Genomic DNA, 57671 nt, shown 5'->3' on the forward strand with positions numbered 1-57671 from the left:
AAGGCCCAGCACGACCTGCTGATGGCCAACTTCTTCGCCCAGACCCAGGCCCTCGCCTTCGGCAAGACACCCGACGAGGTCCGCGCCGAGGGCGTGCCCGAGGAGCAGGTGCCGCACCGCACCTTCCACGGCAACCACCCCACCACGACCGTCCTGGCCACCGAACTGACCCCGTCCGTCCTCGGCCAGCTGATCGCGCTGTACGAGCACAAGGTGTTCGTCCAGGGCGCGGTGTGGGACATCGACTCCTTCGACCAGTGGGGCGTCGAGCTCGGCAAGGTCCTCGCCAAGCGCGTCGAACCCGCCCTGACCGAGGGCGCGGACGTGCCCGGTCTCGACCCGTCCACGGCCGCGCTGGTGGCCGCCTACCGTGAACTGAAGGAAGGGCACTGACATGCAGATCGGTCTCGTTGGTCTCGGCAAGATGGGCGGCAACATGCGCGAGCGCCTGCGCAACGCCGGCCACACCGTCGTCGGGTACGACACCGACCCGGAGAAGGCGGACGTCGCCAGCCTCGTCGACATGGTCGACCAGCTGGAGAGGCCGCGCGCGGTGTGGGTGATGGTGCCGGCCGGCGCCGCCACCCAGCACGTCATCGACCAGCTGGCGACCCTGCTCAGGCACGGCGACACCGTCATCGACGGCGGCAACTCCCGCTGGTCGGACGACGAGAAGCACGCCGCGGAGCTGGCCAAGCACGGCATCAACTTCGTCGACGCCGGTGTCTCGGGCGGCGTGTGGGGCCTGAAGAACGGCTATGCGCTGATGGTCGGCGGCGAGAAGGAGACCGTCGACGACCTCATGCCGATCTTCGACGCGCTCAAGCCGGAGGGCCCCTACGGCTTCGTCCACGCGGGCAAGGTCGGCGCCGGGCACTTCTCCAAGATGGTCCACAACGGCATCGAGTACGCGATGATGCAGGCCTACGCCGAGGGCTGGGAGCTGCTGGAGAAGGTCGACTCCGTGGACAACGTCCGCGAGGTCTTCCGCTCCTGGCAGGAGGGCACCGTCATCCGCTCCTGGCTCCTCGACCTGGCCGTCAACGCCCTCGACGAGGACCAGCACCTGGAGAACCTGCGCGGCTACGCGCAGGACTCCGGCGAGGGCCGCTGGACGGTCGAGGCGGCCATCGACAACGCCGTGCCGCTGCCCGCGATCACGGCCTCCCTCTTCGCGCGGTTCGCGTCCCGGCAGGACGACTCGCCGCAGATGAAGATGATCGCCGCGCTGCGCAACCAGTTCGGCGGCCACGCGGTGGAGTCGGCGAAGAAGTAGGCGCCTTCCGGACGGTCCGTCCGGAAAGCGCGTTGACGTGATCGGCCGGTTCGGGTCAGAGTCCCTCCTCGATGGAGATCGACGACCTGACACCGGCCGAGTCGCGCGTCTGGCGGGCCTTCCCCCGCGGCGAACTCGTGGACTTCCGGACCGAGGCGGACGAGGACGCGACGGCAGGCGGGGGCTGGGGGCCGGAACGCACCCTGCGGGCCCGGGTCCTGCGGACCCTGCTGGTCACCGCGCCCCAGGAGGACGGTGAGATATCCGCCCTGCGGATCGCCGGAGCCCGCATCACCGGCAAGCTCGACCTCACCCACGCGGTGCTCGACCGCCCGGTCCGGATGAGCCGCTGCTACTTCACCGACCGTCCCGGCCTCTACGGCATCCAGGTACCGCGGCTCAGCCTGCGCGGATCCGTGATGCCCGGACTGGACCTGGCGGGCGCCCGCGTCGACGGCATGGTGCAGCTGAGTGACTGCCGGGTGCGGGGCCGGCTGACGCTCACCGGCGCCCAGGTGGCGGGCGCACTGCGTCTGGGCCACGCCAGACTGCTGGAAGGCGACGACGGCGCTCCTGCCCTCCAACTCACCCAGGCCACCATCGGCGACGACCTGTGGGCGCCCGGCCTGCGGGTCCACGGGGAGCTGCGGCTCACCGGCACCACCGTCTCCGGATCGGTCGACCTCAGCCGCGCACGGCTCACCCACGACGGCGGTCCGGCGTTCGACGCCGAGATCCTCACCGTCGAGGGGCATCTGCTGCTGCGGCACGCGCGGGTGCGCGGGTGGATCGGTCTGCGCGCCGCCCGGATCGCGGGCCGGGTGGACCTGTCGTACATCTGCCTGTCCAATCCGGGCGGGCCGGCCCTGCGGGCGAGCAGCGCCACCATCGGGGAGCTGTGGCTGCGCCGGGGCTCCCACCCGGTACGGGGCGTCCTCAACCTGCGGCGCGCCCAGCTCGACGTGCTCTTCGTCGAACCGGAGATGGTGCCGGACCAGGTCCACGTCAGCGGCCTCGTCTACACCACCCTCACCCCGCACGAACCTGCCGGGCGCCGGCTGCCCATGCTGGAGCGCGACGCCGACGGCTACGCCCCGGACGCCTACGAGCAGCTGACCGCCGCCTACCGCCGGATCGGCGACGACGACGCGGCCCGGCTGGTCCAGCTCGCCAAGCAGCGGCGGCACCGGCGCACCCTGCCCTGGTACGCCCGGCTGTGGGGACACCTCCAGGACGTCACGGTCGGGTACGGCTTCCGGCCGCTGCGCGCGGGCGGCTGGCTGCTGTCGCTGCTGGCGGCCGGCTCGGTCGCGTTCGGGCTGCACCCCCCGCCGGCGCTGAAACCCGCCGAGTCGCCGGACTTCCACCCGGTCTTCTACACCCTCGACCTGCTGCTGCCGGTGATCTCCTTCGGCCAGGAGAACGCGTTCGCCCCCACGGGCCGGTACCAGACACTGGCCTACGTCCTGATCATCATGGGCTGGATCCTGGCCACCACCGTGGTCGCCGGCGTCACCCGCACCGTCAGCCGCCAGTGAACCGGCGTACCGCGTGCTGCGCGGCCAGCCGCACGGGCGCGTTGGCCGCTCCGTAGCCCCGGTAGCCGCCGTCGCGCTGGACGAGTTCGCAGAAGGCCCGGTTGGAGCGGGCCCTCGTGCCCATCACGGCTCCGGTCGGCCCAGAGGGAAGGCTATGGCTTTCCGGAGGCTTTGACGGAACGGATGCCTGTGGCTACCAGCAGTACCGCGGTCAGGGACCACGCAGGGATGCTGTCCGACGGATACAGGGGCACAGCCCACCAGGCGTGGCTTCCTGCCGGGCCGCGTCCCGCGATGATGCTGGCGATCATCAGCATCATGCCCGTGGCGATACCTGATGCGCTGTTGCCCACCTGGGCGATCAGGAGGCCGACGCAGGTCAGCAGTATGACGTTGCGGGCGGTGTCGAAGCCTGTGACGTAACCGGCCGCCAGGCACAGGGCGAACACGGATGCTGTGAACGCTGCATCGATCACGGCGACAGCAACTACAGCGGTCTGTTCGATGTGGTCGGCGCGTCGGTTGAGGCAGTACAGAACCGTGGAGGACACCAGCAGTGGAGTGAAGTATGCCAAGGGCGCGACGCCGCTGCCGTTGAGAGCGGGCAGTTCGATGGTGCTCGTTCCCGAAAGCTGGCACACCACTGCCATCAGGATGACCGCTCCGGCTGCGGCCCACCATTTCCGCACCGCTGTCGCATAGAGTCTCACCGCGCCTCCTGCGCTGTGCAGGCGTGGTCGAGGACCTGCTGCGTGAACCAGGCGGACTGCTGCTTCACCGGCTTATCGAGGACAGGTCCCACCAGGCCCCACAACTGCGGATCGGTTCCCGCGCGTACCTCGTCCTTGTTGTTGCCTGCAACGGCGGTGGCCCATACGAGTTCTGGGGCGGACGGGCCTCCGCACGACTCCTTTCCGTACTGGGCCGCGGTTCCCTCGACAGCCGATATCGCCATGACGTCGGCGGCCGTGTGGTACTGGGCTTGCTGGTGAACGGCAGGGAGTGACCAGTGCAGCCGCCATACGCCCGGTGTGAGCTTCACCGACGGCGAGAGGATTTCCATACGCTTCGGCTGGGTGACGCCTGCGGCGACCAGGGCGTTGAGCGGGCCCTGGGTGCTGCGGCGGATCTGCGGAATGGAGGAACGGTATTCCGGTGGAACGCAGATCTGCGGGGCGGTTCCGGAACATACGGAATCAACGGCACGGACGGTCGACGGGTTGCTGTAGCCCCATCCGCTGACTGCGGCGTGGCCGACGAGGAGTGCTGCCCCGGTGGCGCCTGCGCCGGCGGGAAGGAAGACACGGCGGGAGCCGGTACGGGTGAGGAGCCATGCGACAGCTATGAGACAGCCGGTGAAGACCCACGGCACGAAGTAGATCTCGGGCCGGTGGACATCGGTGATGGTGGATGTGCCGTCGATGAACCCGCCGAGGTGCCTCAGCCATGCGTTGGACATGGCGTGCGGCATCGTCAGCCAGGCCCAGCACAGGGCTGCCGCTGCCGGTGCGGCAATGCTCCTGGGGAGACGTCCGCCGACGAACCAGCCGATCACGGCCCACTCGGCGGAGACGATGACCACGTGTGCCAGTGCGGTCCACCCGGCGCCGGAAGGGAATACTCCGGTATTGATCCGTGCCATGACGACGGCGAGCACGAGAAGTGCGGCGCCCAGTGCGGCGATGGGAGTGCCGATGAACAACAGCAGCGACCATCGTGACCGTGCGGATGTGGTCAGCATGTGGCGTATGTGCCGCATGCGCCCCGAGTCCCATGCGGCACATGCGGCGACCGCCGGGGCGATCGTGGCCAGAGCGTAGACCGTGCTCTCGCCCGACTCGATTCCGTAGTGCGAGGGAACGGTGAAAACCGCACTGTCCATGTACATGTACACGAACAGGGCGGCCGGCAGGACGACCCAGGGAGCCGCCGAACGCCGCACCTGATGCCAGATGATCACCGGGTGCCTCCTTCGAGGACAGCGGTGTAGGCGTCCTCCGCGGCGCGTTCCGAGGGTCCCTGGGTGCCCGCATGGGCGAGGAACGAGGGAACCGATCCGTTGAACAGGACCTGCCCTCCATGAAGTACGACGACGTCGCTGAAGGCTTCGCCGATGTCGGCGATGTCATGGGTGGAGACGATCACTTGTGTTTCGTTCCGCAGTGACGCGATGAGCTGGAGGAAAGATCTCCGCTGTTTCGGATCGAGTCCTACGGTGGGTTCGTCGAGGAGCAGGACCTTGGCGCGGTGGACGAGGGCCTGAGCGATCGCGACCCGCTGCTGCTGCCCGCCGGACAGATCGCTGACCTTCCGGTCCGCCTGCTCGGCAAGGCCGACGCGTTCCAGTGCCTCGCCGGACGCGCTCGACGCGTCGCGCTGCGTCATGCCCTTGAGCCATCCCGCGTAGGTGACGTGCTGACGGCAGGTCATCCCCGGGAGGAACGACGGCTTCTGCGGGAGCCACGCCACCGAGGCGCGGTAGGCCGCGGCCTGTTTGCGGTTCCACGGGCTCAGGCCGTCGAATGTCACGTCTCCGGACCGCGGGCGCAGTGCGCTCGCCCCGAGCGACAGCAGTGTGCTCTTGCCCGCCCCGTTGGGCCCGAGGAGAACGGTGGCCCCGGAAGTGAAAGCAAGGTCAAGGCTCTGGATGACGTCATCACCTCCCCGGTAGCGGAAGGTGCACTCGCGGAAGGTGAGAGTCATGGGGGGCCTTTCTGGGCGCCGGGTCCTGCCGCATGGTGTGCGGCGGGACCCGGTGAACTGCCGATCAGTGGTAGTTGCCACTACCGTGGTCGTTCCGCGTGCCGCTGGATGTGGCACCGGAGTTGAAGCAGTTGATGAAGGTCGCGTCGGTGTACTTCGGGTCCGGTCATTGGCGATGGAGCTGGACCAGGGTGACGCCTGAGCGGGCACCGCGAGAGCGCCGGCAGCCGCTGCCGGCGTACCGATGACCATGGCGCGCCTGCCAGCGCGGATTACCGTTGAGCCGGCTGACAAATGGCCTTCCGGCGCGACGAGTTGAGGTTGACAGCCAAGATCAAACCCTAAAGCTCACGCTGAGCAAACACGTGATGACGTGGTGAAGATCTCATCTGTGGCTGGGGCGCCAGCTCGGCGGGCACTACCGCCGGCAGGCGGCACAGCCGGAGACGAAAACGGTGACGGCCTGACGCGTCACCGGCCCCGCCCCGCCCCGCCCCGCCCCGCGGCGTGAGCGGGGCGGGGCACGTTCCCGTACGTCCCGCCGAAGAAGGCGGCCGGCACCGGCTCAGGTGCCCGTGCCGGAACCGCCGGCCCGCCGGCCGCGGGGCAGCAGGGCGACGGCGGCGAGCGGTACGGCGGCCAGCGCCAGCCACGGCACGGCGACCGGCAGCCCGCCGTCCAGCAGCAGGCCGGTCACGGAGCTCCCGGCCAGCACGATCAGCCCGGAGACCGAGGACAACGCCCCCGTGTACAGCCCGAGCCGCCCGTCCTCGGCGAGGTCCGGCACCCAGGCACGGGCGACGGGCGCGACGAGCATCTGCCCGACGGTCAGCAGTACGACGAAACCGGCGGCCGGCACCAGCCCGCCCGCCCCCGTCCACCCGGCGGGCCGGGCGAGGGCGACGGCGGTGAAACCGGCCGCGATCAGCACCAGCCCCGCCACCATCGACCGGCGCGGCGACAGCCGCTCCCCCGCCCACCGCGTCACCGGCAACTGCGCCGTCACCACCAGCAGCGAGGACAGCGCGAACAGCCAGGCCAGCGGCGCCTGCGAACCGGCGGCCCGCTCCACCTCGGCGGGCAGGGCCAGGTAGAGCTGGTTGTAGGCGAGCAGATAGGCGCCGTACGCGCAGCACAGTGCGAGGAAGGGCCGGTTGCGCAGGAGCAGCCGCGCCCCGCCCCTGGCGTGGACGCGGGCCCGCCCGGGCAGGTGCTGCGGCAGCAGCCACGCGTGCCCGGCGAGGACCAGTACGAAGACCCCGGCCCCGGCCAGGCACGCCGTACGGAAGTCGACGGCCAGCAGCAGCGCGCCCAGCAGCGGCCCGACGAACGCGCCCGCCTGCCCGGCCACGGTGAACAGCGCGAGCACCCGGGTGCGGTCCCCGCCGCCCTGCTCCTCCCACAGGACTGCCTGCCGGGCGACCTCCGACTCGACGGCGGGCGAGAACAGCGCGGCGGCGAACCCGATGAGCAGCACCGCGCCGACGACCGCCCAGGTCTCCTCGGCGTACCCGAGCCACACGAACCCGGCGATGCGCAGCACGCAGCCGGTGAGCACGACGGGCCGGATCCCGTACCGGTCGGCCAGCGCCCCGCCGACGACGAACAGCCCCTGCTGGCTGAAGGTGCGCAGCCCGAGCACGAAGCCGACCAGCCAGCCCGCCATGCCCACGCCCTGCCCGAGGTGCTCGGCGAGGAAGGGCAGGACGGCGAAGAAGCCGATGTTGAAGGCGAGCTGGGTCAGGACGAGCAGCCGCAGGAGCGGGGAGAGCGGGACGGCCGGGGCGGTACGGCGGCCGGGGGCCTTCGCGGACGTCCGGTCGGCGGGCGGCCGGTCGGCGGGCTTCTGGCCGAGTGTCCGGTCGGCGGGTGTTCGGCCTGACGTCCGGCCGGGTGTCCGGTCGGCGGGTGCGGGGCCGGTGGAGGCGGGGGTCATCGGACTGCGGCCGGTTCCTTCTCGACGGCGGCGGTGGGCTGCGGGCCGGCGGCCATGGGGGTCGGGTGGCTCCCGTGGGACCCATAGGTCCCGTGGCGGGGCCGGCGCAGGGCGCCCGCCGCGGTGACGGCGAGCGCGCCGAGCAGGGCGAGGACGGCGGCCGGGGCGAGGACGGCCCAGGGGGCGCGTTCGGCGTAGGGCCGGTTCTCGGCGAGGAGCAGGCCCCACTCGGGGGACGGCGGCTGGGCGCCGAGTCCGAGGAAGCCCAGCGAGGCGAGGGCGAGGGCGACGCCGGGCAGCCGCAGCAGGGCGTGGCGGACGACGGGCGGCAGGACGGCGGGGAGCAGCTCGCGGCGCAGCAGGTGCAGGGGGCCGGCGCCCAGTCCGCGGGTGGCGGTGATGTGCAGGGTGGCGCGTTCCTGGCGCAGCAGCGACGCGGTGTGGGCGGCGAGCGGCGCCCAGGCGACGACGCCCACGGCGAGCGCGGGGGTCGCCGCCCCGCTGCCCGCGACGGCGGTGACCAGGAGCGCGGCGAGGACGGCCGGCACGGCGTTGACGGTGTCGACGAGCGGCGCGGACACCCGGGGGACGAGTCCCAGCAGGACGCCCGCGAGCAGGGCGGCGGCGGTGATCGCGGAGGCGAGCAGCAGGGTGTCCAGGGCGCCGTGGCCGACGCGGGCGAGCAGGTCGCGGCCGAGGGCGTCGGTGCCGAAGGGGTGGGCGAGGGAGGGCGGCCGCAGCCGCTGCCCGGTGTCGAGGGCGAGCGGGTCGCGGGTCAGCCCCCACGCGACGACGACGAGCAGGACACCGGCGTAGAGGAGGGGCAGGACGCCGCGGGTGGGCGGTGCGGGCCGGTGCAGGGAGGACAGGGCGCCGTCGCGCAGGGCGGGCCCGGTGAGCAGGCGGCCGGCGAGACGGGTGGCGAGGGTCGCGAGCGCGGCGAGCAGCAGGAGGGCGAGGGTGCCGGCCTGGAGGACGGGCAGGTCCTGGGCGAGGGCGGCCTGGAGGGTGGTGCGGCCGAGGCCGGGGATGTCGAAGACCTGTTCGACGGCGACGGCCCCGCCGGTCAGTCCGACGGCGAACAGCGCGAGGTTGGGCAGCAGCGCGGGCACGCACCGGCGCACCGCCTGCCGGGCGATGCGCCGGCCCGGCAGTCCGCGGGCGGCGGCGGCCAGCGCCCAGGGCTCGCCGAAGGCGCCGGGCAGCAGGTCGTCGAGGAGCCGCCCGAGCACGGCCCCGGCGGGCAGCCCGAGGGCGAGGGCGGGCAGCACGGTCCACTGCGGCCCGTACCAGCCCAGCGCGGGCAGCCACCCGAGCTGCACCCCGACGACGGTGGCGAGCACGGAGGCGACGAGGAACTCGGGCAGCGCGGCGACCAGGGCGGAGACGGTGCCGCCGGCCCGCCGCCCGTCGAGCCGGCGGCGGGCGCCGAGCCGGAGGGTGCGGGCGCACACGGCCCCGGCGGTGAGGGCGGCGACCACGAGGGCGGCCGCCATCAGCATCAGGGAGGCGCCGAGGGCCTGGAGGACGTCGGGCAGGACGTCGTTCCCGGAGATCCACGACCGCCCGGCGTCCCCGTGCGCCAGTCCGCCGAGCCACCGGCCGAGCAGGTGCAGCGGCCCGTCGTCCAGGCCGAGCTGCTCGCGGATGTCGGCGAGGACCTCGGGCGTGGGATCACGGTCGGCGGACCGGGCCTTGAGGACGGTGTGCGCCGGGTCGGTGCGGGTCAGCCACGGCAGCAGACCGATCCCGCACACCAGTCCGGCCGCCAGGACGAGCCGCCACGCCGCGGTGGCCACACGCTGCCCCACGGCTCAGCGCCGGGTGCCGGTGCCGACGAGGGCGCGCTCGTACGGGTCGAGGACGACACCCTGCACGGACTTCCCGACGCCGGTGATGATCCGCTGGTGCACCAGCGGCACGACGGCGTCGGTGCCGAGGAGACGGGCCTCGGCGGCCATGGCGGCGTCCTGCCGCTGGGCGGTGTCGGCGATCCCCTCGGCCTTGCGCACCGCCGCGTCGAGGTCCTTGTCGCACAGCTGGGCGATGTTGTAGCCGCCGTCGCAGGTGTAGTCGCCGGCGAGGATGGAGACCGGGTCGCCGGTGTCGAGGAGGGTGTTGCGGGCGAGCACGAAGGCGTCGTACTTCCCGGCCAGCGCGTCGCCCTCCAGCCGCGAGTACTCGCGCACGGTGAGCTTCACCTTGAAGCCGGCCTTCTCCAGCTGCTGCTTGACCACCTGGGCGACCTCGGGCAGCTCGGGCCGGTTGTCGTAGGTGGCGAGCGAGACGGTGGCGCCGTTCGCCTTCCCTGCGGCGGCCCGTCCGACGGGCGCCTTCCGCTTCCCCTCGGCCCAGGTCACGGCGGGCCCGTAGAGGCCGGCGCCGGGGTCGGCGTACCCCTCGTAGACGTCCTTGGCGAACACGGAGGTATCGATGGCGCCCCGGACGGCGGCGCGCAGCCCGGCGTCCTTGAAGGGGCCGGTGGAGGAGTTGAGCAGGAGGCTGGTGGTCCGGGTGGTGGCGGTGTCCCGGCGGCTGTCCTTGTCGAGGCTCGCCGCCTGGGAGACGGGGACGGCCTCGGCAATGTCCAGCTCGCCGGTGCGCAGCGCGTTGGCGCGGGCGGTGCCGTCGGCGATGAAGCGGGCGTCGATGCCGGAGGCCTGGGCGCGGCCGCCCCAGTAGTCGTCGAAGCGGTCGAGGGAGGCGGAGGTCGCGCCGTTCACCTTCGTGATCTCGAAGGGGCCGGTGGCGGTGCCGACCGGGTCGACGCGGCCGTTCTCGTCGTACGTCTTGTACGCCTTCGCGGAGAGGACGGCGAGGCTCGGGCTGGACAGCCGCAGCGGCAGCACGGGGTCGGGCGTGGCGGTGGTGACCTTCACGACCCGGTCGCCTTCGGCCTTCGCGGTGAGGGTGACGCCGGCGAGGGCGGCGGGCGCGGGCTTCGCCGTGGTGGCGCGGGTCAGGGAGTCGGCCACGGCGGCCGGGGTGACGTCGCTGCCGTCCTGGAAGACGGCGTCGCGGAGGGTGAACTCCCAGGTCTTCTCCCCGTCCCTGCGCCAGGACTCGGCGAGCGCGGGGGCGGCGGAGCCGTTGGCGTCCAGCGCGGTGAGGCCCTCGGTGACGCCGAGGCGGCTGAGCAGGGTGGCGTCGGCGCTGTAGGGCGACAGGTTCTCGGCGGGCGGGAAGGCGAGACCGACCCGGAGCCGGGAGCCGCCCGCACCGTCACCCCCCTCGGTCCCGTCGCCGCCGCCGGACGCGAAACAGCCGGCTATCAGCGGGAACAGCAGGAGCGGGGCGAGCAGCCGGGAGCGGCGGTGGGAGCGCATGGTCCTCGGATCGGTCGGGGTGGAGAAGTCTGTCTGGGAGGAACGGAGCGGAGAGACGGCACAGGGAGACGACGCGGGAAACCCTACCTGAAAACGGTTTCCAGCTGGTTGCCGGGCGCCGCCCTCACGGCATCGGCACCTCGAAGTGCATGACGCCCTGCCCGCCCCCCGCGTCCTCACGCTCGTCGTGCACCACCTTGGCCAACGACCGCCAGAACGGCTCGGCCCCGGTGACGGACGGATCGGTGTGCAGGTACACGGCCCGGTAACCCCCGTCGGCGGCGGCGAACTCCAGCAGCTCGTCGACGAGCCTGCGCGCCAGCCCCCGCCTGCGGTGATCGGGCCTGACGTACACGCGGCGCAGCTGCGCGGTCACGCCGGAGGGGTAGCGCTCGGCGACGTGGCGCGGGTTCGGCGGGTGCGCGGGCCCCCGGCTGTCGAGCGCCCCGGTGGCGACGACCTCGCCGTCCCGCCCGTCCACGGCGACGAGGAGGGTGTGCCGGGCGGGCTCCAGGTAGGCGCCGGCCAGATCGATGATGTCCCGGTGCCAACGGGGCACGTACCCGGTCCCGAAGTCGCGGTAGACGGTGTCGAGCATGACGGCACGGGCGGCGTCCAGGTCGTCTGGGGTGGCGGGGCGGAGGGTGTAGTCGGTGGTGCGCACTTGCACATGGTACGCAATAAGGGCGGAAGCTTGATCCACGCCCCCTGGCTCACCTGCACAACCGCGCCCGTCTCCCCAGGTGAGCAGTCCAGCAGCTGATCAAAGTCCCTCCGTCACCACTCCCTGCGACTCACCGTTGACCGTTACGGCGGGGTCGGTCTCCACCACACGCAAGGACATGTCAATCGGTGCGGGGCGGACGTTGGCTGCCTCGGCTGCCGAGAGATGTCGGACGTTGGAGGAGCCGTCTGCGAACGGACGGACAGTGTGGGCCAAAAGACGGGTCAGTTCGTCGTCGAGGCCCCGCTGCAGTGGGGTGCCGTCGGGGCCGAAGGAATCGATCTCGCGCTCGGCGAGCTGCTTACCGGTGGCCGCGTGGGTCGCAGTGAAGCGCAGGATGCCACTCTCGTTGTACCGGAACTTGATCTCGATCTTGTTCCGGTGCATGTCCTGTTCCCGGGTCGGAAGAGTCACCTCGATGTTGGCCAGAGGGAAGGCTCGGTCGCTGTCGGCCGAGTAACCGACCTCGCCCTCGATCACCGGCACGCGCACCGAGGAAGCGCCCGGCGTATCCGGGTAGAAGTTGGCCGAACCCTCCGCGGGGAGAGTGGCGTTGCGTCGGATGATAGCGCGGAAGCCTTTCTGCTCGCCCGCGCTCACGGCCGTACCCAGGTCATAGCTGGTCACCAGGGAAAACTCGCTGTCGTCGCCGAGTTCGCCGTCAAGAGAGGCTGCATAGATGGCTGCACCTCGAGCGACGGCGGTCATGGGTCTGCACAGGTCGCTGTCGACGATGCGGTCGTGACCGAGGAGCTCACCCAGGGCGTGACGCACCTGGGGGATCTGCGAAGTGCCACCGATCATCAGGACGGAGTCGATGTCGCCCGAGGTGATGGCCAGGTCTTCCAGTGCCTGCTGAACCGGCTCCAGAGCACGGGTGATGAGCGGGGTGATCGCCTCGGTGTACTCGGCCGCCGTGATCCTGACCTCACGCTTCGAGATCGAGGGGGCGAGGCCGACCGGGAGGTCGAAGAAGAGCGCGCCGTCCATCGGCACGGAAGACAGGGCGATCTTCGTCAGTTCGACCGACCGGCGCCACCGGCGGCGTTCGGCCTTGGTGAGCTGGTTCGCGGCCAAGCCGATCTTCTGCTGGATCAGCTGGGCCAGCGCGTTGTCGAACTCCAGGCCACCGAGGGCGGTGATGCCGCGGGACGTCTGCTCCTCGAAGAGGCCGTCGTCGTATTCGAGGACGGTGACGTCGATGGTGCCACCGCCCCAGTCGAAAACGAGGAAGCGACCGGGAATCGGAACGTCGTGGGCGTACGAGATCGCAGCCGCAGTGGGCTCGTTGAGCAGGGCCCGCACTTTCACTCCACCGAGTGCTGCCGCGGCACGGGTGCGGTAACGAGCGCCGCCCGTAGCCTTGGCGGGGACGGTGACGACCGCGTCGGAGAGGTCGAGCAGCTGAGCAGAGACGCCTTCCTTCATACGGCTGAAGAGAGAGGCGGCCGCAACCGTGCTGTGGAACTTCTCCGAGCCGACCCAGACATGGTGCTCCTCGAGCTGGGCCGCGACCTCAAGATCGTCGATGCCGCCGTCTTTCTCGGCGCTGGAGCGCGTGCCGAGCATGCGCTTCACGGCGTCGAGCGGCTCACTGGTGGCGGTCTTCGCCTCCCAGCCGAAGCAGAGGGTGCGCTGGAGGTCGCGGACGGACAGCACGGAGGGAAAGAGCTGCTCGAACTCCGACATCCGCCACTGGGCGGGCACATTGTCGCCATCGACCGGCAGCACCTCGGTGGTGTGCCCGTTCCAGCGAGCAACAACCGAGTTACTCGTGCCAAAGTCGATACCAAAGCTCATCGTGCGCCTCTCTGGTTCATCTGCTTGCTAGCCGCTGCGCGCAACGACTGCCGATAACTCATATTCTTCTGGGCACGGCCATCTGTCGTGCCACCCTGCGACCCAGTTCGAGACCCGGCACCACCACGCGATCCCTCCTCGGGAATTCGCCGATCGCTGTTTCCCTCAGAGCGGGGAGGCATGATGCGCTGCTCCGAGCGCTTACCCTTAGACCGCTGGCGAGACAGATCCGTTGATCTCTTCGCTTGAGAGCGATGCCTCACGCTGTCAGGTTCCGCGACCCTAGTGCCTTCAACATTCCCCTTCGCGTCTACACTTTGGTTGCGTTTACCGCCCTCTCTGACTGGCGACCCCCCAGGCTCCTGTTGAATGTCAGGCACCTGACCCTGATGAACATTTTTCTCGAGTGAAGAATCACCAGGATCTCCACTGATACCCTTTTTCTGCCTCTTATCTGCTTCCGTGTGCGCAGCCCTGCGCTTCTTTCCCGGCTTTACCTTTTTCGCTGCAGGCACTGGCAATGAATTCTTGGGAACGGCTCTTATCCATCCACGCTCAATAAGCTTCCCGGATTCACTGTCTACATAAGCTGGCGCTGCAACTTCATATACAACCGGCCCATGACTCATCGCTCCGGGCGGATCCTCTACTACATTGAACTGTGAGAGATCATCGAGCTTCTCGACAATCTTCAAACCAGCCCGCGACAACTCGTGGTCGATCCGCGCCAATACGACCCTCAAGCTTTGAGACTCGAAAGTCTGGCGATGAATAGCAGCCAACTGGGCCAAGTGCATTTGACGAGTTCTCATCCCCTCCATCACGCCGCTCCGTACAGAGTCAGAAATCTGAGGAAGGACACGTCTCATCAACTCAGCCCGGATGGCACCAGCAGGATCACTTTCTACCCCCCTGATTTCAAGAAGAGCACCCAATGTCTCAGCTACACGTTCTAGCTCCCCTTCCACCATGGGCAGGAGTACCTCGTTGATGGACTTGAGGATCGCTGGCGCATCTAGGGCTCCGGCAGCAATCTTGGGGATTTCACTAGCAGTGAACTTCCAAGGCTGCATATCAGTTGCCCTGAGTTCACCGTTGCCGGAATATTGTCCCCTCCCCGCAAAAGATGCTCGCTTTTTCTGGGCTTCGCGCGCCCTACGACTTTTGGTCATGATGTGCTGCTCTCTTGGTCTTCAAGGGCTGCGGTGTCTTCAGCCGGGGAGAGGCGCTTGGTCGCCTCGGTGATTATTTCTCGGGCTGCCTCGGTACGAGACCACGCACGGTCGCTGTGCGTGGGCGGCGCGGTGAGCCTCTGCAGAGGCTCTGGTGGAAGTTCCAGCCGGTGGCTCGTACCGGTGGGATCCTGCCAACGGTGCGGAACGAGCGGGACGGCGAACCGGGGTACTTCCCGCTGCTCCCGCTCGGCCTTTTCGATCACGTCCTTGGCGCGGTTGATCCGGACGCGGCCGCTGTCGTCGAGTTTCTTCCTCAGGGCTCGCCAGGCCTTCTTCCAGTCGTCCGCCCCGTCGGGCACGCCGAGCACCATATACGGGTTGAGAGGCTGGTCGCGTTCTCCGAGAGGCCGGTCTTCCAGGAAGCTCCGATTCTTCCGCAACGTGGCCACGGCGCCTCCGCCGAGCTGGTCCCGCATCGGGGGGCGACCTTCGGCGTCCTGCTCCAGCATTTTGAGGGACTCCGTTATCTCCTGACCCGCGCGCAGATAGGCCTGGACGTTCTGGGCTTCCCAGCGCACCGGCTGCGAGTGGTGCCGGAGTCTTGCAGCTACGGTGAGCGCCGCCTTCCTCCGTTGCTCCGCCGTCTTGTCGTCCCCGTGGAGGAGGGCACGGTGCATCTGCCGTACGGCCCTGATCAGGGTCCGCACGCCGATCCAGCCGTTGAACTTCTTGTTGGTCGCGCTGCGCACGTGGGGGTCGATCCGCTCCAGGAGGGCCCACAGCCGCTCGTCGGCGACGAAGTCGTCCGGGGCCTCTCCGGTCCGCCGCACTTCGCGCAGGGCGTCGAGGAGCTTCTGCGTCGGCGGCAGGAGGTCGGTCCACTCCTCGGCGATGGCTTTGGCGTCGCCCGCCTGCAGCCTCACCAGCAGGCGCCAGTCCTGCGGCCAGTCATGGCCGGGATCCGTTCCAGGGCCTGCCTCCCGGCGCTCCCGTTCCAGGGGCCAGGCCAAGAGGTCCATCTCCTCGTCGGTGAGGGACGCCGGGTCCAGGCGGGCACGGAAGTAGGCGGCACGGGATGTGCCGTCGCGTTCGGGGACCGCGCTGATCCACTCCTCGTCGATGTAGTCGTCGAGAAGCGGCCGGGGAAGCTTCGCCAGGAGCGTCCTCTGCCGAGAGGCCGGCAGGTTGGTCTCCATCAGGCGACGGTCGTCCTGGTAGATCTGCCACATGCTGCCCGGCTCTCCCAGGAGCGGCAGCGGTCTGTCCTCCAGCAGGGCGCGGGCGTGGTCGTCGAGCCGACCGTTGAAGACGTCCAGCCCGTGGTCCTGTGCCATGACGAGCAGCGAGACGCCGGAGACCGGGTCGTCCTGTCGGGATGCTACCTGGGCCGCGGCCCGGGCCAGTTTCTGCGCGGAGAGCGTTCCGGTCTCCGCCTTCAGCGCGTCAGGCAGCACGATCTCGGCGAAGGAGCGGGCACGCTCCCAGGCCTCCCGGTCGGCGAATCCTTCGGGGACCGACTGGGGCACAACCGGTTCCGGCTCCGGCTGCTTCTGCAGTGGAACGACCGGGACAGGGCCGTCGGCGGCATGCGCGGCCTGCTGAGCTACCCCAAGAGCCCGGCCCTGGCGAAGGGCGAGGCGGCGGGCGATCTCGCGCTGCCGCAGCTCCTCCAGGCGAGCCTGCTCGTCCTGGCCCGCTCCCAGCGAATTTCCTGCCGTCATCAGAGCTCCTCCGCGAAGGTGTGTACCTGCTCGATCACCGCGGCAGGGGTCCGGTCCAGGCCGTAGGAGTCGGCGAAGGCGATCCTGGTGGCAAGGCCTCCGGTGCGGATCTCGTGACACAGGGCCTGGAGCCGTTCGTTCCCGCACTCCTCGGCGGCGGACTCCAGCGGATGCTTGACGGCGACCGCGACGGGCTCGCCAGTGAAGTCCGATGTGAAGAGCGCCACCGGCCCGGCGGCGGTCTCCTTCAGGCTGACGGTGGGCTCCTCGTCCGCCCAGCCCTTCAGCAGGACGGCGTGCTCGTTCGGGTCGATCTGCAGTTTCCGGCCGCGCAGGGCGTCGGTCAGGTCGCGGGCGAGCCGCCAGTCGTACAGCGGATGGAGGCGCATGTTCGAGTAGTCGCGCAGGCAGGCGTAGCAGGAGCTGCGACAGGTCTGCGCATGATGGTCGGCTTCCAGGTCGTGCACGTATCGGTCGACCGCCTGGAGGAACTCCTCGATGTGTTCCTCCGAACCGAGGTAGGTGCTGAAGCCTGCACCGTTGTCGAGGCTGTCCGCCAGGTAGGCCATGACGGGAGCGGCCACCGGGGCGTCCGAGCCGTGGATGCCGCTGAGGAGTTCCTCCGGCTGTACGTCCAGGTGCGGGGCGGCGGCACGCCGCAGCAGGGCTGCAAGCGAGTACCAGGCGGCTCGCCGGCCGTGGTAGGCCTCGGGGAAGCCGTCGATCTGCTGGGACTTCGAAATGTCGAAGCGAAGACCCCGGCTCGTGTCGAGGGCTTCCTTGGCCCCGACGAAGAGCATGTCGGTGTGCTGGGTGGCGCCGAGGGCGATCTCCAGGTCGGCTTCCGCCTTGGGATGGTCCAGAGCGACATATCCGCGCCACGGACCGGTGTTCTTGACGAACCGGAAGAGCTTTCCGGCATTGGTGTTGACAATGTAGCGGTCACCGCTGCCGGTGTGGACGACCATCCAGTCGTCGGCGGCACGGTGGATGCGCGGGGCTGTCTTCTCCAGATCGGTGGCGGTCCGTGCGCTGGTGGCATTGGAGCCGAACTCCCGGTAGCCGTCGTAGTCCCGTGCTTCGTGGGCGGCCCGAAAACCTGCGGGCTCCCGGAAGGGAACGGCCCTGTAGTACTTGCTCTCCGCGCCGCAGGCGGGGCAGGTGCCGGCGCTTCCGGTTTCCGGGTCGACCTCGGCCTGCGGGTCCACGTGGGAGCAGATCCGGCACATGGCGACCAGCTGTTCCGGGCCGAACGGGTCCTCGGCAGCCTGCACTCCGCGCCCGCTCGGCACGAGGGAGACCACTCCCCTGGAGAGGAGCAGACGGCCGTCCTGCGGGGTTTCGCTGCCCGGTGCGAACTTGCTGAGGGCGACGGCCAGGTCGCGGTTGACCGAGTCGGCCGGCGGCCAGGGGAAAGCCTTCTGCGGAATGCTCCGGTAGAGGAGGCGGGAGCGGGTCGGAAAACCGAACATGGGCAGGAGGCCCGCCTCTGCCAGACGCTGGCTGAGGTCGGAGTGGCCGACCCTCCGGGCTGCCACCTCGTCGACCTGGCCGAGGAGTTCGTCGATGGCGGCCACCGGATCGATGGCGGCGATGCTCTCCGGTGTTCCGGTCTGGAGGGCGGCGGCAGCGGCTCTGATGCGGTCTGGGTGTTCAGCGATCCAGTGGCGGACGGGACCGCGATGCGTCGGCCAGTCGGCGGCGAGACCGAACTGTCCGTGAACATTGGTCGTCATGTCCGGCCCCTTCCGCCGGTCTTCCGGCTGCAGGGGCTCGAAGGCCTGGCGCAGGACCTCTCCCAGCAGGACCCGCCGGAAGACGGAGACCATGCCGAGAACCAGGTAGGGCGGCGGAGTGGGGTCGTTGGTGATGGCTTCCGGCCGGGCGAAGTAGTGCTCGTCGTGACTGCGGCCGCGGCAGACGGTGAGGGCCATGGCGACCGGGCTGTTGCGTCGGCCTGCGCGTCCCACCCGCTGCTGGTAGTTGAAGCGGGTGGGTGGCATGTTGGCCATGATCACGGTGTTGAGGGGGCCGATGTCGACACCGGCCTCCATCGTCGTGGTCACGGAGAGCAGTTCCAGGCCGTCCGCCTGCGGGACGTCGTTGTCACCGAGGAAGACGTCCTGGAAGAGGCTCTGCCGGCGCTGGGCCTCCAACCGGTCCGTCTGGCCGGTCAGCTCCGCGGTGCGCAGGGGGAAGTCACCGGTGCGGTGGGCGGCCTTCCATGCGTAGTAGTCGTCTTCGAGGACTCCGCTGTACTGCTGAGGCACGGCGGGCAGGGGGGTCAGACACTTGGTACACAGTCCCGCGCCCGGGTGCAGGTGTGGCCGGTGGCAGGAAGAACATGTCCAGGTCGTGTTCCTGCCGGGGCGGAGCGCCACCTTCTCCGGCTTGATGACGTAGTCGACCACGGCGTCCTTCCAGACACCGAGCACCCGGTCCTCGATCGTCGGCACATCGGTGCCCTGGCGTTCGGCGACCTGCTTCCAGAAGCGCTTCAAAGGCGCGGGCGGCCTCTGAAGAGAGGCACGAATCCGGGTGAAGCGCCGCATCAGGCCGAGAATCCGCAGACTGGCACGCGCCACGGCCTGATCGCTGTCCGGGCTGATCTCCAGAGGCGAGCGATCGTCGCGCAGGCAGAGCCAGCCGAGCCCGAGCGATTCGAAGTCACGGCCCCCGCCGGAGAAGAGACTGCCGATGGTCTCGAGGCGGAGACGGGAGCGGAGGCGGTTGAGGAGTTCCTCCTGGGCCTGGGTCTCCACCACCGCTTCCCGGTCCCGTTCCCAGTTGTAGAGCGCGGTCCAGGGCTGCCCCGCCGAGGTCTGCTGGAGCGAGGCCACGGGACCGGCGGGGTTGGTGCCGTACTTCAGCAGCATGCCTTCGAGGTCGGAGGCGAGGTCGTCCAGCGAGGGCAGTTCGGAGAACTTCCGCTCCAGGTCGGGCAGGAGTTCCGGTTCCGCGTCGAGGTCGTCGGCAAGGATCGCCTTCAGACGCCCCCAGTCCGCCGGGTTGCGGTCCCGCAGCCGCTCCATGGCGGTGCGAACGCCGGCACGGTCGACGGCTTCCCCGGCGTAGTGGGCCTTCACCAGTTGGAGGTCTCCGAACGGGTCCCCCTGGCTCTCGACGGCCTGCGCGCTGAGAAGGCGAAGCAGGTCCTGGTGGTGGCGCAGGGCAAGACCGCTGGCGAGCTCGGAGGCGTCGTCACGGCTGTCGGAGAAGGCGATCGCCTTGCGCCGGCCGTCGGGAAGGTGGCCGAGGGCTTCGGTCACCAGCACCTGGTTGATCTTGTAGAAACCAGTGCGCATCCGCCGGACCGGTGCGTTGCGCAGCCGATCAGGAGATTCCAGCGGGATGAAACGGCCGTCCCTGTCGTGCTTGATCTCCCAGTCGTCGCCACAGGCGGGGCAGCGGGTGGGGAAGGCCTGCAGCCGGGCCGGGTCGTAGGCCGGCTTCTTGCCCTCCTTGTCCAGGGGCACAGAGATGTGGAACGACCAACCGGTGTGCCGGACGTCCCGATTCTCCAGGCGGCCGGTGGCGGGCTGGTAGGCGCTGCGGCGGAATTCGAACTCGACCTGCGGCCCGCCGTCGGACAGGCCCGCGTGCCAGCCGGGGTCGTCGAGGCCGAGGCCCTTGGTGCGCGGCCAATACACGACGTAGTTTGCTGCCGTAGGTGCGCCACTGGCCTCGTCGGGGAGCAGGTCCAGATCCGGGAAGTCGGTGTGGAGGGCACCTGTGAACTTACGCTGCTGGGTGTCCTTGGGGCTCGCGTATCCGCCGAGCATGAGGTCGCCGCAGGCCTGGCAGGAGAGAAGCTCCAGTACGCGGGCGCCGCAGGTGCAACGGGAAGTGGGCTCGGCGAAAAGCCGGCCGACTCGCCGTTCGGGGCCGTGTTCCACGGGAACGGCGGAACAGTTCGGGTCGGAGCAGGCCCAGATGCCCTCGATGTTCCGAAAGAAGAAGTGGGCGCGGAGTTGAGGGAGTTCGGGATCCTGTGCGGAACCGAGTATGCGCAGAACTCCGTGTAGAGCGTCCTGGCGCTGCTCTTCGGGGGCGTCCGGGAAGAGAGTCTTCGCCAGTTCGGGAGCGGGCAGAGCACGAGGCTTGCCGCCGGGGGTGAGTGCGCGCTGGAGCGCTGGGCCAAGGCCGGTCTCCCTCGCCAGGGTGACGGCTTGGTCCTTGGTGACGGGGGCCTTCGCGGCCTGCGCAAGGCGTTCGGTGTGTACGGCCAGGTCGCCCCCGCCGTGGATCTCCTTCGTCCTTCCAGGGATGATCACGCGCCGGGAGCCGGGCAGGGCGAAGAATCCGTCGAGGAACTCGTCGTCCCGGCCGGCCTCCAGGGAGGCGGAGGCGGCGAGCACACGCAGCTTCTCGGGGCTCTTGTCGAGGCCGAGACGATGGCGGAGGTTGCGCAGCAGGTAGGCCACCTCGGTGCCGGCCGTGCCGCGGTACATGTGGAGCTCGTCGAGGATCAGGGTGAAGCGGGCGCCTGGGGTTTTCTCCAGCCACTTTCTCGTGGCGCTGAAGATGTGCTCCTCCTGCTTGCGGAGCAGCATGATGTTCAGCATCGAGTAGTTGGTGATCATGATGTCCGGCGGCGCGGCCTGCATGTCCCAGCGGGCGTGCATCTCCGCTCCGCCGAGGCGCGGGATGAAGGCCCGCAGCTCCTCGTCGAGCTTCTCGTCGGCCTTGCGCTGCCGTTCTTGGACCTCCCGCAGGTACTGCCGGAGACGGAAGTTCGCCGGCTCGGAGTCGCGGCTGCCGGAGACGGGGGTGGCTCCGGTGTAGCGGCCGAAGTAGAAACGGTGTCCGTTGCGCTTCCGGTCCAGCCATGCGTGGGCCTCGCGGCTGTCCAGCGACTTCCGGAGCCGGACCAGCTGGTCGTCGGCGAGTGCGTTGGTGGGATAGAGAATCAGCACGCGCATGGCAGCGGGATGCCCATCCTCGCTCTGGCGGCTGGGCACGTAGTCGCCGTCTCCCTGCCACCATTCCCGCTGCACCGCACGGGTGCCCTGCCAGTGGGCGGACTCGGCGACCAGGTCGGCGAGGACCGGCAGCAGGAAGGACTCCGTCTTGCCGGAACCGGTGCCTGCGGTGACCACGAAGTCCTTGCCCTCGCAGGCGGCTACCAGGGCGTCGTGCTGATGCTGGTAGAGGCTGGTCACTCCTTCGGGCAGCGTGAAGCGGGCGAACTCGGCCGCGTCGGGGTGCGCTCCCGCTTCGGCGAAGGACTCTGCGATGCCGACGCCCCGGGAGGCGTACTGCGGGCGCAGCTCGATCAGCGGGTCGCGCCAGGCCCCGTTGTCCCGGTCCAGGAGGTTGCGCCGTTCCTCCATGACGGAACGGTCATCGACGCCGAACGGGGTGTCGTAGTAGCGGAAAAGTGCGCTGCGCAGGTCACCGAAAGTGCCCATGACATCCTGGACATCGGTGTCCGTCACCGCCGTTGTCTGCTGTTCGACGCTCACTTGGCCCTCCCGCCGGTGGCCGCCACCGGTCGCGGCATGATCTCCAGGTTCTGCTGCAGCGAGGCCGCGATCGCCTCGGCGAGCGCTCTTGGCACGTTGTCGTACGCGCGGGTCTGCCTCTGCTTGCCTACCGAGGGCGGGAAGCCGCTGCACAGGACCGCCGCACGCTCGTGCAGGGCGGGCAGGGGCGCGTACCGGTCGACGAAGAACCGGCCGATGCCGGCACGGCCCTTGCCGGATTCCGGCCGCCAGCGCATCGCGCCGGTGCGGTGGCGGGCGAGCTCCAGGTAGACGCCCGTCTCGCGTTCCACTGAGTGGAAGACGCCGTTGCGGCGGATGCGGGTCAGGCGTGCGTAGTCGGCTCCGCGCCACCGGTACAGACCGTCCTCGTCATCCTTTGCCACAGGGACGAACCGCTGGAGGCGCAGTTCGTACTTCTCCAGTGTGTTGGCGGTGCTCCCACCGGGCGGCGCGGACTCGGGGCCCGGCGCCGCGTGCGGAAGCAGCTCCATCAACTGCAGGGCTGCGCAGGGAACGTAGCGGGCCCCGAGAAATTCCGCGGCTTCCTGCAGGGTCCGCGGGTCCTCGTACTGGAACAGAAGGGTGTCGGGCAGCGGGGCCTCACCGGCCTCCGGCCGGTGAGGGACGGTGATCAACTCCATCCACTCCTGTGCCGCCTCTTCGACGCGCGTGCTGATCCGCGCGGTGCGCGCGCCGGTCAGCACTGCGAGGCCGTCGGCGTGAGGCAGCCTGGTCAGCACCGGCGGGGCCACCGACCAGCGGTCGGCGCGCAGGTCCACGTCTATGAAACCGAGGGCTGCGGCCTTGCGCATCCAGTCCCAGTCGGCGTATTCCTTCAGCTCCAGACCCCATGCCTGAGCCTGGCTGCGGACTCCGTCGCGCAGCGCGGACGCCTTGCCACTGCGGCTCTCGCTCAGCCAGCGCAGGAGGATCCCGCCGAACTCGGTGCTGCTCATCGGTCCCGTCATCGGTCCAGTTCCTTCGCTGCCTGCACGTACTCGGCCCACGAGGGCTCGCCGGACGCCTGCTGGGCGTTGAGGACGGCACGGGCCCATGCCCGCGGGTGGCCGGCGCTCTTCGGCTTCGGCGTTCCAGGGTTCACCGGGCGGCCCTTCCAGCGTCCGCTCCGGCGCTCCAGGAGCCAGCCGCCGATGTCGTGGAAGTCGGCTTCGAAGCGGAGCGGAGCGGGGGTGTCGGGGAGACGATCCGTCCACCAGTCCGGTTGCTCCGGGGCCTCCAACGTCCACAGCCGTCCGTCGGCTGCTGCGAACAGCACTTCGTCCGCGTCCCGGCGGCACAGCTCCATGACGGTTGCCGCGTCCTGGGAGGTGGCGCTCGTACAGTCGGCACCGGTGATGCCGGTCGACAGGGCCTGTTCGGCGAGGAGGGAGGGCGACTCCGAGGCCTTGCCATCCACGACGGTGAAGCCGCAGACCTTGGTCATTTTCGGTTCCACGACGGCCTGGTCCACGGTGGCGAAGTCGATTTGCGAGCCTGCATAGCTCACCGTGTGGCGGCCCGGCTCCAGCCGGAGCACGGCCAAGGGGACGGATCTGCCTGCGGCGATCGCCTTCCTGAGCTCGGGCCACTCCTTTCCGTCGACCAGGAGGGTGCCCGTGTCCTCCGTGGCGTCCGGGAGGACGACCTGGGGCTCGCCTCCCCGCAGGTACAAGTGGGGATCGAGCGTAGGCGCGAGCTTCAGTCCGCCTTCGAGGCGGAGCTTGAACTGGGCCGGGGGGTGCAGGAGGCCGACCGCGCCCTGGACCTCCTGGAGCGCCCGGCGCAGGGTGACCGCGTCGTCGAAGGTGACGGGCTTGTGCAGGGACCAGCCCTGCGGCACCCAGGCCAGCTTGCTGGTGTCGGCGCTCCGGCCCGTGGTCGCGGCCTTGTCCAGCAGCCGCTGCACGTCCCGCTGCGCGGTGGGGGCGGCGAGCACCACGTGTGCCTCTCCCTGGCGGAATCCGTCGGTGCCGGCCCACACGCCGAGCACGTCGTCCCGTGCAAGCACCAGGACGGAGCAGGAGGGGCGGCTGAGCACTAGATTGTCGCCGACCCGGCGGATGCCCCTGGTGAGAGTGTCCGCGCTCGGGGCGGGCAGGCCCGTCACCTCGTAGTAGGCGGTGTCGCCGAGCTGCTCGAGGACGACACCGTCCTTGAGCTCGATGCGCGCTTTCTGCTCCGCGGACCGCATGCGTGCCACCCAGCTGAGACGCCCCGCGTCCAGGCGCACCAGGAGTTCGGCCCTGGTGACACCGGTGGGCACCAGCTCGTCCGAACCGTCCCATGAAGCGGCGTAGTTGCCGATCAGCTTGGCGAGGAAGGGGCGGAACTCATCCTCCTGCAGAGCATTGCGGAAGCCTTTGGAGAAGTGCTGCTCCATGCCCCGGATCTCGATCTGGGCCAGCAGCGTCTCCCCCGGCAGCGGCCAGGTCGTGCCGTGCTCTCGCAAGGACCGGAAGAGCTTCGGCAGGAAGGACCGGTCCGCGCCGCTGAGGAGCGCCTGGGACTGGGCGAAGCCGATCATGCTGCGGTTGGAGGGCAGGTCGGCGGGTGCGGGGATGGTGCAGAGGCCCCCGGCGCCTTTCTGGCTGTGCTGCCAGGATGCCAGCACCTGCCACATGCGGGAGATGGGCTCATAGTGATGGCTGCCCAGTTGCTTCTCGTCACCGGTCAACAGCTCGGAGAAGCGGGCGTGGTAGGCGGTGGCCCGGTGGTTCCGGTCGTTCGTCATCCGGGACGCGGCCATCACCGAGCAGGCCAGCAGTGGCAGGAAGGCGGGCACGCCGTCCTTGTCCTGCTGCCGCTTGCGCCAGCGGTAATCCTCCAGCGCGCTGTACGGTTCCGCGGTCCCCAGCCGCAGGAACCTGCCCACGCATTGTGCGAGGGGCTCCTCCATGCCGTAGCCGTGCCTGAGCTCCTGCTCCACGTCGTCGTCGACGTAGAACAGTGTCGGGTGACCGGCGTGCTGCCGTCCGAAGAACTCCTCGGCCAGCACTTCCTGCCACGCCTGATAAGAATGGTCCACTCTGTCCCCAAAAGAGAGGTTCCGATGCCCTGTTCGTGAAAATCCCCTGGACATGGAACGGTCCTGCGCAACACCCGAGCCCGCCACGGGCAACGGGCCGCTGCCCAACGCCTCGCTGGCGCCGCCCCCCTCGGTTGGCCACCCTCGACCGCTACTGCCCGTCGCGACATAACGTCGCGCGACGATCAGAGGCGTATCCGCTCATCCCCACCACTTTCACAAGCGGTCCATCACAGCGCCTGCACACCGAGCCGAAGGCCAGGCATCAACTGCAGGTTCCTTGCAGTAAAAGGCTACCCGTGAAGATGGTGTGTACTTTCCGGGGGATCGCCAACTGCTCTGCTGCCAGGATGGCGCGAACCCGCACGCCCGATGCTCGCGGAAGCAGACACCGTCCATGCCGCCCGCTTCGGTGCGGTGGCCCCCGTTGCGACTGCCTGTCTCGTCCCATGGACTCAGGCAGCAACCGGGAGAGAGTTCTCCCCGGAATCGAGCGCGCGCAGGATCCGCATCTCCTCCTTGCGCGCCGCTGCTGGAGGGATGCGGCCGGTGGCTCGGCGGAGGGCGAGGCGGGCGAAGGCGTCGGCGGTCTCGTTGAGGTCGTGTCCGATGTGGCCTTTGAGCCAGCGGACCTGGACGCGGTCGCGGTGGTGCAGCAGACGACTCACCAGGTGGTGGCTCTCCGGGAAGAGAAGAGTGCGAGGTGCGGCTGCCGGGTCGGCGGAGCGCAGGACGGTGTCGGCCGCCTCGACGGCCTCGGTGCTGTCGCACAGGACGACGACGGGTGCCGTCTCGTGCCGCTCGAGGAGGGCGAGGGCGGCCGCGCAGATGCCGATGACCTCGGCTTCGCCGCTGCTCGAGGCGAGGGAGTCGCCGTACCCGGTGCTTCCGTCCTCGGCGGCCCAGCCGTAGCCGGACACCGCGGAGTCGTCGCCGAGAGCGGCGTCGGCGACGGCCACGACGGCGGTGTCGGGAAGGTCGGTGAGCATGGCGTAGCGGTCCTCGCCGTCCGGGAGCGTCGTCGTCGGGAGTTCGCCGTCGGTGACGCCGTCGGGGTCCTCGTCCGGGCCGGCGGGGGCGGCGTCGGTGAGAGCGGCGGCGAGGGCGTGGTGGCAGCGCGGACAGCCGTCGGCCTGTTCGGGGCAGTGCGTCCGGTGCTGCGCGGTCAGTTCACGTACCCGGTGCCACCACTCGGGTTCGGCGTCGGCGACACGCCTCAGGGCTGCGGCGCGGCACTGGGCGACGAGTGCCGTGAAGGACTCCGTGGCCGTGCAGGACCGCATCCGGTCGTGGAGTTCCGTGACCCGGAGCTGTGCTTCGCGGGAGCGGGCGGCGAGCACCGCGGTGTCCTGGTAGGCGTCGTACAGTGCGTCGAGCCGGGCGTGCCGGGCGGAGGGCGGGCAGGCGAGTACGTCCCGTTCGGCCCGGCCGATCGCGTAGCGGCCCCAGGCGAGTGCGATGCGGGCGTGGCGGCCCCACCGTTCGCACACCCTGTCGTGCGGGAGGTGCGGGTTCTCCTCCTCCCGGGCGTCGCGCAGGAGGGCCTGGACGAAGGTGTCGTCGTCGTAGTCCCGCAGTTCGCGTACGGGTTCCGGCAGTTCGCCGTCTGCCGTGTTCTGTTCCCAGGCCCATCGGGCGAGGTCGCTCTCCGGTGCCTGTGGTGTGCCGTCCGGCAGTCCCCTGTCGCGGAGTTCCTGGCGCAGGGCTTCGGCGAAGGCCGCCGGGGATGCCGTGCGCGCCACGCGCAGCTCCAGCGGGTCCGGCTGCCGGGGATGCCGTGCGCGCCACGCGCAGCTCCAGCGGGTCCGGCTGCCGGGGGTGGCCGGTGAGGCGGCGGGCCCGCTGCTCCTTGTACCGGGCCTCCGCCTGCGACCGGGCCCGACGCACCTTGCATGCGTGTGAACGCAGCCGCCGCAGCCGCTCGGGGGACTGGCGGGCCGAGAGTTCCGCACACCGGACGGCTCCGCGGGCGAGGACGTCGGCGTGGGCGAGTACGAGGGTGATGGGACCGACGAGTGACGCGTGCTCCAGGGGCGCGGCGGTCTCCGGGTCGCAGATCCTGTTCATGCGGGCGAGGACGGCGTCCTGCAGGGCGGTGAAGTCGTCGGCGAAGCGACGGATCAGCTCTGTGTGCTCGATGGTCGTCACGAGGGCCTTCCAGGTCGCGGGTGGTGGTGAGCGGGGCCGCAGAGGCGGTGGGTGGGACAGGAGGCAGCGGGTGCTCGAGGGCATGGCTGTGGCGAGGGGAAACCAGGCGTCCGTCACCGACGCCGTACCCGGCAGAGGGACGGGCAGCGCCCCCTTCTTCTCGGCATCTGGCTGTTGTTACGCCCGTCACCGCACGGAACCTCGGGGCTCAGCCGACCCGCTTCCACTCCTGGCACCGGTTGGTCTTGAAGTACTCGCCCTTGTTGAGGGTCACCCGGCCGGTGCCCTCCAGGTTGTTGTTGGCGATGATCGAGCCGAACTCGCCGCTGGCGTCCTTGGCCCGCTCCCAGTAGCAGCCGAACTCCCCCTCCGGCCCGGCGGTCTTGTAGGTGCCGGCCTTGATGTCCTCGCCGACGAGGTACTCGCCGTCGCCCGAGAAGCTGGTCGCCGGGCCCGGTTCCTCGGTCTTCTCCGGCTGGGCCGTGACCGTCTCGGTCACGGTCTCCGTCACCGTCGGCGCGGGTTCGGCCTCGGCGGCCGGTGCCGTCTCGGTGACGGTGACCGTGGGACGGGGGGCGGCCTTCGCGTCGGCGGTCTCCTCGGCGTCGCCGCTCGTGTCGCCGCTGGAGCCGATGCCGACTCCGAGGAGCAGGGAGACGAGGGCGACGACGCCGTACTTCAGCCACGTTCTGCGGCGCGCGTCGGGCTTCCCGGCCGGGCTGTGCGGCGGCATCGGCGGGAACGGGACCGGTCCGCCACCGTGCGGTCCGGGTGCCGGCTGCGTGGCGTGGCCGCTGTCGGGGCCAGGTTCCGGGGCGGGCTGCTGATCGGTCACGAGGTGCTCCGTTTCGTGCGTGGTGCGGGCGGTCGTCACGGGTCGGTGGTCCGCCCGTGTCGTGGTGCTGAGGGATCCTCCGGACGGCGAGGTTCGCCCGGTGCTGCTCACAAGCCCCGGATCTGGCGTCCCGCCTCGGTCGCCGGGTAGAGGATCGCGTCGGCGACGCGGCCGCCGGAGTCCTTGACCCCGCCGCTGAAGTTGAGACGGCCGGACGTCCCGGTCTTGGCGGCGATCCCGTCCCAGTACTTCGCCTCACGCTCCCAGCGGATGCCGTCGAGGAGACGGAGCAGGTCGTCCGTGCGGAACGCGGAGGCGGGGTCGCTCCAGGGCATGGTGGGGTGGACGGCGATGCCGAGCCCGGCGAGGACGGCGGGCGCGGTGATGGCGCCGCGCTCGGTGATGGCGCGGGCGTGGCGGACGATGAGCTCGCCGAGCACGGGCACGACGGCAGCCTCCACCTGCTCGGGCCGGGCGCCCGCCGGCAGCTCGTCCTCGTGCACGGACTCGGCGGAACGCGCGAGCCCGGTCCGCCCGTAGAGGGTGGTGACGACGAGGGCGCGCAGCGCGGAGAGGGTGACGACCTCGCGGTCCCCGGCCGACAGCTGCCGCTTGCTGACGTTGACGAGCCGGGCGAACGGCACCCGCTGGCCGTCGACGTCGACCCGCACGGAGTCGGCGACCAGGTGGGCGAGGCGGGTGCCGAAGTCCCGCTGGTCCATGGACATGGCGAGGTTCTTCGCCACGGCGACGCCCTGGACGTTGCGGTCGTAGAAGATCTGCCGCGCGTCCGCCGGAGCCAGGTCGATGTACAGCTCGAAGGGGATGCGCACCTGCGCGAGCTGCGGGTACGTCAGCCCGTACGCCTCGGGGTCGTCGTAGAGGTCGTGCCAGGCGGTGGTCTGGGTCTCGCCGTCGATGGCGACGACCATCGTGCCCGGCGCAACGGTGAGCGTGCGCAGGCCGGTGCCGGGGAGGAGTTCGTCGCTGAGCGCGGCGAGCGGGCCGGCGTGCCAGAGGGTGATGGGCGGCGTGGACCAGGCGGCGCCGAGCTCCCCCTTGAGGCCGGCGGCGATGTACTCGGCGTACGGGCCGACGTTCTTGCCCTTCTGCGAGGACTTCAGCGTGCGCTGCACGGTCGCGCGCAGCTCGGCGTGGCGGCGCACCAGGCCCGAGGCGGCCCTGAGCTTACGCGGGTCCTCCTCGGCGCGGGGCGACGGCACCAGCTGGACGAGCGCGGGCACCGCCATCGTCCCGACGACGGCGTCCTCGCGGAACGGCATGACGGTGAGCTGGGTGCCTTCGACGACAGCGGTCGGCATGGTCAGGCGCATGGGACTCCCCCGGAGTTCTGGTGAGCAGCTTCCACCCGGAAGCAAACACAGAGAAGCATGCCATTGAAAGCGCCGTCAAACGAATTGACAGACTTGACGGGTGCTGTAGGTTGTTGACCGTTCGCTACCGAGAGGCCCAGGACTCCCGCCATGCCCCAGTCATCAGCCCAGGTGACCGCCGCCGAGATCTCCCGCATCGCGGGGGTCACGCGCGCCACGGTCAGCAACTGGCGCCGTCGGCACGAGGACTTCCCCGCGCCCTCGGGCGGCACGGAGAGCAGCCCGCTGTACGACCTGGAGTCCGTGCGCGCCTGGCTCGCCTCGCGCGGCCACGCCTCGGCGGCCAGCCCGTCGGAGGAGCTCCGCACGGTCCTGCGCCTGCACGCGCAGAGCGGCGGGGGCACGTCGGACCTGCTGCTTCTCGTCCTCGCGGCGGCGGCCCGCTCACCGGAGGAGCTGACGGCCACCACGCGGCTGCCGGACGCGGACCTCGCCGCCCGCGCGCAGGACGACGCGGCGTCGGTGGCCGAGGCCGTGCCGGGCGCGGACCCCGTGCGTTTCGAGACGGACGACGCGGCGGTGCTGCGCGCGCTGTACGCGTGTGTACGCGACGAGGGCGGCCAGGCCGCGCTGGGCGTGCTGGCGGAGCGGGAGCTGGAGGACAGCGCCGCGTCCGGTGCGTACCGGACGCCTACGCCCCTCGCGGACCTGCTCGCCGGCCTGATCCCCGGCACCCCGGACCGCGTCCTCGACCCGGCCTGCGGCAGCGGCACCCTGCTTGCGGCCGCCGCCCGCCGGGGCGCCCGCGAGCTGTACGGCCAGGACACGCTTCCCGTGCAGGCCCGGCGCAGCGCCGTGAGCCTGACGCTGACCGCCCCGGAGGCCACGGTCACCGTGCGCGCCGGCGACAGCCTCCGCGCGGACGCCTTCCCCGACCTGGTCGCCGACGCGGTGCTGTGCACCCCGCCGTACGGCGTCCGCGACTGGGGCCACGACGAACTGGCGTACGACCCTCGCTGGGCGTACGGCGTTCCGGCCCGCGCCGAGTCGGAGCTGGCGTGGGTGCAGCACGCGCTCGCCCACCTCTCCCCCAGCGGCTACGCGGCCTTGCTCCTGCCGCCCGCCACGGCAGGGCGTGCGTCGGGGCGGCGCGTACGGGCGGAGCTGGTGCGCAGCGGCGCCCTGCGCGCGGTGATCGCGCTGCCGGTCGGCGCGTCGGTGCCGCTGCACATCGGGCTTCAGGTGTGGGTGCTGCAGCGGCCCGAGCCGGGCGGCCCGGAGCGCAAGTCGGTGCTGTTCGTGGACACGGCGGCGGAAACGCCGACGGTGACGGCGGCCGGGCGGGGCGGGACGGCGGTGGCCGCGCGGACGCGGGGCGCGAGCCGGTCGGCCTCCGTGGACTGGGCCGGAGTCACGGCACGGGCCCTGGCCGCGTGGGAGGCGTTCACGGCGGCCCCGGACGCTTTCGAGGGCGAGCCGGGCGTCGCGCACGCGGTCGGCGTGGTGGACCTGCTGGACGACGTGGTGGACCTGACCCCGGCGCGGCTCGTGCGGGCGTCACGGGCGGAGATCGATCCGGCGAAGCTGTCGACCGAGGTCGACGCCACGCGCCAGGACCTCGTGAAGGCCGCGGAGGCCCTGGCACGGACGGCCGGCCGCGAGGGCTGGAGCGCCGCGGACACCGGTGCGCGCGAGTGGCGGACGGCGACGGCCTCCGACCTCTCGCGGGGCGGGGCGCTCACCTTGTTGCGCGCGCTGCCGGAGAACGCGCGAGGCGGAGAGGAGGGCGAGAGCCGCGAGGCCGAGGCCCGCGCGGTGCTCACCGGTTCGGACATCGCGCGCGGGTCGGGTCCCACCGGCGACCCGGCGGAGCTGCGCAGCGACACGGCGCCCGTGATCGCCGCCGGGGACGTCCTCGTGCGGGCGGTCGCGAGCACGGACGGCCCGATGGCCCGGGTCGCGGGCGAGGAGGACGCCGGCGCGCTGCTCGGCCACCAGGTCCACCTCTTCCGCCCTGATCCGGCACGCCTGGACGCCTGGTTCCTCGCCGGGTTCCTGGGCTCGGGGGAGAACATCGCGGGCGCGTCGACCGGCAGCACGGTCCTCACCGTCAACCCGGGCCGGCTGCGCGTACCGCTGCTGCCGCTGGAGGAGCAGCGACGGTACGGGGAGGCGTTCCGGCACGTGCATGAACTCCGGGCGGAGGCGCGGCGGGCGACCCGGCTCGCGGAGGAGACGGCGCGATTGTTGGCGGGCGGGCTCACGGGCGGGCAGCTGCTGCCGTCGCCGGGGGGGCGGCTGAGGCGCACGGCCGGAGGTAGGCGGCCGGGGTGGTGATTCGCCCCATTCGGCACGCAGCCACTCACACATAGACCACACTTGTCAGACCGTCCCGGTCGGCTGCTCAGCGCGGCTCGGCTCGGGCGGTGGGGACGGGACATTTCGGAAGGAATCCGGGGATCCAGTTGAACAGCAGTAAGCACACGGAGTTGGCGAACCACGCGTGGTCCGTCGCCGACCTCCTGCGGGGGGACTACAAGCAGTCCGACTACGGCAAGGTCATCCTGCCGTTCACGGTGCTGCGGCGACTGGAGTGCGTGCTGGAGCCGACCCGCGAGAAGGTCGCGGAGATCGCGGAGCAGCACAAGGACAGCGGCATCGACCCGGACCGCTTCCTGCGCCGGGCCTCCGGCCACTCCTTCTACAACCGGTCGCGCCTGACTCTGAAGAAGATCGCGGAGGACCCCCAGAGCGCGGCGATGAACCTCCAGGTGTACGTGGGCGCGTTCTCGGACAACGCGCAGGGCGTGCTGGAGCGCTTCGAGTTCGCCCAGCAGATCAAGCGGCTCGACAGTGCGGGACTGCTCTACAAGGTCATCGGCAAGTTCACGGACCTGGACCTGCGCCCCGAGGTCGTGCCGAACCACAACATGGGTTACATCTTCGAGGAGCTGATCCGCCGCTTCGCGGAGCAGTCGAACGAGACGGCCGGTGAGCACTTCACGCCGCGTGAGGTCATCCAGCTCATGGTGCGGCTGCTCGTCGCCCCCGACGGCGACGCGCTCCAGCTCCCCGGTACGGTCCGCACGGTACTCGACCCAGCCTGCGGTACGGGCGGCATGCTCTCGGCGATGGACGACCTCATCACCGAGTTCAACGAGGACGCCACAGTGGAGGTGTACGGACAGGAGCTCAACCCCGAATCGTGGGCGATCTGCCGGTCCGACCTCATGATCAAGGGCCAGAACCCGGAGAACATCGCCTTCGGCAACTCGTTCTCCGACGACGGCCACGCCCGCAAGACCTTCGACTACATGCTGGCCAACCCTCCGTTCGGCGTGGAGTGGAAGAAGGTCAAGGAGGAGGTCGAGCACGAGCACAAGGCGCTCGGCGAGGCCGGCCGCTTCGGGGCGGGGCTACCGCGTATCAACGACGGTTCGCTGCTGTTCCTCCAGCACATGATCGACAAAATGAAGCCGGTGGACGTCAACGGCGGTGGCGGTTCGCGCATCGCGGTCGTCTTCAACGGCTCGCCGCTGTTCACGGGTGCGGCCGGCTCGGGCGAGTCGGAGATCCGCCGCTGGATCCTGGAGAACGACTGGCTGGAGAGCATCGTCGCCCTGCCGGACCAGCTCTTCTACAACACCGGCATCTCGACGTACTTCTGGATCCTGACGAACAGGAAGAGCCCGGACCACAAGGGCAAGGTCGTCCTGCTGGACGCCCGCGACCAGTGGCAGAAGATGCGCAAGTCGCTGGGCGACAAGCGCAAGCAACTGGGCAAGGAGCACATCGCCGAGATCGTCAAGCTGTACGGCGAGGCACTGGCCGTGGCGGACGACGCGGAACACCCGCTGCACAGCAAGGTGAAGATCTTCCGCAACGAGGACTTCGGCTACCAGCGGATCACGGTCGAACGCCCGTTGAAGCTGCGGTTCGAGGTGACAGAGGAGACGCTGGCGGCACTGGAGGCGTCCAAGGCGATCCAGAAGCTGCCGCAGGCCACGGCCCTGGCAGACGCCTTCAAGTCCCTGATGGGCGCCAAGTGGGCGACGAAGCAGGAGGCTTGGCTCGCGTTGAAGGACGCGGTGGTCCAGGCCGGCGGAACGTGGCCGACGGGAGCGCCGTTCAACAAGGCGCTGCGGGAGGTCGTCGGGGTGCGGGACCCGGAGGGTGAGGTTCAGCGCGTCAAGGGCGCGCCGGAGCCGGATGCGGAGCTGCGGGACTTCGAGAACGTTCCGCTGGGCGAAGACGTCGAGGAGTACCTGGCGCGGGAGGTGCACCCGCATGTGCCAGACGCGTGGATCGACCACAGCAAGACAAAGATTGGGTACGAGATTCCGTTCACGCGGCATTTCTATGTGTACGAGCCGCCGCGGCCGTTGGAGGAGATCGACGCGGAGTTGAAGGCGCTGGAGGCGGAGATTCAAGGGTTGCTCGAGGAGGTTACGGAATGAGCAGCGCCATCAGACTGCGTCACCTCGCACAAATCAATCCCAGCACTCCTGCCTTCGACGCGTTGCAGGACGATGACGAGTTGACCTTTCTCCCCATGGAGGCAGTGTGGCCGGGTAGCCGCCTGGACCTCTCACAACGCCGCCCCAAGAAGGCTGTGTCGACCGGCTATACACGATTCCAGAACGGTGACGTTCTAGTCCCGAAAATCACCCCCACGTTCGAGGCTGGCCGTGCGGTACTGATCCAAGGACTACACGGAGGCGTCGGCGCCGGGACCACTGAACTCCATGTGGTGCGCCCCAGTAAGGAAATCGATCCGAGGTTCCTTCTTTACACCGTCAATACCCACAGCTTCTTGAAGCTCGGCAAGGCAGAGATGTACGGCGTGGCTGGCCAGCAGCGTGTGCCGGACAATTTCCTACGCGATCTACTGGTTCCGCTTCCCGCATTGGAGGAGCAGCGCCGCATCGCCGACTTCCTCGACACCGAGATTGCCCGCATTGACCAGCTACTAGCGCTACGGGAACGGCAGCATCAGCTGTTGATTTCGCACAGGGATGCTCGGGTACGCGCACATTTTCAAAGTGTCGATACGTCACCAACCCGACTCAAGTTCCTATTGGCGGCCCGCCCCAGGTACGGAGTCCTGGTGCCAAAATTTGAGGATAACGGGGTCAAGTTCATTCGCGTGAATGATCTCCTGGACCTTCCGGGGAGAGGTGAAGCTCTCATTACCATTGCCCCCGAGGTGTCTGCCCAGTATCCGACCACAGTCGTACGCGCGGGGGATGTTCTCGTAAGTGTAGTGGGCACCTTGGGGCGTGCAGCAGTAGCACCGCGTAGCGTTGCTGGAGCTAACGTCAATAGGGCCATTGCTGTACTTCGCCCTCAGCCTCAAGTAGATCGCGAACTGTTGACTGCTTGGATAAATACAGCGGAATTCCAAGAACAAGCGTTGCTGGCCACAGGTAACGACAGTGCTCAACGCACCCTCGGCATGGAGGACATGGCGAACTTCCACCTGCACTGGCCTTGTTCTGAGTCAGATCAGAGAAAGCTCGCGTTCATGGTTCAGCGGTCGACCGAGTGGTCCCGGGAACTTTCGGACGCACTCAAACGGCAGTCAACTGCACTGAAAGAACGCCGCCAAGCCCTCATCACCGCCGCAGTAACCGGCCAGTTCGACGTAACCACCGCCAGCGGTCGCAACGTAACCGAAGGAGTCGCCGTATGAGCCCTGTCGACGAGGACGCCTTCGGGCTCCACATCGTCGCTGCCCTCTGCGAGCGAGGCTGGCGAGAAGCGAACCCGGAGAACTACCAGGCCGATCTCGGCCTGGACACCAACGAGCTGTTCACCTTCATCGGCGCTACCCAGCCCGACCAGTGGGACGAACTCCTCACTGTCTACGGCGGCAACCCCAACGAGGCGCAGCGCGGTTTCGCGCAACGCCTCGACCGGGCCATCGCCGATGACGGGCTGCTCCACGTCCTCCGCAACGGCGTGAAGGACCGCGGAGTCCGGCTCCGCGTCGCCTACTTCAGGCCCAACCTCATCTCCGCGGACTCGGTCCTCGACGGCTACCGCGCCAACCGCCTCACCGTCGTCCGCGAGCTCCCCTACGCCACCAAGCAGGCCGACTGGGGCCACCGCCTCGACCTGGCCCTGTTTCTCAACGGCATCCCCGTCGCCACGGCCGAGCTGAAGAACCCGCTCACCGGCCAGGGCGTCGAGCAGGCCAAGGAGCAGTACCGGACCGACCGCGACCCGACCGAGCTGATCTTCACGCGGCGCGTCATCGCGAACTTCGCCGTCGACCCGGACCTGGTCTTCGTCACCACGCAGCTGCGCGGCAAGAGCACCCAGTTCCTGCCGTTCAACACCGGCTCGAACGGCCCCGGCCAGCCCGGTGGCGCCGGCAACCCGGCACCCACCGCGCACGGCAAGTACGCCACCTCCTACCTCTGGGAAGAGGTCTGGCAGCGGGACAACTGGCTCGACCTCCTCCAGCGCTTCGTGCACCAGCAGAAGGAGAAGACACCCGGCGGCGGCGTCACCAAGAAGACGATCTTCCCCCGGTTCCACCAGTGGGACGTGGTCCGGAAGCTCACCGCGCACGCCTCCGTCCACGGCGCCGGCCAGAACTACCTGGTCATGGCCTCTGCCGGGTCCGGCAAGTCGAACACCATCGGCTGGCTGGCCCACCGCCTCAGCGACCTGCACGCTCGCAGGGATCCGGCCGTCCTCCGCCCCGACGCCGTGGCCGAGGGCCGCATCAAGCCCGGCGAGCCCGTCTTCGACAAGGTCATCGTCATCACGGACCGCCGGAACCTGGACGCCCAGCTCCGGGAGACCGTCGGCAGCTTCAGCCAGACCGACGGCCTGGTCGTGAAGGTCGACGAGAGGCACGGCGCGAAGAGCGAACAGCTCGCCCGCGCCCTCTCCCGGGACACCGGCAAGATCGTCACGGTCACCCTGCATTCGTTCCCGGCGCTGCTCGACTACATCAAGCGCAACCCGACCGAGATCAAGGGCACCCGCTTCGCGATCATCGTCGACGAGGCGCACTCCTCGCAGTCCGGCGACGCCGCCACCGCCGTGAAGTCCGCCCTGCGCGACCTCGGCCTGGACGCCGACTCGGACGACGAGGGCGCGACCACGGTCACCGTGGACGACAAGCTGAAGGCGAAGGCGGTCGAGCGCTCGCACGCCGCCAACCTCTCCTACTTCGCCTTCACCGCCACGCCCAAGTCCAAGACCCTCGAACTCTTCGGCACGGAAGGCGTGGAGAACGGCAAGACCGTCTACCGCCCCTTCCACACCTACTCCATGCGCCAGGCCATCGAGGAAGGCTTCATCCTCGACCCGCTGCGCAACTACGTCACCTACAACACGTACTGGAAGCTCGCGAACCTCAACCGCGACGAGAAGGAGGTCGACCCCTCCAAGGCGAACAGCCTGCTCGCCCGGTTCGCGCTCATGCACGAGCACACGGTGTCCCAGCACGCCCAGGTGATCGTCGAGCACTTCGTCGCCCACACCCGCGGCCGGCTCGGCGGACGGGCCAAGGCCATGGTGGTCACGGCGTCCCGCCACTCCGCCGTGCAGATGGCCCGCGCCATCCGGAGCTACATCGCCGACCGCGAGTACGACACCAAGTACCCGGACCTCGGTGTCCTGGTCGCGATCTCCGGCTCCCTCACCATCGACGGCGAGGAGACCACCGAGGTCAAGGAGAACGGCGGCCTCTCCGAAAGCGCGCTGCCCAAGGCCTTCGCCTACACCCGCGCCGACGACAAGGCCGTGAAGGCCGGCGGCAAGGGACAGCAGGAGTACCGGATCCTGGTCGTCGCTGAGAAGTACCAGACCGGCTTCGACCAGCCACTGCTGACGACGATGTACGTCAACAAGACGCTGACCGGCATCGCCGCCGTGCAGACCCTCTCCCGCCTCAACCGCACCGCCGAGCGCAAGTCCCAGGCCGACCTCGCCGTCCTGGACTTCGTCAACGAGGCCGAGGACATCCAGGACGCGTTCCGCCCGTACTTCGAGGAGGCGCACACCCTGCCCTCCGACCCGAACCTCCTCTACACGGCCCAGAGCCGCGTCATGTCCGCGCCGATCATCTCGGAGCAGGACATGGACGAGTTCGTCACCGCGTACTTCGAGGCGCAGGAGAAGGCGGGCGGTTCGCAGTCCAAGTGGGAGAAGCTGCACGCCGAGCTGTACCGGCTCCTCTCCCCCGCCGTCACCCGCTTCACCGCTCTCCTGGAGAGCGAGGAGGAGGACGACGTCGAGGTGGCCGAAGAGTTCCGCGCCAACCTCAACGACTATGTCCGCAAGTACGGCTTCCTCGCGCAGATCGTGCCGTACCGCGACGCCGAGCTGGAGCGCCTGTACCTGTATGGGCGGTACCTGCTCAACCGGCTCCCCCGCCTCGCGGACGGCGGAGTCGACATAGGCGAGGTCGACCTCAGCCACCTGCGCGTCGAGAAGACCGGCGAGCACGACGTCTCCCTCAACCCCGAGGGTCCCGCCGAACTCAAGGGCTTCGGCGACGGGGTCGGCGGCGCCACGGACGCCGAGAAGTCACTGCTGTCCGAGCTGATCGAGAAGTTCAACGCCAAGTTCGGCACGGAGTTCACCGAGGAGGACGTCCTCCCGGCCTTCAACGCCACGAAGGACGACCCGAAGGTCCGGGCCGCCGCCGTCGTCAACGACGAAGAGAACTTCGGCATCGTCTTCGACAAGAAGTTCGAGGAGAACATGATGGACCATGTCTCCACGATCGACACGCTCGGCAAGCGGTACTTCGGCACCGACCGGGACTTCAAGTCCAACCTCGACCGCAGCGCCCGCCGCGCGGCCTGGCGGATGATCCGCCGGGAGGAGGGGCTGGACGACATCTGACACACCCAGGGTCCGGTACGGCGTGCGTACCGGGCCCAGGGCATGCCATCGGTTCAGCGCTCTGCGGTCATCCGCACGAAGTCGGCCCATGCCTCAGGTGCGAAGCAGAGCCTGTCTCCTGCCGGACGCTTGGAATCCCGTACCAGTACGGTGGCTGCGTGGGCGGCGACTTCGACGCATTCCCCGCCCTCGCCGCTGCTGTAGCTGCTCTTGAACCACGCTGACTCGGCAACCGTCAGCTCACTCACCCGGTGGGTCATTTCTCTCCCAGGAGTCCCTCGACGAAGGCCAGCGACTCGCGTGGAGTCAGGGCCTGAGCTCGCAGGATGCCGTACTGCTCCTCAGCGTCCCGCACCTCTGCGCGCTCGGTGTAGAGGCGACTGGTCCGCTGCACCTCCACATACGCCATCCTCCGCCCGTCCCGCTTTTCGATCAAGGTGAACGGTCCGGCCAGCCCGCAGTGTTCGGCTGCATCAGTGGGCATGACCTGGATCTCGACATTTCTGCGCTGCCCGTGCAGAAGGATCTGCTCCAACTGTCCGTGCAGGATCGACCGTCCTCCAACGGGCCGTCGCAACACCGACTCCTCGATGACGAAGCTCAGCGTGGGAAGCGGTCGCCGCGAGAAGATCTCCTGTCGTGCCAGTCGCGCTGCAACACGTTGCTCCACGGTCTCCTCATCCAGAAGCGGGCGACGCATGGTGAAAACAGCCCTCGCGTACTCCTCGGTCTGCAACAGGCCAGGAACGGCCAGGGCACCGTACACGTGAAGGGTGACCGCCTCCGCCTCCAGCCGGGCCATGTCCCGGAAGAACGCCGGATACTGAGCCCTCCCCACCTCCTCCTTCAGCGCCGTGAGAACTCCACCCGCCCCCAGCACCTCGTCCGCCTTCTCGATGAACCGGGCCTGCGGGATCCGTCTCCCCTGCTCGATGGACGCCACCGTGTCCGCCGAGTACCCGAGCCTCTTGCCGAACTCGGCCCGTTCCAGCCCCGCCCGCGTCCGCAGCAGCTTCAACTGCCGTCCGAACGCGGTCACCACGCCCGTCCCCGGTTCGTCCTCCGGCCGCTGCTGCCGCTGCGCCGCCGTCTCCTCGTCCCTCACGGTCACCGCCCTGCCTCCTCTCCCCGCGTACCACCGCGTACAGCACCCGCGCCCGCTCCGTACGGAGAACCGACGTCAGCGCGTCACCACTGGTCACGCTAGGCCACAGGACGCCACCGTGAGTGCATGACCGCAACACAACCACCCCTGACGGTGCACAGGTTCACGATGTGCTTCAGCTCCACCCCGCGCGGTGCTCGCCTGGCCCGGCGGCTGTGCGCGCACCGGCTGGACGCCTGGGGGATCCCGTACGGCAGCGACGCGCACGACGTCGTCACGCTGATCGCGGCGGAGCTGTGCGCGAACGCCGTACGGCACGGGCACGTCGCCGGCCGGGACTTCCACGTCCTGCTCACCGCCGACCCGGCCACCGGCACCGTACGCGTCGAGGTCACCGACACGCGGGGCGAACGCCTCCCCCGCCTCCCCGCCGCCGTACCGGAGGACGACGACGGCGGACGCGGACTGCTGCTCGTCGAGGCGCTGGCCGACCGCTGGGGGTGCTCACCCCGTTCCACGGGCGGGCCCGGCAAGACCGTCTGGGCGGAGTGTGGCGCACCCGGTCTGACCTGATCGTGTAGCTCACCGGCGACCTGGCTGGACGCACGGAACCCCCGCCCGCGAAACTGATCCCTTCGGACACTCGACGGGGCGGGAGCGGGGACCAGGTGCCGGACGTACGACGGATCGCGGGGCGTTACGAACTCCTCGAGCAGTTCAACCACGGCGGTATGGGAGACGTCTGGCGCGGCTACGACGCCGTACTGGACCGGCCGGTCGCCGTGAAGCTGATCCGTCCGCAGGCCGTCACCTCGCCGCACCTGGCGGAGGAGTTCGAGAAGCGGTTCCGGCGCGAGGCACGGGTCACCGCGCGGATCCAGCATCCGGGCGTGCCGCAGGTGTACGACGCGGTGCTGGACGAGTCGTACGAGCAGCTGTTCCTGGTGATGGAGCTGGTCGACGGCGTACCGCTGACCGCGTACGTGCACCCGGACCATCCGCTGCCCGTCAGCTGGGCGGTGGCCGTGGCGGCACAGGTGGCGACGGTGCTGTCGTACGCGCACGACGTGCCGGTGGTGCACCGCGATCTGAAGCCGGGCAACATCCTCGTCGCCCGGGATGGCACGGTGAAGGTGCTGGACTTCGGCATCGCGGCGATCCTGCGGACGGACGTCACCAAGCTGACCGCGACGGGCAGTCCGATCGGGACGCATCAGTACATGGCGCCGGAGCAGGTGCGCGGCGCGCGGGTCACGCCGCGCACCGACCTGTACGCGCTGGGCTGCGTGCTGCACGAACTGCTCTGCGGCGGTCCGGTGTTCAGCGGTGACAGCGAGTGGCAGCTGATGATGCAGCACGTCAACGCGGCCCCGGTGCCGCTGCGGGAGCTGCGTGCCGACGTACCGGAGGGCCTGGAGGAACTCGTCCTGCATCTCCTCCGCAAGGCACCCGAGGCACGCCCGGCGGACGTGCAGGAGGTGTACGAGCGGCTGCGGCCCTTCCTGCCGGTGCCCGGCGAGGAGTCCGCCCCGCAGGAGGCGGGGCCGGTCGGGGCGCCCGACCCGACCGGGGTCTTCCGCCGGCCCTACGCGCCCCGCTCGCGCGCCGGTGCCGCGGGCGGTTCCCAGTCCACAGCGCCCGCCGTCGGCCCGGACGCGCCGCCCGTCGTGCCCGCGGCCGAGCGAGAGGCGCTGCGGGAGCAGATCCGCGAGGTCCACGCGCACTACGTGGCCCTGATGGAGGAGGAACGGTACGCGCAGGCCGCCGATGTGGTGGGTGAGCTGATCGAGCCGGCCGCACGGTCCCTCGGCTCGGAGAACAAGGCGGTGCTACGGCTTCGTTCGTGGCGGGCGGTCAGCCGACAGCTGGCCGGTGACCACCGGGCCGCGCTGCCGGAGTTCGAGACGCTCGCCGACGCCTACGGGCGCGTGAGCGGTCAGAGCAGCGAGGAGGCACTGGAGTGCCGGGCTCAGGCGGCACGCTGCCGCGGTGAACTCGGTCAGGTGACCGAGGCACTGGCCGGACTGAACGGCGTCCTGGAGACCGTCCGCGCCATCGACGGCGACGTGAGCGAGAATGCGGTGGAACTGCGCCGCGACATCGGCATGCTGCTCCTCGCGCAACAGCGGGCGGCGGAGGCCTTCGACGTCCTGGAACCGCTGCACGCGGACCTGTGCGTGGTGTTCGGCCCGGACGACGAGCTGACTGTCGAAGTGGCCGAGACACTGGCCGTGATCCGTCTGGATCTCGACGGTGACAGCGCCGGCTCCCTGCCCTGACCTGCCCTTCGCCCGCGCCGAGGGAGGCGCGGGCACTAGGATCTCCGCATGCCGCAGCTCGCCTTCGACATCGGTTTCTTCGCCGAACTCCCCAAGCTCCAGCCCCCGGTCAGAAAGGGTGTGCTCGACGCCTGGGAGAAGTTCGGCCGGCTCACTCTGGACCAGCTCTTCAAGGACCAGGGGCTGAAACTGGAGAGCCTGGTGAAGGCGAGGGACAAGCAGATCCGGACGATCCGGATCGACCAGTTCTGGCGCGGTGTGGTGCTCGCGCCGCCCTCCGGGGACACCTTCGTCCTGCTGCGGGTGATGCCGCACGACAAGGCCATCTCCTGGGCGATGAAGCAGAAGGCCAGCATCAACGAGGTGACGCGGGCCGTCGAGATCCGGGACGCGGCGACCCTGGAGGAGATCACACCGGCCTACGAGCGGGTGGCCGAGGCGTCGCCGAAACCGCGGCTGTTCGCGAAGTTCTCCGACGGGGACCTGAAGGCGCTCGGCATCGACGACGAGACGCTGCGGCAGGCCCGGACACTGGTCGACCAGGAGCAGTTGGACGTCTTCGCGCCGCTGCTGCCGCAGGACCAGCGGGAGGTGCTGCAGTACCTCGCCGCGGGCTGCACGGTGGAGGAGGTCTGGCGGGACATCGTGGCGCCGGCGCTGCAGGCGTCCACGCAGCCCGTGGACACGCGGGACTACGAGACCGCGATCCAGCACACCCGGGCGCGTATCGCCCTGGTGACGGCTCCCGAGGAGATGCGGGACATCCTGGAGAAGCCGTTCGCGGCCTGGCGGGTCTTCCTGCACCCCTCCCAGCGCAAGGTGGCGTACCGGGCGTCGTACTCGGGGCCGGCGCAGGTCACCGGCGGTCCGGGCACCGGGAAGACCGTCGTCGCCCTGCACCGGGTCAAGCACCTGCTCGGACACCTGCGGGACGGCGACCGCATCCTGCTGACGACGTACACCAACGCGCTCGTCAACGCGCTGCGCTCCGGGTTGGAGTCCCTGGTGGACGATCCGGAGCTGCGTGAACGCGTGGACATCTCGACGGTGGACGGTTTCGCCAGCCGCGTCGTCGCGGAGGCGCCGGGCGCGGTGACGCTGCGACCGCTGATGAGCAACGAGGAGGAGAGCCGCTGGGGCAAGGCCGCCAAGGCGACAGGCTTCACCGGCAGCGCGCAGTTCCTCGCCCAGGAGTACCGGCACGTCATCCTGGCGCAGGGCATCGGGACCCTGGCCGAGTACGAGGCGGCGGACCGGCGGGGCCGCGGAAGCCGGCTGGCCGCGGCCGAGCGGCCGCTGGTGTGGCGGACGGTGGAGCGGTTCACGGCCGATCTCACGGCGGACGGGTGCCGCACCTGGCTGCAGACGTGCGTGGAGGCGGCCCGGCTGCTGGAGGAGACGGGGCCCCGCTACCGGCACATCGTGGTGGACGAGGCGCAGGACCTGCATCCGGCGCAGTGGCGTCTGCTGCGGGCGGCCGTCCCCGCCCGCCCGGACGATCTGTTCATCGCCGGCGACCCCCACCAGCGCATCTACGACTCGAAGGTGTCCCTGAAGTCGCTCGGCATCAGGGTGACCGGGCGGTCGGTGAAGCTGCGCAAGAACTACCGCAGCACCCAGGAGATCCTGCGCTGGTCCACGGCGCTGCTCATCGGCCGCCCGATCGCCCAGCTCGAGGACGAGAACCGCGACGACACCCTGCTCGGCTACCGCTCCGCCCTCCACGGCGACGGGCCGACCGTGCACCCGGCGAAGACCGAGGAGGCGGAACTGGACGCGCTGGTCACCCAGGTGCGGGCGTGGCTGGACGCGGGCGTCGGCGCCGGGGAGATCGGGGTCAGCGCCCGGTTCAACAAGACGTGCGCGAAGGCGGTCGGCCGCCTCAAGGACGCGGGCATCCCGGCAGCCACGCTGCGCGCCACCGACGCCGCCGGGGAGACCACGACTGTACGGGTCGGGACCATGCACTCCTTCAAGGGGCTGGAGTTCCGTTGCGTAGCGGTCATCGGCGTCAACGACGAGGCACTGCCGTTCCCGAAGGCGGTCACGCCCCCGGAGGTGGACCCGAAGCAGCACGAGACGGACATGATGTCCGAACGCTGCCTGCTCTTCGTCGCCTGCACACGGGCCCGCGACAGCCTGTACGTCTCCTGGTCGGGCAAGCCCAGCCCGTTCCTGGTCGAGGCGGGCATCTGAAGCGGCTGACTCTCTCGCCGTGTCCCTGCCGCCATGGCGCAGACAGACTCTTTACTGAGCATTTACGGCGCTGCCGCTCCAGGGTGAGGACAGCGGCGGCGCATGACGAAAGTCAGCGTCCGCCAGTGGCTCGAGGAGGTGGCCGGGACCGTCGCCGAGCGCCTCCGCCGCTAGCAGCGGCGTTCCCTTGGTTCTGCGCTTCGACCGCGTGGTGCCGGACGCGTTCCGCTACCTCCGGGCACGGACGGCATGCTAGGTATGAACGCATGCTCGTTCCGGATGTCGCACTCACCCCGACCCAGTACTCCCTTCTCAGGGAGCTGATGCTGGTGCCGCTTTCCCCTCCGACGCCGGAGGCAATGGCTGCACGTGGTCTTTCCTCAGGACAAGTCACCGAAGACGCCTCGGCACTCATCTGGATGGGGCTGATCGAGAAAACCGGCGAGACGCTGGCAGCTACCGCGCTGGGGGCTGCGTTCTTCCACCGAGCCGAGCATGAAGAGGCGATGGTCCTTCTGGCCGATGTGGCCGCGTTCGCCGACGCGTTGGAGAACGAGGAGAAGGTTCTGGACCAGCAACGGATTGCAGGCTCCCTCCGTAGACTTGCGCAGGGAGCCTGCAATCTGCAGGAAGCCATCAGCAGCACACATACCGCTTAATGGCTCGGCTGATCAATCACCGTCGGCGTTGCCGAAGAGACCCTCCATAAGAGCGCTGACGCGCCGGGCCTTACGTGCGGCCTCCTGGACAGGCAGGATTCCTTCACTTCTCAACTCAGCCTCCGTGACAACGGGACCGGACAGGACTTCGGTCAGCAGATCCCGCTGAGCGGGAAGCATGTCGGTCAAACGACGCAAGACCGAAAGTAACTGGACAAGCTCTTCCGTCCACTCGCCGGGCCATGATTCGACGTGCATGTCATCCAGCGGGCTTGTCCTCTTGCTGTTCGGTGAGGCCTTCCTGTAGCCGAACCACTTCCGGATAACCGGCATCCCGCCGACATCGAAGCTCCACACCGCTTCGGGGACGGGACTGAACGAGCCCTCGCCGACGTGCAGCGTTTCGGTCTCGGCGTCGTAGTGCAACTTCTCAGGAAGCGTCGCCCCGATGTGGGTCAAATAGCGAACTTGACGTGGGTCGCCGGTCTGGAATTCAACATCCTTGAGTGGACGGGCGGCTTCGGGGGCGACGGCTCTCTCACCGTAGGTGAGCGCCCAGACAGCTTCAGAGCCAAGTGCTACTGCCTTCAGCCAGGTCTCGCGCTTCCGGGTGAGGGGGATCCGTACGCCGGGGGTCAGCAGTTCCTCCGTGAACCGCGTGGTGAAAGCCGAGTGGCCGGCAACGGCAATCGTGTACGCGGCCAAGTCCTGGACCGCGACCTCGTCCAGTTCGAGGACGGAGCTCAGGTGGGCGAGCAAGCCCGCGGGGACATTGGCCGAGCCGTCCGGGTGGAGGATCGGCATGCTGCGGCCACCACGCCCGTTGAAGTGATGGGTGTCCGGTATGAGCGCTGTGGCCATGACCGCAGGACCCGACTCGATCACCTGGGAGGACTGCTGGTTCAGGAAGAGCTGGTCCTCGCTCATCGCGTCCCAGAGGTCGGGGCGGGGAAAGTCGATGACCCGACTGTCTGCGATGAGCCATTGCCTGTCGAAGCTACGCTGCGCAATCCGGCACAGGCGAGGCCGGATGGAAGTCTCCTCCGCGATTGTGGCGCTGCCGGACTGACCTGGGAGTGGGACCACCCGGCGGTGGAGCGTACGGTCTCGCGTTTCTTTCAGCAGGTCGGCTTTCTCTGCCGCTTCTCCCTCCCCGATCAGCCGGGCCCAGCGGCGGCGTAAGGTCTCGGCAGACGGCGCACTGACCCATGACCGATTGGCCTTCATACCTGGGCTGCCCCACGGGAAGAGGTCATCCAGAGCAGGGAAATCTTCCCAGCCCGACTGGGTTGCCGGGGTGAAAGGGCGCACATCGGCGTCATGTGTGTCCCGCCATGCCTCGTCGTCCAGCCGGATCTGCTTCAGCTGCCTGAACTTCTCCTGCCGCTTCCCCGAGAGCGCCCGGTAATGGATGCGAGCAGGCTGGTCGGGATCCGTGTCGGCTCGCCGTACGAATATGCAGATCGCCAGCGGCTGGGCAACACCCGGGAAGACCCGCGTGCTCACATCCGCTCGCTGTCCTTCAGGACTCAGGTTGATGATCCAGCCCTCGTCGCAGGTCCGTCGCAGGTAGGTACGCATGCCGCGCCCGCCGGGCCCCGTAGCGAAGCCGGACGGTGTGATGAAGCAGATCACGCCGTGCTGATCGGCCTCATGGGCGTCGAAGACCTTCCAGGTGGCCCAGCGCCAGAAGTACACGTACATGTTTTTCAGGACGTGCTCGTACCGGCCGTTGCCCGGATGACGGAAGGCGTCCAGCAGCGGAGGCTCCTGGCCCTTGGGGCGCTTCTCCACCCACCCGCCGCGGTTCTCCGCCTTGTCGTCGTACGGCGGATTGCCGATGACCACCGTGACCGGTGTCTTCCCCTTCACCTCGTTCGCACGTCGGCGGGAGATGGAGAGAACCTCGTACGTCGAGGCCAACTCCTGTTCTTCCACATACGGATTGTCCAGGGTGTCCGTCACAAAGAGATTGAGGCCGCGCTCGGGCAACGGAGCGTTGTGCCTCTTGAGCAGATCCGAGGCACGCATCTCGGCGACCGCAAAAGGGCCCATCTGCAGCTCGAAACCGAACAGTCGTCGGGCGAGCCGCGTTATGGCGTCCCTGGCCATCGCCGGCCCGCTCCGTTCGGCGGCCTGCGATGCCACGCGCTCGATGATCGTGTGCAGGAAGGTCCCTGTCCCCATGGCCGGATCCACGATCCGCACGTCGTCCTCGGCGTAGCCCTTCGCCTTCCCGAGGCGGCTGCGCAGCACATCCTCAGTGAGGCGGACCATCTCCTCGACCACTTCGCGGGGGGTGTAGTACGAGCCGCTCTTCTGCCGCAGGCCCGCGTCGTACACAGTGAGGAAGTCCTCGTACAGGTGGAGATACGCGTCTTGGTTGCCCCGGCGGATGCTCTCCCAGTCGACACAGCTGATCGTGCGCCGCAGCAGGTCGAGGGTGACTTCGAAGCGTTCGTTGACGTTGTCGGTCAGGAGCTGGAGCGCCCTGCCCATCAGTGCGTGGTCGGCATCCAGCTTGCGGCCGACCTCGTGGAGGCTGACCTGTGTGAGGTCGATGCCCTCAACACGGGCCAGGAGCAGCGCGAAGGTGACGGTCTGCGCGTATCCGTCGGCGAAGGTCACGTCGTCCGCGGAAGGGAAAAGCAGCCTGCGCCAGTCGCTCTTCAGCCCAGAGAAGGGACGAGCCTGCGCGAAGCCGTCCTCATCGGTCGACCTGGCTTCGGCAGCGAGCTGTTCAAGGACAGCGCCACGGAGGAGTCGACACAGCGGAGCGACGTGCTGGACCAGCCTGGAGACCTGGCGGATGGGAGGAGGTGCCCAGAGCAGAAACACCTGCATCATCGTGTCGAAGGCGGCGGGATCAGCCGGCACGAGCTTCTCGCCGGCGGTCTTCAGCGACCCCACGAAGCGGACCGTCTCACCGAGCTGCACACCGTGGCGGAACAGGCGCCACTCCGTGCCGTTGGAGTACAGGAGGTTGGGCAGGTCGCGTAGGTTCTCCCACTGCTCCCGGTTCCGGCGGGTGAATGCCTCGGGATCTACGCTCAGTCCGGGCTTCTTCAGCTCGATGTAGCCGTTGACCACTCCGTCGACGCGCACGGCGTAGTCCGGACGCACACCGAGGTCGCGGAGTTCGACCTCGTCGTGCCAGGTGACTTCGGAGAGGGAGTGATGGCTTCCCACCGCCGCGAGCAGGTTCTCCAGTGGGCCACGTATCGCGGCCTCCTGTCCGCCACCACCGGCAAGCTTCATCCTGCATGCGCGGCCGAAGTCCGAGACGGCTTGGACCAGCCAGTCGTACGTGCTGGGCGACACGGTTCCCCCCTGGAAGTGTCATGAACACGAATCCCTGGTTATGTCAGGCAACTGACAAGACGTCAACTACGGGAACACGCCTACGCGCACACGAAGATCCCCTACCTACTGATCTGCCCGTTCCGGGAACGAACAGGAAGCCGCCGAGGGGGCGCTCTTCGTCATCCGGGCCGCGCCTGGAAGCACAAGCATCGAGCTACGGGATCCGCACACCCCACGGGAGTGGAGTGCGTCATGTAGCGGGACCGGGCGCGGAGGGTCGTTCGAGCGGAACAGCGCCCTCAGATCCGACTGGCTCACCAGCGCCCCCCCTGTTTGTCGACAGCGGTGGCAGAAGAACGGCCGAGCTGAATGAGCGTCAAGTCAGCCTGGGCGCGGGTGGGTAGTTCCGGAAATCCCTGTGTGGTGGAACGTGCAGCGCCGCGCCGCCTTGGAACCACTGCCCGGTACCGTCTCGTACAGCGCCCGCACGCACCACGTATGAAAGTCCGGTGTCAGTACGTCGCCGCTGGTCACAGCGGGCACACAACGCCACTGTGAGCCCATGGCCGCAACACGATCACCTCTTACGGTGCACGAGTTCACGATGCGCTTCAACTCCACCCCGCGCGGTGCGCGTCTCGCCCGGCGGCTGTGCGGGCACCGGCTCGACGCCTGGGGCGTCCCGTACGGCAGCGACGCGCACGACGCCGTCACGCTCATCGCGTCGGAGCTGTGCAGCAACGCTGTACGGCACGGGCACGTGGCCGGCCGGGACTTCGTAGTTCGGCTCACCGCCGCCCCGGCCACCGGCACCGTCCGGATCGAGGCCACCGACACGCGGGGCGAACGCCTCCCCCCGCATTCCCACGGCCGTACCGGAGGACGGCGACGGCGGGCCGCGGTCTGCTCCTCGTCGAGGCGCTGGCCGACCGCTGGGGATGCGCTCCCCGTGCCTCGGGCGGGCCCGGCATGACGATCTGGGCGGAGTGCACCGCACCCGGCCTGACCTGTCCTGTTCTGCCCTGTCCTGTCCTCGGCTGTTCAGTGGAAATGGGTGAACCGGCGAGGCCGGCGCATCATGACGGCAGCTACGGAGTCACGGGCAGCACTCGCGACGTCCCCTGACACCACCACCTGTCGGAGAGGAAGCACCGCTCATGATGGAACCGGACGAAATCGCCGAACTCCGCACCATGTACATCTTCGCCCCGCCGGAGGGGCAAAGCTGGGGTCTGACATACGAGGGCCTGGAAGCGATGCTGCGTGAGCGGAACCCTGAAGCGTTCGTCCGTGTCGACGACGGCACCGACGGGCCCGTCACCGGGTCGTCGATGCACTTCGGGATCACTTTGGACGACGAACAGATCGAAGGCATGGCCCTGCTGTCACCCGAAGGTGTGTCCGTCAAGAACTGCACCCCCCTGTCCGCAGCAAGCTTCGTCCTCTGGCTCAGGAACAACGTGGTACCGGCGGGCACGACCGTCATGTTCAACACTGAGTGGGGCGTAGAGGCCGGCCTCCCTGACACCCCTGTCCCGGACGTTCCCCGTCCGCGCGTCGTCGCCGCCTTCATGACCCGTCTTGTGGAGACCGGGGACATTGATTGAGCACGGGGGATCGACCAGGCCGCTCTCGCCGTCGGTCATGCCGTTTCACCCGGCGTGGCCGGTTTCCGTACCCAGGGCTGGACACGTACGGCGAGGAAAAGCGCCGTCTGCTTCGGGGGAGGCTCGGGCAGCCGAGCTGACGTGCAGGCTGCACGCAGCCGCTCCCCGCACCGCCGACCGGTTTCTGACGCCGACCAGGGCATCCAAGAGCAGCAAGTCATCGCTCGTACGGCCCTGGGTGATGTCCCGGTTGCGCCACCATCGAGGAACGGGACCTCGCCCGCCGCCCGGTGCGACTGGCCGAACTCACGAGCAGAAAAAGGCACTTGATGGACGCGTTCATCAAGGCGCGTCTCGCCCGGACCAACGCGGTTCACCTGTAGCGGCTCGTGAACCGGACCCGGCAGCCGGCGCCAGCGGCGTGAACGGTCCGCTTCCTGGAAACCCGAGCGTGACCTCCCCGCCCCTTGCCGGGTTGTGCCTCACGTGAGGAGTGGCCTGCCCATGAGCCACTCGGGACGATCCAGGGGATGGGACGATGTCGGACAGCGTGACATGGCTGGCCGCCGCAGGCGGTACCGCTCTGGTGGGTGCGGCCGCGACGGACGCCTGGCAGTCCGTGAAGTCGGGATTCACGAGGCTGCTGGGCCGCGGAGATCACAGCAGGGAGCTGAGCATCGCCACCAGGCTGGACGGCATGGCAGCACAGCTGGAGCAGCGGCCCGACCACGAGCGGGAAGGGGCGCGTCAGGAACTGGTCATCGGCTGGACCGCACGACTGAGCGACTTCCTCGAGGACAACCCCGAGGCCGCGGCCGAACTCCGGGAGCTGATCGACCGCGTACAGGCCGGCCTGCCCGAGACCAGCAACGTCGCACGGCAGTCGGTGCACGCCCAGGATCACGCGGTCCAGTACGTCAGCCAGCACGGCAACGTCTACGTCAACCATCACGCACCGCAGGAGCCGCGGTGAGCCAGGAGCCTGGCGGCCAGCAGGAGTTCCGCGCCGACGGGAGCAGCGTCCAGTACGCGTCACAGTACGGCAGTGTCCACATCAACAACTACTACGGAGCGCCCCCGCCCGAGACGCGACCCGCGGCCCGTCGTCTCCGGGTGCCTCGACGTCCGTCGCCGACCCCGTCCCCACCGGAGCGGCGGCCGACGCAGTGGTATCGGCGGTACCGGCGGTGGGCCGCAGCCCGTTCTCTCAGACCGCGGGACGCAGGATGGACGGGTGGGTGCCTGGTTCCCCTGGTGTACTGGTTCTCAGCCATGGTGCTGGCCGCCAGGGGGACGGAACAGGAGACCGCTGATCCCGGCCAGTGGGTGCTGATCCGGAACCTGGTCGCCCTGTCCGGTGCTGTCTTCTATTTCGTCTGGGGCCTGTGCGTCCGCCTGCCCAAGGATCGCGCGACCGCCGCCGGTCTCGGGTTCTTCCTGATCACGGGTGTACTCCTGGCCTTTGTCGATGATGCGCTCACCTGGTTCGGTGTCGTGTTCTGTCTGGCGACCGGACTGTGCGTGGCCATCGGCGTGAGGGCGATGCGGCGGAGGTAAAACCCCCTGCATGTGATCCTCCCGGGCCCGGGACAGACCGCGCGTGGATGGGCCCGGCGTACATCCCCGGGCCCCTTCTCAAGGGTGCCCACTGGATCGACACCCGTGTCATGACCACTTCGTTGTTCCTGATCGAGGCCTACGACTCAAAGAGGCGGGTCTGCACGGGCACAAGCACGCCCAAGTACGCCATCGACGCGGCCCTGGCCGCCGTCGCCCTGCGACAGCCGGGGCCGGTCACAGTCTTCGCCTCCGACGAGGACGACCTGCGCAAGCTGTGCGGCGACCGCGTGGTGGTCAGGGGCCTGTAGGGCGGCCGGGCAGGGCTGTCCGCCCTGTCACGAGGGCCTCCACTACGGCCACGGAACCGCAGTTCGCCGAGCCGCGGCACCGTCGCCGTCACCTCGTCGCCCCGCCGCTCGCTCCCGGGCTGTCGGAGCCGGGAGCGGCCTTCGGAGACGTGTCGTGGTTCCGGACGTAGACGGTGATTCGCGCTCCGTTGACACGGGTTGTTCCGTGCTCGCGGAAGTGGTGGCGCAGGGTGCTTGTCTTCGCTTTCTCCTGCGGGCCGGTCAGCGAGTGCGCCTTCGCCGCGTGGACCACGACGATCCGGTCGAATTCCCGCATGCGTGCCGCGATCTCCCGGGCGGGAAGCTCGACGCCTGCGAGTGTGTGCGACGAAACGGGGTCCTGTGCCAGGGCGAGATCGGTCAGGAGACGGGTGTCCTCGGGGTCGGCCGCGGTCAGGAGCCGGTGCTGGCCGGAGAGATAGAGCAGCCCGTCGCCGGGGCGGCCCGCCTCGCGTACGGCGGCGCCGATGGCGGTGGCGTCGTTGCTCCGGCTCTGGGGCGTTCTCAGCGCAAGGCTCGGCGGGACGAGCGCGGCCAGTACGGCGACCGCCGCGATCCACGTGCAGCGGGAAGACCGGTGCCGCCGGTGGAAGTGGTCCGTCCACGCGCCCAGCAGCAGGGCGATCCCGACATGACTGTAGAGCACGTACCGGTCGACGAAGAGGGGCTTGACCAGTGAGGCGATCAGCAGCAGAAGGCCCGGAAGCACGACGAGCGGCACGGCCAGCGCGGAGAGCCGCACGGGTCCCCTCGTCCCCAGGGGCGCCAGGGCACACGCCACTCCCACGACCGCCACGGTCAGGACATCGGGAAGCCGCACCGGTCCGTCGATCCAGGCCACCTGCTCCGACTGTCCCGCACTGCGGATCGCCAGCGGCGACAGCCCGGCCACCACACCCGCGGCAGTCACACTCCACGCCTTCAGCACCGGCCGTGGAACACGGGAGACGAGCAGGGTGACGCCATGTGCGACGAGGGCGAGAACCGCGAACTCGTGGAGCAGACAGGCCGACAGCATGGTGGAGCCGTAGACCGCCCACCGCCACCGGGTGCGATGCTGGACGCCGGCCACGAGCGCATAGGTGGCCCAGGTGACCAGGGCGCAGACCATGGCGTACGAGCGGCCTTCCTGCGCGTACTTCTGGACCTGGGGAAGGAGCGCGAACACCAGCCCGGCCAGCAGCCCGGCACGGGGTCCCGCCAGGCGCAGTCCCAGAAGCCCGACTCCGCTCGCCGCCGCGGACATCGCCAGCACGGACGGCAGCCGCAGCGTCAGCAGCCCTCCGCCGAAGAGACCGAAGATCCCGTGCATCACGGCGTAGTGGAGGGCGTGGACCAGGTCGATGTGCTGGGCGGTGTGCCATATCTGCGAAAGGTCGCGGTGCGCGAGCTGGTAGGTGACGGCCTCGTCCCCCCACAGGGTGTTCTTCCTGCGGATGCCCCAGAGCCCCAGAGCGAGGGTCAGCGCCAAGGGCGCGATGACGACGACGGCCCTGGGCGGACCCGGTGGTTGTCGTCGGACAGGTACGGGAGGGGAGGGCGTTCTGGCCGCGGCGGGGACATGTTCGGCAACGGGCATCGGTGACAGGGCCTTTCAGCGGCGGTGAGGAGACTCCGCCAGCGTGCCCGGACCTCGTTGACCGGTTGCTGATCCAACCTGACCGGCCGGTCAGGAAGGCGGGCCGGTGCTGTGCGAGTCTGGGCCGCATGCGCATCCTGGTGGTCGAAGACGAGGTGGACCTCGCCCGCACCCTGCACACCGGTCTGACCGCGGAGGGCTACAGCGTCGACCTCGCCCATGACGGCCGGCAGGGACTGTGGATGGCCCGGACCGGCGAATACGCCCTTGTCGTACTGGACTTGATGCTGCCCGGGCTCAACGGCTACAAGGTCTGCGCCCAGTTGCGCCGGGAGGGCAACGCGACCCCCATCCTGGTGCTCACCGCCAAGGACGGTGACTGGGACCAGGCGGAGGCCCTGGACACGGGGGCCGACGACTACCTGGTCAAGCCCTTCTCCTACCTGGTGCTCGTCGCACGGCTGCGGGCCCTGGTCAGACGAGCCACCGAGGTCGCCCCGCCCGTCCTCGCCGTGGGCGACCTCTCGTTGGACGTCGCCGGCCGGGTCTGCCGCCGGGCCGGGACCCGGGTGGAACTCACCCCCCGGGAGTTCGCCGTGCTGGAGCTGCTGGCCCGCCGGGCGGGCCAGGCGGTCTCCAAGGCCGATCTGCTCTATCACGCGTGGCCCGACGAGGCCCTGGACCCCAACCTGGTGGAGGCGCGCGTCAGCGCGCTGCGCAAGAAGGTGGACGCCGCGTTCCACCGGAAGTCCCTGCAGACCGTACGGGGTATCGGTTACCGACTGGTGGACGACCGTGAACGCGACTGAGCCGCGGCGCCTGCGGTGGCCGCGTTCGGTGCGGGCCCGCACGGCCCTGGCCGTCGCCTCGGCCGCCGCCGTCGTCCTGGCCTGCATCGGCTGGTGGGTGCACCACGAGGCCTACCGCCAGAGCACGCAGATCGCCGAAGTACAGGCCCGGAAAAGCCTCCTCGCCCTCGTCGATCAGCTGAAGGAGGGGTCGGTTCCCAGTAGGAGAAGCGCCGTCCCCTACGAGGTCGTCGCGACCGGCCGACGCACCGCCGTCGCCTCCGGCGGAGGTATGGAGGACTTCGGTCCCGGCGCCCGCCATGTGCTGCCCGCCCCCTCCGCGCTCACCGCCCCACCACCGCACGACGATGCCGAATGGGGCTATGCGATCCGTCCCCTCCGTATACCGGTGCTCCGCGACCACAGCCCCAGCACCAGCACCAGCACCAGCACCAGCACCGGGAACGGTTCCGACTTGGCCGGCGGGACCTACCCGGTCCTGTACGACGACATCTGGGCCGGTGAACTGAGCAGGGACGAGGCCGCCGCTCTGGGCGTCGGCACCGACGCCACGCTGCGGGTCTACGTGGTGCAGCTTCCGGACACGGCCGAGGCGATCACCGAGACCACCGACCGCCTGCTGCTGCGGGCCGGGCTCGTCGGCCTCGTCCTGATCGCCGCCGTCGCCTATTTCGCCGTCCGGATCGCGCTGCGGCCGGTCGAGGCCATCCGCGTCCTCACCGCCTCGGTCACCGCGAGCAACCCCCGCGAACGCGTCACCGTCCCCGCCACGGGACGCGAGATCACCGCCCTGGCCACCACCATCAACACCACCCTGCAACGCCTCGACAACGCCGCCGCCCAGCAGCGCCGCTTCGTCGCGGACGCCGCCCACGAACTGCGCAGCCCCCTCACCACGATGCTGGCCAGTCTGGAGGTCGCGCTCGCCTACCCGGAACGCACCGACTGGCCCGCCGCGGCCACCACCGCCGCACGGCAGACCCGCCGCCTCCACGCCCTCACCGAGGACCTGCTGCTCCTCGCCCGCCTCGACACCCGCACCCCCGCGGCCGGCCTCGAGACCGTCGATCTGTCGGCCCTCGCCTCCCGGCTGGTCGAGCAGTACCCCCTCCCCGAACGCCCGTTGGACCTCACCTGCGACAGCACCGCCCCCGCACTCGTGCACGGAAACCCCGACGAGTGCGAACGGCTGCTGCGCAACCTCGTCGACAACGCCGCCCGCCACGCCGCGCACCGCGTCCAGATCACCGTCCGGGAGCAGGACGCCCGGGTCGTCCTCACGGTGCACGACGACGGACCGGGCGTACCTCCCGAGGACGCCGAGCGCATCTTCGAACGCTTCGTCCGGCTCGACGACGCCCGCTCCCGCGACCACGGCGGCACCGGCCTGGGCCTCGCCATCGCCCGCGACCTGGCCCACCGCCACCGGGGCACCCTCACCCTCCTCCCCCGCACCCTCGGAGCCTGCTTCGAGCTGCGCCTTCCCCGCGCCCCCGCCCCGGCCGGGAAATGACGCGCTTCACCGCGCTTCACCGAGCTTCACCGCGACGGCCACGGCATCGGCAGGGAACGGCAGGTCCGGTGGGTCCGGTGGGGGTCACCTCACCTTCGGGGTGGTGCTGGGTGCACCCGTGATCCGGTGGTCAGCAGCAGTGACCTTCGTGCCGGAGGGCGGACAGCATGGCTGGTGCCGATCCGGGCGGAGAGCCGAGAAGGAGCACGCGATGCGGGCGAGGACCACCTCGAAGGTGCGCGGAGGACTGCTGGTCGCGGCGGTGGTGGGGCTGTTGAGTTCCACCACCGCCGTGGTCGGTACCAGCGCGTCGGTGAGCCGTCCCACCGAGGACGGGGCGCTGCGCGGGAGCCTCGACTCGCTGGTGCGCGAGGAGAAGTTCCCGGCCGCGCTGGCCTGGGTGAGCAAGGACGGGCGCGAGAGGTCCCTGGTGGCCGGTTCCTCCCGGCTGGGCCGGCAGGTCCCCGTGCCCCACGACGGCCGGGTCCGGGCGGGGAGCAACACGAAGACCTTCACCGCGGTGGTCGTCCTGCAACTGGTGGCCGAGGGCAAGGTGAAGCTGGACGCGCCGGTCGAGACGTACCTGCCCGGTGTGGTGCGGGGCGAGGGCATCGACGGCAGGATGATCACCGTCCGGCAACTGCTGCAGCACACCAGCGGGCTCCCCGACTACACCGAACACATCGGCCTGGAGAACTTCCAGGAGGTGCAGCACAGGTTCTTCCACCCGCACGACCTGCTCGCCGCGGCGCTGGCGCATCCGGCGAAGTTCGCGCCGGGCGCCAAGTGGGAGTACAGCAACACCAATTACCTGCTGGCGGGCCTGCTGATCGAGCGGGTGACGGAGCGCCCCGTGCAGGAGGAGATCACCCGGCGCGTGATCAGGCGGGCGGGACTGCGCCACACCTACTGGCCGCAGCCGGGCGACCAGTCCATCAAGGGCCCCCATCCCCACGGGTACGCGATCGGCGACCGGGAGAAGGGGAACGTCGTCGACGCGACCGAGATGGATCCCTCCTGGGGCGGCGCCGCGGGCCAGTTGATCTCGACCCCGAGCGATCTGGCGAAGTTCTCCCGGGCGCTCGTCGACGGCAGGCTGCTCCCCCGCGAGCAGCTCGCCGAGATGCGCAGGACCGTCGACGCCCCGGTGTTCCCGGGGTGGCGGTACGGGCTCGGCGTCATCAGTGTCCCGCTGAGCTGCGGCGGCGTGTACTGGGGGCACGGGGGTGACATCGACGGGTTCGAGACCCGCGGGGGCGCCACGGACGACGGCCGTGCCGTCGGGCTCGCGGTGACGGCGCTGCCGGGCACCTTCGGCGACGACGAGAAGGCCGCCGAGGCGGTCGTGGCGGCCGTGGACACCGCGTTCTGCACGTGACGCGGACGTCCCCCGGAGGGCCGGGCATCGCCACCACGCCGACCGCATGCACATCCCCTCTCCGTTCTCCGGCACACCCGGCGGATTCCACCGAGTTCGCCATGGCCTTCACCTCCGCTCCGCGCGGCACCCGCCTCGCCCAGCTCTTCGACGCGCGTGCCCCGCCAAGTGGGTCCGTCGGCGACAGCCCGGACGGAAGCAGTCGACCAGTCCCGTGGGGTTCGGAGTCCCGACGCATGCGCCTGCCCGCAGGGCGCCGGAACGACCCGTCGGCCTCCTCACGCTCTGTGGAGATCTCGAGCTGGCCGGGGCAGCCGGGTGTCAGGGGCGGCAGAGCCGTGGCACCCGTCGTGCGGCGGCCGCGGAGGGCATAGGCAACTCGGCATGCGAGCCGACGAGTTGTGCTGGATGCCGACGACGGCCCGAAGAACTGTGCGTCTCGGTGTGAAGTCGTTCCGATGTGCTGGTGGGTGGTCACGGCACCGACCGGAGCCGATACGATCGGATGTCCGCGAAGCTCGGGGGAGGCTGCGTGTCGGGAGAAATCGCCGCACGGCGCAACACCTTGCTGGTGGCCACTGCGACCGGTGTGGTCGCCGGACTGGGGCTCACCGGTGACATCATCTTCGATGTCTTCCAGGGCCGGACCGCCTGGGCCGTGTGCGGTGGCGCGGCCCTGGTCGCGGCGGGACTGGGGGCGTACGGGACGCTCAGGGCCCACCGTGCCGCGGCCGCGCCCCCGGCCCCGGTACCGGCCCCTGCCCAGGTGCTGCCGCCCCGTGAACTGCCCACCAGGGAGACACTGGCGGGCGACACCACCGTCCTGGACGGTCTGCTCACCTACCTCCGGGACGTGTCCGCGCCCGGCAATCGCACGCTCCCGTCGAGCGGTACCGAGAGGCAGTCGAAGCTCGTCGTCGTCCACGGTCCGCCCGGTGTGGGCAAGACGGCCCTGGCGCTCAATGCCGCGCACGAGGTGAAGGACGCCTATCCGGACGGCCAGATCTACCTCGACCTCCACGGGGACGAGGCGACTCCGAGGAGCAGCGCGGACGCCCTCGGCCACATGCTCCGCAGTCTGCATGTGGCGCGGGAGGACCTGCCGGACTCCGTCGACGACCGGTCGGCGATGTTCCGTACGCTCACCGCCGACCAGCGGCTGCTCATCCTCCTGGACAACGCGCACGGTACGGATCAGATCGAGCCGCTGCTGCCCACCGGCGCCGGGTGCTCGGTGCTGGTCACCTCCCGACGGGTGCTCTCCCTCAACAGCGCCACCCAGCGGGAGCCCATCCCGGTGCACCTGCCGGACGACCAGAACGCGCTGGCCGTGCTCGCCCACTACGCGGGGCAGGAGCGGATCGCCGCCGAGATGGAGGCGGCCATGGACATCGTCCGCTTCTGCGGCAACCTCCCGCTGGCCCTGCGGCTGGTCGGCTGC

Annotated in this window: 39 protein-coding genes and 2 pseudogenes (1 of these 41 running past the window's edge); 20 read left to right on the plus strand and 21 right to left on the minus strand. The window is 69.5% G+C overall.

What is annotated here, in order from left to right; all coding sequences use genetic code 11:
• The 3 genes and pseudogenes from ACFYOJ_RS29705 to ACFYOJ_RS29715 form a co-directional block, all read left to right on the plus strand.
• Positions 1–393: pseudogene (locus tag ACFYOJ_RS29705) on the plus strand (glucose-6-phosphate isomerase); the annotation flags it as partial.
• A 1-nt stretch (position 394) separates the two neighbouring features.
• Positions 395–1276 carry a phosphogluconate dehydrogenase (NAD(+)-dependent, decarboxylating) gene (gene gnd, locus ACFYOJ_RS29710; protein ID WP_356555377.1) on the plus strand — a complete coding sequence of 294 codons (882 nt, stop codon included), beginning with the start codon at positions 395–397 and terminating at the stop codon, positions 1274–1276.
• 71 nt (positions 1277–1347) lie between these two features.
• Positions 1348–2814: a membrane-associated oxidoreductase gene (locus ACFYOJ_RS29715; RefSeq protein WP_356555375.1), complete on the plus strand. Its 1467-nt coding sequence runs from the start codon at positions 1348–1350 to the stop codon at positions 2812–2814.
• Here ACFYOJ_RS29715 and ACFYOJ_RS29720 read toward each other — a convergent pair.
• The 17 genes from ACFYOJ_RS29720 to ACFYOJ_RS29800 all read right to left on the minus strand — a co-directional run bounded on the left by ACFYOJ_RS29720 (position 2801) and on the right by ACFYOJ_RS29800 (position 29027).
• Positions 2801–2938 (minus strand): hypothetical protein, encoded by a 138-nt coding sequence (locus tag ACFYOJ_RS29720; RefSeq protein WP_356555378.1) that lies wholly within the window; start codon positions 2936–2938, stop codon positions 2801–2803. The two genes, ACFYOJ_RS29715 and ACFYOJ_RS29720, sit on opposite strands and share 14 nt — an antisense overlap.
• A 28-nt stretch (positions 2939–2966) precedes the next feature.
• On the minus strand, positions 2967–3524 hold the full coding sequence (locus tag ACFYOJ_RS29725) for a hypothetical protein (RefSeq protein WP_356555374.1): 558 nt from the start codon (positions 3522–3524) through the stop codon (positions 2967–2969).
• Positions 3521–4774: a hypothetical protein gene (locus tag ACFYOJ_RS29730; protein ID WP_388598244.1), complete on the minus strand. Its 1254-nt coding sequence runs from the start codon at positions 4772–4774 to the stop codon at positions 3521–3523. The genes ACFYOJ_RS29725 and ACFYOJ_RS29730 overlap by 4 nt, the downstream gene beginning before the upstream one ends.
• Complete coding sequence (locus tag ACFYOJ_RS29735; RefSeq protein ID WP_356555370.1) at positions 4771–5517, minus strand: ATP-binding cassette domain-containing protein; 747 nt, start codon at positions 5515–5517, stop codon at positions 4771–4773. The genes ACFYOJ_RS29730 and ACFYOJ_RS29735 overlap by 4 nt, the downstream gene beginning before the upstream one ends.
• Before the next feature lie 565 nt (positions 5518–6082).
• The gene (locus tag ACFYOJ_RS29740) at positions 6083–7453 is read right to left on the minus strand and encodes an MFS transporter (protein ID WP_356555368.1); all 1371 of its coding nucleotides are present in this window, start codon (positions 7451–7453) and stop codon (positions 6083–6085) included.
• Positions 7450–9252 carry an ABC transporter permease subunit gene (locus ACFYOJ_RS29745; RefSeq protein ID WP_356555366.1) on the minus strand — a complete coding sequence of 601 codons (1803 nt, stop codon included), beginning with the start codon at positions 9250–9252 and terminating at the stop codon, positions 7450–7452. Before ACFYOJ_RS29745 ends, ACFYOJ_RS29740 begins: the two co-directional genes overlap by 4 nt.
• A gap of 15 nt (positions 9253–9267) precedes the next feature.
• On the minus strand, positions 9268–10779 hold the full coding sequence (locus ACFYOJ_RS29750) for an ABC transporter substrate-binding protein (RefSeq protein WP_356555365.1): 1512 nt from the start codon (positions 10777–10779) through the stop codon (positions 9268–9270).
• A gap of 124 nt (positions 10780–10903) precedes the next feature.
• Positions 10904–11443 carry a GNAT family N-acetyltransferase gene (locus tag ACFYOJ_RS29755; RefSeq protein ID WP_356555364.1) on the minus strand — a complete coding sequence of 180 codons (540 nt, stop codon included), beginning with the start codon at positions 11441–11443 and terminating at the stop codon, positions 10904–10906.
• 99 nt (positions 11444–11542) lie between these two features.
• Positions 11543–13303: an Hsp70 family protein gene (locus ACFYOJ_RS29760; protein WP_356555363.1), complete on the minus strand. Its 1761-nt coding sequence runs from the start codon at positions 13301–13303 to the stop codon at positions 11543–11545.
• Positions 13300–14475, minus strand: a complete 1176-nt coding sequence (locus ACFYOJ_RS29765; protein ID WP_356555361.1) for a hypothetical protein — start codon at positions 14473–14475, stop codon at positions 13300–13302. The genes ACFYOJ_RS29760 and ACFYOJ_RS29765 overlap by 4 nt, the downstream gene beginning before the upstream one ends.
• The gene (locus tag ACFYOJ_RS29770; RefSeq protein WP_356555359.1) at positions 14472–16199 is read right to left on the minus strand and encodes a hypothetical protein; all 1728 of its coding nucleotides are present in this window, start codon (positions 16197–16199) and stop codon (positions 14472–14474) included. The genes ACFYOJ_RS29765 and ACFYOJ_RS29770 overlap by 4 nt, the downstream gene beginning before the upstream one ends.
• Entirely contained in the window at positions 16199–21664 is a 5466-nt protein-coding gene (locus tag ACFYOJ_RS29775) for a DEAD/DEAH box helicase (RefSeq protein ID WP_356555357.1), read from the minus strand. Before ACFYOJ_RS29775 ends, ACFYOJ_RS29770 begins: the two co-directional genes overlap by 1 nt.
• Positions 21661–22653: a hypothetical protein gene (locus ACFYOJ_RS29780; protein WP_356555356.1), complete on the minus strand. Its 993-nt coding sequence runs from the start codon at positions 22651–22653 to the stop codon at positions 21661–21663. Before ACFYOJ_RS29780 ends, ACFYOJ_RS29775 begins: the two co-directional genes overlap by 4 nt.
• Positions 22650–24710, minus strand: a complete 2061-nt coding sequence (locus ACFYOJ_RS29785) for a hypothetical protein (RefSeq protein ID WP_356555354.1) — start codon at positions 24708–24710, stop codon at positions 22650–22652. The genes ACFYOJ_RS29780 and ACFYOJ_RS29785 overlap by 4 nt, the downstream gene beginning before the upstream one ends.
• Before the next feature lie 455 nt (positions 24711–25165).
• A complete protein-coding gene (locus ACFYOJ_RS29790; protein WP_356555352.1) occupies positions 25166–26452 on the minus strand; it encodes an RNase H family protein in 1287 nt (428 codons plus the stop codon).
• Between the two features lie 614 nt (positions 26453–27066).
• Positions 27067–27693 (minus strand): hypothetical protein, encoded by a 627-nt coding sequence (locus ACFYOJ_RS29795; RefSeq protein ID WP_356555351.1) that lies wholly within the window; start codon positions 27691–27693, stop codon positions 27067–27069.
• Between the two features lie 107 nt (positions 27694–27800).
• Positions 27801–29027, minus strand: coding sequence for a DNA sulfur modification protein DndB (locus ACFYOJ_RS29800; RefSeq protein WP_356555349.1), 1227 nt, complete (start codon positions 29025–29027; stop codon positions 27801–27803).
• Positions 29028–29177: 150 nt separating this feature from the next.
• Here ACFYOJ_RS29800 and ACFYOJ_RS29805 point away from each other — a divergent pair, with 150 nt between their 5' ends.
• The 4 genes from ACFYOJ_RS29805 (at position 29178) to ACFYOJ_RS29820 (ending at position 37895) form a co-directional block, all read left to right on the plus strand.
• Positions 29178–31364 (plus strand): N-6 DNA methylase, encoded by a 2187-nt coding sequence (locus ACFYOJ_RS29805; RefSeq protein ID WP_356555347.1) that lies wholly within the window; start codon positions 29178–29180, stop codon positions 31362–31364.
• Positions 31365–31492: 128 nt separating this feature from the next.
• The gene (locus ACFYOJ_RS29810) at positions 31493–33484 is read left to right on the plus strand and encodes a class I SAM-dependent DNA methyltransferase (protein ID WP_356555345.1); all 1992 of its coding nucleotides are present in this window, start codon (positions 31493–31495) and stop codon (positions 33482–33484) included.
• Positions 33481–34719, plus strand: a complete 1239-nt coding sequence (locus ACFYOJ_RS29815; RefSeq protein WP_356555343.1) for a restriction endonuclease subunit S — start codon at positions 33481–33483, stop codon at positions 34717–34719. The genes ACFYOJ_RS29810 and ACFYOJ_RS29815 overlap by 4 nt, the downstream gene beginning before the upstream one ends.
• Entirely contained in the window at positions 34716–37895 is a 3180-nt protein-coding gene (locus tag ACFYOJ_RS29820; protein WP_356555342.1) for a type I restriction endonuclease, read from the plus strand. Before ACFYOJ_RS29815 ends, ACFYOJ_RS29820 begins: the two co-directional genes overlap by 4 nt.
• A 53-nt stretch (positions 37896–37948) precedes the next feature.
• Here the strand turns inward: ACFYOJ_RS29820 and ACFYOJ_RS29825 are convergent, their stop codons facing one another.
• Together ACFYOJ_RS29825 and ACFYOJ_RS29830 are read right to left on the minus strand one after the other, a co-directional pair.
• Positions 37949–38155: a DUF397 domain-containing protein gene (locus ACFYOJ_RS29825; protein WP_356555340.1), complete on the minus strand. Its 207-nt coding sequence runs from the start codon at positions 38153–38155 to the stop codon at positions 37949–37951.
• On the minus strand, positions 38152–39000 hold the full coding sequence (locus ACFYOJ_RS29830; RefSeq protein ID WP_356555338.1) for a helix-turn-helix transcriptional regulator: 849 nt from the start codon (positions 38998–39000) through the stop codon (positions 38152–38154). Before ACFYOJ_RS29830 ends, ACFYOJ_RS29825 begins: the two co-directional genes overlap by 4 nt.
• A 126-nt stretch (positions 39001–39126) precedes the next feature.
• On the opposite strand from ACFYOJ_RS29830, the gene ACFYOJ_RS29835 reads away from it, so the two are divergent.
• From ACFYOJ_RS29835 to ACFYOJ_RS29850, 4 genes are all read left to right on the plus strand, one after another.
• Entirely contained in the window at positions 39127–39573 is a 447-nt protein-coding gene (locus tag ACFYOJ_RS29835) for an ATP-binding protein (RefSeq protein WP_356555336.1), read from the plus strand.
• A gap of 95 nt (positions 39574–39668) precedes the next feature.
• Positions 39669–41279, plus strand: a complete 1611-nt coding sequence (locus ACFYOJ_RS29840) for a serine/threonine-protein kinase (protein ID WP_356555335.1) — start codon at positions 39669–39671, stop codon at positions 41277–41279.
• A gap of 48 nt (positions 41280–41327) precedes the next feature.
• A complete protein-coding gene (locus ACFYOJ_RS29845) occupies positions 41328–43475 on the plus strand; it encodes a DEAD/DEAH box helicase (RefSeq protein ID WP_356555333.1) in 2148 nt (715 codons plus the stop codon).
• A gap of 266 nt (positions 43476–43741) precedes the next feature.
• Positions 43742–44134 carry a hypothetical protein gene (locus tag ACFYOJ_RS29850; protein WP_356555331.1) on the plus strand — a complete coding sequence of 131 codons (393 nt, stop codon included), beginning with the start codon at positions 43742–43744 and terminating at the stop codon, positions 44132–44134.
• Positions 44135–44146: 12 nt separating this feature from the next.
• Here the strand turns inward: ACFYOJ_RS29850 and ACFYOJ_RS29855 are convergent, their stop codons facing one another.
• Positions 44147–47455: a type ISP restriction/modification enzyme gene (locus ACFYOJ_RS29855; protein ID WP_356555330.1), complete on the minus strand. Its 3309-nt coding sequence runs from the start codon at positions 47453–47455 to the stop codon at positions 44147–44149.
• A 586-nt stretch (positions 47456–48041) separates the two neighbouring features.
• Here ACFYOJ_RS29855 and ACFYOJ_RS29860 point away from each other — a divergent pair.
• The 5 genes and pseudogenes from ACFYOJ_RS29860 to ACFYOJ_RS29880 form a co-directional block, all read left to right on the plus strand.
• Positions 48042–48427 (plus strand): annotated as a pseudogene (locus ACFYOJ_RS29860) (ATP-binding protein); the annotation flags it as partial.
• 167 nt (positions 48428–48594) lie between these two features.
• Entirely contained in the window at positions 48595–49044 is a 450-nt protein-coding gene (locus ACFYOJ_RS29865) for a hypothetical protein (protein ID WP_356555328.1), read from the plus strand.
• Positions 49045–49582: 538 nt separating this feature from the next.
• On the plus strand, positions 49583–50017 hold the full coding sequence (locus tag ACFYOJ_RS29870) for a hypothetical protein (protein ID WP_356555327.1): 435 nt from the start codon (positions 49583–49585) through the stop codon (positions 50015–50017).
• A 299-nt stretch (positions 50018–50316) separates the two neighbouring features.
• Positions 50317–50601, plus strand: a complete 285-nt coding sequence (locus ACFYOJ_RS29875; RefSeq protein WP_356555325.1) for a hypothetical protein — start codon at positions 50317–50319, stop codon at positions 50599–50601.
• Between the two features lie 110 nt (positions 50602–50711).
• Positions 50712–50912, plus strand: coding sequence for a hypothetical protein (locus tag ACFYOJ_RS29880; RefSeq protein WP_356555324.1), 201 nt, complete (start codon positions 50712–50714; stop codon positions 50910–50912).
• 88 nt (positions 50913–51000) lie between these two features.
• On the opposite strand, the gene ACFYOJ_RS29885 is transcribed toward ACFYOJ_RS29880, so the two are convergent.
• Positions 51001–52530 (minus strand): glycosyltransferase family 39 protein, encoded by a 1530-nt coding sequence (locus ACFYOJ_RS29885; RefSeq protein ID WP_356555322.1) that lies wholly within the window; start codon positions 52528–52530, stop codon positions 51001–51003.
• Positions 52531–52658: 128 nt separating this feature from the next.
• Here ACFYOJ_RS29885 and ACFYOJ_RS29890 point away from each other — a divergent pair, with 128 nt between their 5' ends.
• From ACFYOJ_RS29890 to ACFYOJ_RS29905, 4 genes are all read left to right on the plus strand, one after another.
• A complete protein-coding gene (locus ACFYOJ_RS29890) occupies positions 52659–53339 on the plus strand; it encodes a response regulator transcription factor (RefSeq protein WP_356555321.1) in 681 nt (226 codons plus the stop codon).
• Positions 53326–54852, plus strand: coding sequence for a HAMP domain-containing sensor histidine kinase (locus ACFYOJ_RS29895; protein WP_356555320.1), 1527 nt, complete (start codon positions 53326–53328; stop codon positions 54850–54852). The genes ACFYOJ_RS29890 and ACFYOJ_RS29895 overlap by 14 nt, the downstream gene beginning before the upstream one ends.
• Positions 54853–55063: 211 nt before the next feature.
• The gene (locus ACFYOJ_RS29900) at positions 55064–56230 is read left to right on the plus strand and encodes a serine hydrolase domain-containing protein (RefSeq protein ID WP_356555318.1); all 1167 of its coding nucleotides are present in this window, start codon (positions 55064–55066) and stop codon (positions 56228–56230) included.
• A 532-nt stretch (positions 56231–56762) separates the two neighbouring features.
• A protein-coding gene (locus ACFYOJ_RS29905) for a tetratricopeptide repeat protein (protein WP_356555316.1) crosses the window boundary here: on the plus strand, positions 56763–57671 show its beginning. Its footprint extends 1836 nt past the window's final position; only the first 909 of its 2745 coding nucleotides appear in the window; the start codon lies at positions 56763–56765; its stop codon lies beyond the right edge, outside the window.

Origin of the sequence: Streptomyces sp. NPDC006384, assembly GCF_042870695.1 — a bacterium.
Lineage (GTDB): Bacteria > Actinomycetota > Actinomycetes > Streptomycetales > Streptomycetaceae > Streptomyces.

What these genes read in the sequence shown, in the direction of transcription:
- gnd (WP_356555377.1), top strand. Translation starts at nt 395, where the DNA reads ATGCAGATCGGTCTCGTTGGTCTCGGCAAGATGGGCGGCAACATGCGC.
- ACFYOJ_RS29715 (WP_356555375.1), top strand. Translation starts at nt 1,348, where the DNA reads ATGGAGATCGACGACCTGACACCGGCCGAGTCGCGCGTCTGGCGGGCC.
- ACFYOJ_RS29720 (WP_356555378.1), bottom strand. Translation starts at nt 2,938, where the DNA reads ATGGGCACGAGGGCCCGCTCCAACCGGGCCTTCTGCGAACTCGTCCAG.
- ACFYOJ_RS29735 (WP_356555370.1), bottom strand. Translation starts at nt 5,517, where the DNA reads ATGACTCTCACCTTCCGCGAGTGCACCTTCCGCTACCGGGGAGGTGAT.
- ACFYOJ_RS29740 (WP_356555368.1), bottom strand. Translation starts at nt 7,453, where the DNA reads ATGACCCCCGCCTCCACCGGCCCCGCACCCGCCGACCGGACACCCGGC.
- ACFYOJ_RS29750 (WP_356555365.1), bottom strand. Translation starts at nt 10,779, where the DNA reads ATGCGCTCCCACCGCCGCTCCCGGCTGCTCGCCCCGCTCCTGCTGTTC.
- ACFYOJ_RS29760 (WP_356555363.1), bottom strand. Translation starts at nt 13,303, where the DNA reads ATGAGCTTTGGTATCGACTTTGGCACGAGTAACTCGGTTGTTGCTCGC.
- ACFYOJ_RS29765 (WP_356555361.1), bottom strand. Translation starts at nt 14,475, where the DNA reads ATGACCAAAAGTCGTAGGGCGCGCGAAGCCCAGAAAAAGCGAGCATCT.
- ACFYOJ_RS29770 (WP_356555359.1), bottom strand. Translation starts at nt 16,199, where the DNA reads ATGACGGCAGGAAATTCGCTGGGAGCGGGCCAGGACGAGCAGGCTCGC.
- ACFYOJ_RS29780 (WP_356555356.1), bottom strand. Translation starts at nt 22,653, where the DNA reads ATGACGGGACCGATGAGCAGCACCGAGTTCGGCGGGATCCTCCTGCGC.
- ACFYOJ_RS29800 (WP_356555349.1), bottom strand. Translation starts at nt 29,027, where the DNA reads ATGCGCCTGACCATGCCGACCGCTGTCGTCGAAGGCACCCAGCTCACC.
- ACFYOJ_RS29805 (WP_356555347.1), top strand. Translation starts at nt 29,178, where the DNA reads ATGCCCCAGTCATCAGCCCAGGTGACCGCCGCCGAGATCTCCCGCATC.
- ACFYOJ_RS29815 (WP_356555343.1), top strand. Translation starts at nt 33,481, where the DNA reads ATGAGCAGCGCCATCAGACTGCGTCACCTCGCACAAATCAATCCCAGC.
- ACFYOJ_RS29820 (WP_356555342.1), top strand. Translation starts at nt 34,716, where the DNA reads ATGAGCCCTGTCGACGAGGACGCCTTCGGGCTCCACATCGTCGCTGCC.
- ACFYOJ_RS29825 (WP_356555340.1), bottom strand. Translation starts at nt 38,155, where the DNA reads ATGACCCACCGGGTGAGTGAGCTGACGGTTGCCGAGTCAGCGTGGTTC.
- ACFYOJ_RS29835 (WP_356555336.1), top strand. Translation starts at nt 39,127, where the DNA reads ATGACCGCAACACAACCACCCCTGACGGTGCACAGGTTCACGATGTGC.
- ACFYOJ_RS29845 (WP_356555333.1), top strand. Translation starts at nt 41,328, where the DNA reads ATGCCGCAGCTCGCCTTCGACATCGGTTTCTTCGCCGAACTCCCCAAG.
- ACFYOJ_RS29850 (WP_356555331.1), top strand. Translation starts at nt 43,742, where the DNA reads ATGCTCGTTCCGGATGTCGCACTCACCCCGACCCAGTACTCCCTTCTC.
- ACFYOJ_RS29865 (WP_356555328.1), top strand. Translation starts at nt 48,595, where the DNA reads ATGATGGAACCGGACGAAATCGCCGAACTCCGCACCATGTACATCTTC.
- ACFYOJ_RS29870 (WP_356555327.1), top strand. Translation starts at nt 49,583, where the DNA reads ATGTCGGACAGCGTGACATGGCTGGCCGCCGCAGGCGGTACCGCTCTG.
- ACFYOJ_RS29875 (WP_356555325.1), top strand. Translation starts at nt 50,317, where the DNA reads ATGGTGCTGGCCGCCAGGGGGACGGAACAGGAGACCGCTGATCCCGGC.
- ACFYOJ_RS29880 (WP_356555324.1), top strand. Translation starts at nt 50,712, where the DNA reads ATGACCACTTCGTTGTTCCTGATCGAGGCCTACGACTCAAAGAGGCGG.
- ACFYOJ_RS29885 (WP_356555322.1), bottom strand. Translation starts at nt 52,530, where the DNA reads ATGCCCGTTGCCGAACATGTCCCCGCCGCGGCCAGAACGCCCTCCCCT.
- ACFYOJ_RS29890 (WP_356555321.1), top strand. Translation starts at nt 52,659, where the DNA reads ATGCGCATCCTGGTGGTCGAAGACGAGGTGGACCTCGCCCGCACCCTG.
- ACFYOJ_RS29900 (WP_356555318.1), top strand. Translation starts at nt 55,064, where the DNA reads ATGCGGGCGAGGACCACCTCGAAGGTGCGCGGAGGACTGCTGGTCGCG.